The sequence below is a fragment of the Streptococcus sp. CF8_St5-17 genome, from assembly GCF_024295665.1.
Classification (GTDB): Bacteria; Bacillota; Bacilli; order Lactobacillales; family Streptococcaceae; genus Streptococcus.
This window is the reverse complement of record NZ_JANCOU010000010.1, coordinates 1-55,498: the sequence shown is the minus strand read 5'-3', so window position 1 is coordinate 55,498 and position 55,498 is coordinate 1. Positions and strand designations below refer to the sequence as shown.

53 protein-coding genes and 1 tRNA gene are annotated in these 55,498 nt (G+C 38.4%); 3 read left to right on the top strand and 51 right to left on the bottom strand.

Translation table 11 applies throughout. From position 1 onward, the window contains the following. Nucleotides 1-66: 66 nt before the first annotated feature. The 33 genes from NMM19_RS07820 to NMM19_RS07660 form a co-directional block, all read right to left on the bottom strand. Nucleotides 67-138, bottom strand: a tRNA-Glu gene (locus tag NMM19_RS07820). Nucleotides 139-245: 107 nt separating this feature from the next. Continuing rightward, the gene (gene nusG, locus NMM19_RS07815; RefSeq protein ID WP_006149705.1) at nucleotides 246-782 is read right to left on the bottom strand and encodes a transcription termination/antitermination protein NusG; all 537 of its coding nucleotides are present in this window, start codon (nucleotides 780-782) and stop codon (nucleotides 246-248) included. A gap of 49 nt (nucleotides 783-831) precedes the next feature. Further along, nucleotides 832-1,008: a preprotein translocase subunit SecE gene (gene secE / locus NMM19_RS07810; protein WP_004254104.1), complete on the bottom strand. Its 177-nt coding sequence runs from the start codon at nucleotides 1,006-1,008 to the stop codon at nucleotides 832-834. 9 nt (nucleotides 1,009-1,017) lie between these two features. Then, nucleotides 1,018-1,170 carry a 50S ribosomal protein L33 gene (rpmG, locus tag NMM19_RS07805; RefSeq protein WP_001809375.1) on the bottom strand — a complete coding sequence of 51 codons (153 nt, stop codon included), beginning with the start codon at nucleotides 1,168-1,170 and terminating at the stop codon, nucleotides 1,018-1,020. 121 nt (nucleotides 1,171-1,291) lie between these two features. Further along, nucleotides 1,292-1,984, bottom strand: coding sequence for a phosphoglycerate mutase (locus tag NMM19_RS07800; RefSeq protein WP_016466134.1), 693 nt, complete (start codon nucleotides 1,982-1,984; stop codon nucleotides 1,292-1,294). A gap of 132 nt (nucleotides 1,985-2,116) precedes the next feature. Then, a complete protein-coding gene (locus NMM19_RS07795; protein ID WP_225750046.1) occupies nucleotides 2,117-2,485 on the bottom strand; it encodes a hypothetical protein in 369 nt (122 codons plus the stop codon). A gap of 101 nt (nucleotides 2,486-2,586) precedes the next feature. Then, nucleotides 2,587-5,379, bottom strand: coding sequence for an isoleucine--tRNA ligase (gene ileS, locus NMM19_RS07790; protein ID WP_254730836.1), 2,793 nt, complete (start codon nucleotides 5,377-5,379; stop codon nucleotides 2,587-2,589). A 255-nt stretch (nucleotides 5,380-5,634) separates the two neighbouring features. Next, nucleotides 5,635-6,447, bottom strand: a complete 813-nt coding sequence (locus NMM19_RS07785; RefSeq protein ID WP_254730833.1) for a DivIVA domain-containing protein — start codon at nucleotides 6,445-6,447, stop codon at nucleotides 5,635-5,637. Between the two features lie 16 nt (nucleotides 6,448-6,463). Next, entirely contained in the window at nucleotides 6,464-6,718 is a 255-nt protein-coding gene (locus tag NMM19_RS07780; RefSeq protein WP_178894633.1) for a DivIVA domain-containing protein, read from the bottom strand. 6 nt (nucleotides 6,719-6,724) lie between these two features. Beyond that, a complete protein-coding gene (locus NMM19_RS07775; RefSeq protein ID WP_247921960.1) occupies nucleotides 6,725-7,510 on the bottom strand; it encodes an RNA-binding protein in 786 nt (261 codons plus the stop codon). Continuing rightward, the gene (locus tag NMM19_RS07770; protein WP_006153053.1) at nucleotides 7,507-7,767 is read right to left on the bottom strand and encodes a YggT family protein; all 261 of its coding nucleotides are present in this window, start codon (nucleotides 7,765-7,767) and stop codon (nucleotides 7,507-7,509) included. Before NMM19_RS07770 ends, NMM19_RS07775 begins: the two co-directional genes overlap by 4 nt. Beyond that, nucleotides 7,767-8,318, bottom strand: a complete 552-nt coding sequence (locus tag NMM19_RS07765) for a cell division protein SepF (RefSeq protein ID WP_254730830.1) — start codon at nucleotides 8,316-8,318, stop codon at nucleotides 7,767-7,769. The genes NMM19_RS07770 and NMM19_RS07765 overlap by 1 nt, the downstream gene beginning before the upstream one ends. A gap of 9 nt (nucleotides 8,319-8,327) precedes the next feature. After that, nucleotides 8,328-8,999, bottom strand: a complete 672-nt coding sequence (locus tag NMM19_RS07760; RefSeq protein ID WP_254730827.1) for a YggS family pyridoxal phosphate-dependent enzyme — start codon at nucleotides 8,997-8,999, stop codon at nucleotides 8,328-8,330. Between the two features lie 5 nt (nucleotides 9,000-9,004). Next, entirely contained in the window at nucleotides 9,005-10,258 is a 1,254-nt protein-coding gene (ftsZ, locus tag NMM19_RS07755) for a cell division protein FtsZ (protein WP_254730824.1), read from the bottom strand. 16 nt (nucleotides 10,259-10,274) lie between these two features. Further along, nucleotides 10,275-11,642: a cell division protein FtsA gene (ftsA, locus tag NMM19_RS07750; RefSeq protein ID WP_247921964.1), complete on the bottom strand. Its 1,368-nt coding sequence runs from the start codon at nucleotides 11,640-11,642 to the stop codon at nucleotides 10,275-10,277. A gap of 418 nt (nucleotides 11,643-12,060) precedes the next feature. Then, on the bottom strand, nucleotides 12,061-13,089 hold the full coding sequence (locus tag NMM19_RS07745) for an acyltransferase family protein (RefSeq protein WP_254730821.1): 1,029 nt from the start codon (nucleotides 13,087-13,089) through the stop codon (nucleotides 12,061-12,063). Next, the gene (glf, locus tag NMM19_RS07740; protein WP_254730818.1) at nucleotides 13,070-14,185 is read right to left on the bottom strand and encodes a UDP-galactopyranose mutase; all 1,116 of its coding nucleotides are present in this window, start codon (nucleotides 14,183-14,185) and stop codon (nucleotides 13,070-13,072) included. Before glf ends, NMM19_RS07745 begins: the two co-directional genes overlap by 20 nt. A 13-nt stretch (nucleotides 14,186-14,198) precedes the next feature. Then, nucleotides 14,199-15,197: an acyltransferase gene (locus NMM19_RS07735; protein ID WP_254730815.1), complete on the bottom strand. Its 999-nt coding sequence runs from the start codon at nucleotides 15,195-15,197 to the stop codon at nucleotides 14,199-14,201. A gap of 1 nt (nucleotide 15,198) precedes the next feature. Beyond that, nucleotides 15,199-16,614, bottom strand: a complete 1,416-nt coding sequence (locus NMM19_RS07730) for a flippase (protein ID WP_254730811.1) — start codon at nucleotides 16,612-16,614, stop codon at nucleotides 15,199-15,201. Nucleotides 16,615-16,769: 155 nt separating this feature from the next. Further along, the gene (locus tag NMM19_RS07725) at nucleotides 16,770-17,723 is read right to left on the bottom strand and encodes a glycosyltransferase family 2 protein (RefSeq protein WP_254730808.1); all 954 of its coding nucleotides are present in this window, start codon (nucleotides 17,721-17,723) and stop codon (nucleotides 16,770-16,772) included. 1 nt (nucleotide 17,724) lies between these two features. Then, complete coding sequence (locus tag NMM19_RS07720; RefSeq protein ID WP_254730806.1) at nucleotides 17,725-18,729, bottom strand: glycosyltransferase family 2 protein; 1,005 nt, start codon at nucleotides 18,727-18,729, stop codon at nucleotides 17,725-17,727. Between the two features lie 8 nt (nucleotides 18,730-18,737). Beyond that, nucleotides 18,738-19,826: a glycosyltransferase family 4 protein gene (locus NMM19_RS07715; RefSeq protein WP_254730803.1), complete on the bottom strand. Its 1,089-nt coding sequence runs from the start codon at nucleotides 19,824-19,826 to the stop codon at nucleotides 18,738-18,740. A 7-nt stretch (nucleotides 19,827-19,833) separates the two neighbouring features. Further along, entirely contained in the window at nucleotides 19,834-20,670 is an 837-nt protein-coding gene (locus NMM19_RS07710; RefSeq protein WP_254730800.1) for a phosphorylcholine transferase LicD, read from the bottom strand. Nucleotides 20,671-20,755: 85 nt separating this feature from the next. After that, complete coding sequence (locus tag NMM19_RS07705) at nucleotides 20,756-21,976, bottom strand: polymerase (protein ID WP_254730797.1); 1,221 nt, start codon at nucleotides 21,974-21,976, stop codon at nucleotides 20,756-20,758. 20 nt (nucleotides 21,977-21,996) lie between these two features. Then, nucleotides 21,997-22,791, bottom strand: coding sequence for a DUF4422 domain-containing protein (locus NMM19_RS07700; protein ID WP_254730794.1), 795 nt, complete (start codon nucleotides 22,789-22,791; stop codon nucleotides 21,997-21,999). Between the two features lie 243 nt (nucleotides 22,792-23,034). Beyond that, the gene (locus NMM19_RS07695; protein WP_254730791.1) at nucleotides 23,035-23,670 is read right to left on the bottom strand and encodes a sugar transferase; all 636 of its coding nucleotides are present in this window, start codon (nucleotides 23,668-23,670) and stop codon (nucleotides 23,035-23,037) included. A gap of 51 nt (nucleotides 23,671-23,721) precedes the next feature. Continuing rightward, on the bottom strand, nucleotides 23,722-24,414 hold the full coding sequence (locus NMM19_RS07690) for a tyrosine-protein kinase (RefSeq protein WP_178894616.1): 693 nt from the start codon (nucleotides 24,412-24,414) through the stop codon (nucleotides 23,722-23,724). 10 nt (nucleotides 24,415-24,424) lie between these two features. Then, nucleotides 24,425-25,117 carry a capsular polysaccharide biosynthesis protein gene (locus NMM19_RS07685; protein ID WP_178894615.1) on the bottom strand — a complete coding sequence of 231 codons (693 nt, stop codon included), beginning with the start codon at nucleotides 25,115-25,117 and terminating at the stop codon, nucleotides 24,425-24,427. Nucleotides 25,118-25,125: 8 nt separating this feature from the next. After that, complete coding sequence (gene cps4B, locus NMM19_RS07680; protein ID WP_254730788.1) at nucleotides 25,126-25,857, bottom strand: capsular polysaccharide biosynthesis protein Cps4B; 732 nt, start codon at nucleotides 25,855-25,857, stop codon at nucleotides 25,126-25,128. Between the two features lies 1 nt (nucleotide 25,858). Continuing rightward, nucleotides 25,859-27,307: an LCP family protein gene (locus NMM19_RS07675; RefSeq protein WP_254730785.1), complete on the bottom strand. Its 1,449-nt coding sequence runs from the start codon at nucleotides 27,305-27,307 to the stop codon at nucleotides 25,859-25,861. Nucleotides 27,308-27,502: 195 nt separating this feature from the next. Beyond that, nucleotides 27,503-29,461 (bottom strand): peptide ABC transporter substrate-binding protein, encoded by a 1,959-nt coding sequence (locus tag NMM19_RS07670; protein ID WP_178894612.1) that lies wholly within the window; start codon nucleotides 29,459-29,461, stop codon nucleotides 27,503-27,505. Nucleotides 29,462-29,623: 162 nt separating this feature from the next. After that, a complete protein-coding gene (locus NMM19_RS07665) occupies nucleotides 29,624-31,591 on the bottom strand; it encodes a peptide ABC transporter substrate-binding protein (protein WP_178894611.1) in 1,968 nt (655 codons plus the stop codon). 168 nt (nucleotides 31,592-31,759) lie between these two features. Next, a complete protein-coding gene (locus NMM19_RS07660; RefSeq protein ID WP_254730782.1) occupies nucleotides 31,760-33,370 on the bottom strand; it encodes an alpha-glucosidase in 1,611 nt (536 codons plus the stop codon). 149 nt (nucleotides 33,371-33,519) lie between these two features. On the opposite strand from NMM19_RS07660, the gene NMM19_RS07655 reads away from it, so the two are divergent. Continuing rightward, entirely contained in the window at nucleotides 33,520-35,004 is a 1,485-nt protein-coding gene (locus NMM19_RS07655; RefSeq protein WP_178894609.1) for a DUF1846 domain-containing protein, read from the top strand. A gap of 152 nt (nucleotides 35,005-35,156) precedes the next feature. After that, nucleotides 35,157-36,632 (top strand): M protein trans-acting positive regulator PRD domain-containing protein, encoded by a 1,476-nt coding sequence (locus tag NMM19_RS07650; protein WP_254730779.1) that lies wholly within the window; start codon nucleotides 35,157-35,159, stop codon nucleotides 36,630-36,632. 32 nt (nucleotides 36,633-36,664) lie between these two features. On the opposite strand, the gene glmS is transcribed toward NMM19_RS07650, so the two are convergent. The 17 genes from glmS to pbp2b form a co-directional block, all read right to left on the bottom strand. After that, nucleotides 36,665-38,473 (bottom strand): glutamine--fructose-6-phosphate transaminase (isomerizing), encoded by a 1,809-nt coding sequence (gene glmS / locus NMM19_RS07645; protein ID WP_254730776.1) that lies wholly within the window; start codon nucleotides 38,471-38,473, stop codon nucleotides 36,665-36,667. Between the two features lie 273 nt (nucleotides 38,474-38,746). Further along, a complete protein-coding gene (locus tag NMM19_RS07640) occupies nucleotides 38,747-39,547 on the bottom strand; it encodes an ADP-ribosylglycohydrolase family protein (protein ID WP_178894606.1) in 801 nt (266 codons plus the stop codon). A 101-nt stretch (nucleotides 39,548-39,648) separates the two neighbouring features. Beyond that, complete coding sequence (locus NMM19_RS07635; protein WP_178894605.1) at nucleotides 39,649-39,942, bottom strand: DUF5960 family protein; 294 nt, start codon at nucleotides 39,940-39,942, stop codon at nucleotides 39,649-39,651. Further along, a complete protein-coding gene (locus NMM19_RS07630; RefSeq protein ID WP_178894604.1) occupies nucleotides 39,935-40,297 on the bottom strand; it encodes a hypothetical protein in 363 nt (120 codons plus the stop codon). The genes NMM19_RS07635 and NMM19_RS07630 overlap by 8 nt, the downstream gene beginning before the upstream one ends. Then, nucleotides 40,294-41,709, bottom strand: coding sequence for a Y-family DNA polymerase (locus tag NMM19_RS07625; protein WP_178894603.1), 1,416 nt, complete (start codon nucleotides 41,707-41,709; stop codon nucleotides 40,294-40,296). The genes NMM19_RS07630 and NMM19_RS07625 overlap by 4 nt, the downstream gene beginning before the upstream one ends. Nucleotides 41,710-41,712: 3 nt before the next feature. Next, nucleotides 41,713-42,399 carry an XRE family transcriptional regulator gene (locus tag NMM19_RS07620; protein WP_178894602.1) on the bottom strand — a complete coding sequence of 229 codons (687 nt, stop codon included), beginning with the start codon at nucleotides 42,397-42,399 and terminating at the stop codon, nucleotides 41,713-41,715. Between the two features lie 146 nt (nucleotides 42,400-42,545). Beyond that, nucleotides 42,546-43,058 (bottom strand): GNAT family N-acetyltransferase, encoded by a 513-nt coding sequence (locus NMM19_RS07615; protein ID WP_178894601.1) that lies wholly within the window; start codon nucleotides 43,056-43,058, stop codon nucleotides 42,546-42,548. A 297-nt stretch (nucleotides 43,059-43,355) separates the two neighbouring features. After that, complete coding sequence (locus NMM19_RS07610) at nucleotides 43,356-43,940, bottom strand: DUF6287 domain-containing protein (protein WP_254730772.1); 585 nt, start codon at nucleotides 43,938-43,940, stop codon at nucleotides 43,356-43,358. 410 nt (nucleotides 43,941-44,350) lie between these two features. Further along, the gene (locus tag NMM19_RS07605; RefSeq protein WP_254730769.1) at nucleotides 44,351-45,145 is read right to left on the bottom strand and encodes an FxLYD domain-containing protein; all 795 of its coding nucleotides are present in this window, start codon (nucleotides 45,143-45,145) and stop codon (nucleotides 44,351-44,353) included. Nucleotides 45,146-45,389: 244 nt separating this feature from the next. Further along, nucleotides 45,390-45,782 carry a 30S ribosomal protein S9 gene (gene rpsI / locus NMM19_RS07600; RefSeq protein ID WP_002893764.1) on the bottom strand — a complete coding sequence of 131 codons (393 nt, stop codon included), beginning with the start codon at nucleotides 45,780-45,782 and terminating at the stop codon, nucleotides 45,390-45,392. Between the two features lie 18 nt (nucleotides 45,783-45,800). Beyond that, nucleotides 45,801-46,247 (bottom strand): 50S ribosomal protein L13, encoded by a 447-nt coding sequence (gene rplM / locus NMM19_RS07595; protein ID WP_002876943.1) that lies wholly within the window; start codon nucleotides 46,245-46,247, stop codon nucleotides 45,801-45,803. Nucleotides 46,248-46,406: 159 nt separating this feature from the next. Then, complete coding sequence (locus NMM19_RS07590; protein ID WP_254730766.1) at nucleotides 46,407-47,114, bottom strand: TIGR02206 family membrane protein; 708 nt, start codon at nucleotides 47,112-47,114, stop codon at nucleotides 46,407-46,409. Between the two features lie 120 nt (nucleotides 47,115-47,234). After that, nucleotides 47,235-47,846, bottom strand: coding sequence for an NUDIX hydrolase N-terminal domain-containing protein (locus tag NMM19_RS07585; RefSeq protein WP_254730763.1), 612 nt, complete (start codon nucleotides 47,844-47,846; stop codon nucleotides 47,235-47,237). Then, entirely contained in the window at nucleotides 47,833-49,206 is a 1,374-nt protein-coding gene (murF, locus tag NMM19_RS07580; RefSeq protein WP_254730760.1) for a UDP-N-acetylmuramoyl-tripeptide--D-alanyl-D-alanine ligase, read from the bottom strand. The genes NMM19_RS07585 and murF overlap by 14 nt, the downstream gene beginning before the upstream one ends. A 53-nt stretch (nucleotides 49,207-49,259) precedes the next feature. Beyond that, nucleotides 49,260-50,303, bottom strand: coding sequence for a D-alanine--D-alanine ligase (locus NMM19_RS07575; protein WP_254730757.1), 1,044 nt, complete (start codon nucleotides 50,301-50,303; stop codon nucleotides 49,260-49,262). A 166-nt stretch (nucleotides 50,304-50,469) separates the two neighbouring features. Beyond that, a complete protein-coding gene (gene recR / locus NMM19_RS07570; RefSeq protein WP_070888870.1) occupies nucleotides 50,470-51,066 on the bottom strand; it encodes a recombination mediator RecR in 597 nt (198 codons plus the stop codon). 10 nt (nucleotides 51,067-51,076) lie between these two features. Then, nucleotides 51,077-53,122, bottom strand: a complete 2,046-nt coding sequence (gene pbp2b, locus NMM19_RS07565; protein ID WP_302851400.1) for a penicillin-binding protein PBP2B — start codon at nucleotides 53,120-53,122, stop codon at nucleotides 51,077-51,079. Between the two features lie 192 nt (nucleotides 53,123-53,314). Between pbp2b and NMM19_RS07560 the strand changes: the two genes are divergently transcribed. Further along, nucleotides 53,315-54,166: a MurR/RpiR family transcriptional regulator gene (locus NMM19_RS07560; RefSeq protein ID WP_254730751.1), complete on the top strand. Its 852-nt coding sequence runs from the start codon at nucleotides 53,315-53,317 to the stop codon at nucleotides 54,164-54,166. A 112-nt stretch (nucleotides 54,167-54,278) separates the two neighbouring features. Here the strand turns inward: NMM19_RS07560 and NMM19_RS07555 are convergent. Further along, nucleotides 54,279-55,498, bottom strand: a 1,220-nt coding sequence (locus NMM19_RS07555) for a G5 domain-containing protein (protein WP_254730748.1), incomplete at its 5' end; no start/stop codon positions are given.

The following is a 55,498-nucleotide window of genomic DNA, read 5'->3' as shown; positions in this document are numbered from 1 at the left end:
TTTTCTCTGTCAACAGGTTTTTTTAACTTTTTTTATAACCTGTTCCCATCAACCGCGATACACACATAGTCCGTACGGGATTCGAACCCGTGTTACCGCCGTGAAAAGGCGGTGTCTTAACCCCTTGACCAACGGACCTTGAGCTTGTCAACTCTTTCTATTATACCTACTTTTTGACGCTTGTCAACTGGTTTTATAAAAAATTAGTTGACTAGAGTCAATAGCTACAAATAGAATGTCGGCAATCACAATTCAGCAATTTGATTCAAGTTTACTTCTGCTACTGTATCATTACCAAACATTGAAATAATCATCTTCACTTTGTTATTATCAATTTCAGTAATTTTTCCTGTGTAATCAGCAAAGGCACCATCGATAATACGGACAGTTTGACCTACTTCAACATTGATATTGAATTCTTGTACAGTTTGTCCCATTGATACCAAGATATCTCTGATTTCTTGTTCCAATAGTGGAGTTGGTTTAGATCTGTTACCGTGTGACCCAACAAATCCAGTAACGTTTGGTGTGTTACGCACTACAAACCAAGCTTCATCTGTCATAACCATCTCTACAAGAACATAACCTGGGAAACGATTTTCTTCAACTTCTTTTTTCTTCCCATTTTTTTCAACTTGTACAGTTTGAGTTGGGATTTCAACACGCAAGATGTTATCCAACATATTGTATGTCTGTGCACGTTGCAAGAGATTTTCTTTTACTTTATTTTCATAACCAGAATATGTTTGTAGGACAAACCATCCTTTGTCAAAACTATCCATCTTTTTTCCTTTCTTAACAGTAAACTTCTTTCAGTGAATTTGTTCTATTTTAAAAAATATTAATGAATCGAATTAATCCGCTAACGATTAATTGGTCAAAAATATAAATAATAACTACAAAGAAGGCAGTGTATTCCATGATAGATTTAAAATCTACCCAACTTTGTTTTCGAGTTGGCCAAGTTGTATCTTTAAGAAGAGTAAAGATATCCTTAATAAAACCCATTTTTATCTCCTATCTCGTTTCTCTATGTGTTGTGTATTTACCACAATGTTTACAAAATTTATTTACTTCTAAGCGAGTCGGTTTTGGATTCCCACTAATTTTAATTGAGTAGTTTCTCGAACCACAAACCGCACAGGCTAGACTTGCTTTTTTCAGTGCCATAGCGCCTCCATCTTAACTATTATAACAAGAATCCCTGTCTTTGACAAGTTAAATTATATTATCAGTTTTTCCTATTTTCAAAATAAAAAAGCCTAGGATTAATCCTAGACTCTATTTTACATTATTTTCCAAGATAGTATTCTTTCACAACGTTCAATTTTTCGTCAAATTCGAATACCAATGGTGGGAAGTTAGGAATTTCCACATCCATGATTTCGTCGTCTGACAATTGTTTGATGTGTTTTACAAGAGCGCGGATTGAGTTACCGTGTGCACCTACGAATACGTTTTTACCATCTTTAAGTGCTGGAGCGATTTTGTCTTCCCAGAATGGAAGAGCGCGTTCCAAAGTCACTTTCAAGTTTTCAGCATCTGGAATTACTGAGTCATCAAGTGAAGCGTAACGACGGTCAGTATGAGCTGAGTACTCATCATCACGAGGCATTGCTGGAGGCAATACATCGTATGAACGGCGCCAGATGTGAACTTGCTCATCACCAAATTGTTCAGCAGCTTCAGCTTTGTTTTTACCAGTCAAACCACCGTAGTGACGTTCGTTCAAGCGCCATGATTTTTCAACTGGAACCCAAAGTTGGTCAGATGCTTCAAGTGCAAGGTTAGTTGTTTTGATAGCACGTTTCAATACTGAAGTGTAAGCTTGGTCAAATTCAATACCAGCTTCTTTGATCAATTTACCAGCATCGATAGCTTGTTGAGTACCTTTTTCAGAAAGATCTACGTCAGCCCATCCTGTGAAAAGGTTAGCTTTGTTCCATTCAGACTCACCGTGGCGAGCAAAAACCAATTTTACCATTAGTTGGATTCTCCTTTTATTTTTCGAGGTCGCCCTCGTTTATCTATTCTATTTTACACAATTTTTCACAAAAAAGCTAGTTAAAATCAACGAAAAAGAGAAGAGCTCTTGGACTCTTCCCTAAAAAATAATTTATTCTTCAATTCTAAATTGTTTCAAGCTTGCTAGGTACAAAGCTCCACCAATGACAAGGACGATTCCACCAATCCACCCAAGGAAAGGAATCAAGGCAACTACAGATCCAACGATAAATAGAATCGATGGTGCTAGTGAAATACGATTGTCATCCTTATAGTAGATAAGTGAGAGGATTCCAAGAATGAGGGTTGCAATTTTCACTAAAGAGAAAACAATGAAAATAATGCCCAAAATTAGCCCTGCAGCATCTTCGTCTTCAGAAATGGCTGCAAGAAATACCATAAAAATCGGTAAGAAAGCTAAAATTGCCCCTGCAATAATACCAATAAAGCCATCTACTTGTGCTAGTGTTTTTGTCTTCATAAATATCTCCTTTTATTTTAATAAGGTATATTATACCATATTTTTAATAAAGTTTTTATTTTTAAAAAAAATACAGGAATTTCTCCTGTATTTTTGTTAGATTATTTAGCTTCAAATCCTTCTGCTACTGCATCCGCAAAGTTTTCTTCAACGATGCTTGCACAGTGGTCACAGATGGTTGCATGATAACTACGTTCTGCAGTTGTTGGGTCGATACGACGACAACGGTCACAAACTTCACCAGCTGCACGGTCAACTGTGAAGGCCACATCTTCAAAGGCCACTGCACCTTCTGGAGCTGGTCCTTCTGCGATGGTTAATTCAGAAACAATCAAGAGTTGTGCTACATTGCTATCAACAGCTCCAAGAAGAGTTTTCACCACTTCATTTGGATAAACAGTCAAGTGAGCTTCAAGAGATTTACCGATGATTTTTTCGTTACGCGCTTCTTCCAAGGCTTTTTGAGCTTGGCCACGGAAGTCCATGAAGGCTGACCAGGTATCCAAGATTTCCTCTTGATTCGCAAATGTTTGTGCTTCTGGCAATTCTGACAATTGAACAAATTCTTCCGCTTCAAACTCGAGGTAAGACCAGATTTCTTCCGCAGTGTGAGGAAGGATCGGTGTTAAGAGTTTGGTAATTTTTACAAGGATGTCATAGAAGACAGTTTGCATTTGACGGCGTTCAAGTGACTTAGCTCCTTCAATGTAAACAACATCTTTGGCAAAGTCAAGGTAGAAGGCAGATAGGTCAACGTTGATAAAGTTCACCAATGCCTTGTAGATTGTCAAGAATTCGAAGTTTACATAAGCATCACGAATCGTCTTGACAAGTTGGTTAAAGCGGATGGTCATGTACTTATCAACAGAACGAAGTTCTTCATAAGCGACAGCATCCTCAGCTGGATTAAAGTCAGATGTGTTAGCAATCAAGAAACGAAGAGTGTTACGGATCTTACGGTACGTTTCAGAAACTTGGCTCAAGATATCCATAGAGATACGCACATCGTTGCTTGAGTCAACACTGGTTACCCAGAGACGCAAGATTTCTGCACCAAATTGTTTTTCAACGTCGCTTGGAGCAATGGTGTTTCCAAGAGATTTAGACATCTTCTCACCTTTACCATCAAGGGCAAAACCTTGTGACAAGATTTGCTTGTAAGGTGCTACGCCATGGTTGGCAACAGATGTGATAAGAGATGAGTTGAACCAACCACGGTATTGGTCTGAACCTTCAAGATAAAGATCTGCTGGATATTTGAGTTCTGGACGGTTAACCACGACACCATTCCATGATGAACCTGAATCGAACCAAACGTCCATGATATCTGTTTCTTTCTTGAACAAACCATTTGGTGAACCCGGATGGGTAAACCCTTCAGGCAAGAGGTCTTTAGCATCACGTTCCCACCAGATGATTGAACCATGTTCTTCAAAGAGTTGAGCTACATGCTCGATGGTTTCAGCTGTCATGATTGGTGTTCCGTCTTCTGCATAGAAGATTGGAAGAGGAACACCCCAAGCACGTTGGCGAGAGATAACCCAGTCACCACGGTCACGAATCATATTGTAAAGGCGGACTTTACCCCACTCTGAGTGGAACTTCACTTTTTCAATTTCGTCCAAGATTTCTTGGCGGAATTTAGATACAGAAGCAAACCATTGAGGTACCGCACGCCAGATAATTGGTTTTTTCGTACGCCAGTCAAATGGATAGGAGTGAGAGATTTCTTCTTGAGCAAGAAGAAGATTTCCAAGTTTTTCAATAACTGTTGGCACAACCTTGTCATAAAATTGACCTTCAAACTCAGCGCCAGCATTAGCCATCATGATACCGCGTTCGTTGACAGTTACAGCAACTTCAAGACCATTGGCAACACCGACATTGTAGTCGTCCTCACCAAAACCAGGGGCTGTATGGACGATACCTGTACCAGAATCAGTTGTAACGTGATCACCAAGGATAACGAGTTCATCTACAGCTGTATCCCATGGGTGTTCTGTCACGATATGGTTTAATTCTGAACCACGGTAAGTTGCCAAGACTTGAACATCCGCCCAACCGAATTTCTCAGACAAGCTATTCAACAATTCAGCAGCAACTACAAATTTACGAGTTTCGCCAGCTGGTTGCACCAAGACGTAATCAATATCCGCACCAACAGTCAAACCACGAGAAGCTGTGATGGTGAATGGAGTTGTTGTCCAAACAACAATGTAAGTATCTGTATCAAGGACACCTTTGCCATCTTTAACCTTATTAGCATAGTAAAGAGAAGTTGAAACTAAGTCATGGTATTCAATTTCCGCTTCAGCAAGCGCTGACTCAGAAGACCAAGACCAGTAAACTGGCTTAGCTCCGCGGTAGATGTAGCCTTTGTTAGCCATCTCACCGAAGACGCGGATTTGCGCTGCTTCATAGTCTGGCGTCAAGGTTACATAAGGATTTTCCCAGTCACCTGAAACACCCAAACGTTTGAAGTCTTCGCGTTGTTTATCTACTTGAGAAAGAGCGTATTCACGGCAAAGTTTCAAGTACTCAACCAAGTCCATTTCTTTGCGTTTAACACCTTGTTTAGCCAAGACTTGCTCGATTGGCAGACCGTGTGTATCCCAACCTGGGATATATGGTGCGTAAAATCCTGACATAGACTTAGAACGAACAATGATATCTTTCGAAATCTTGTTCATGGCATGTCCTACGTGGATATTTCCGTTAGCGTATGGAGGGCCATCATGAAGCGTGAAATGTGGTTTTCCTTCATTTAGCTCTTGACGACGTTGATAGAGTTTTGCTTCTTCCCACTCTTTTTGCCAAACTGGCTCTTTAGTTGGAAGTCCGGCACGCATTGGAAATTCTGTTTTCCCAAGATTGAGGGTTTCTTTAAGTTTCATGTTTACTCCTTTAATGTAAATTGACAATATAAAAACCACGACTCGCAAAAAGGACGAAAATCGTGGTACCACCTTTGTTCGGAAAAAGACCTAGTCTCTTTCCCTCTTTTCCCGTAACGTGGGCAACGTCAAATCTTACTATTTTCAGATTTGATTCTAAGAGAGGATAAATATACCAACAGGGATTGTAGGACTTCCACCATCTCCTACTCGCTAGAAATGTGTTTGATAAATTCTTGTTCTCTAATGAGATTCTTATAAAATTAGAACTGACTCTTGTTGAGTGTTAGGATCGTCTTGAGGTCCTTCCTCATGCGATGGTTCAACAGGAGTTTCAGCAACTGGCTGAACTTCAACTGCAGTTTCAGTTGACTCTTCAGCATTTTGTTGCGTTTCCAACAATTCCTTGTTAGCTGCTTCAATACGTGCTTGAAGTTCTGCAACTTCTTCTGGAGAGAATTGACGAGTCATGTCAATCGGCTCTTCTTCATGGTATGACGATACATCTTCACCTAGAACCTCTCGGACAACTTCCTTGAAAGCTTCGTCACTCGTTTGAAGATAAGTTGCAGTCGGACGCAAAATTTCTTCCCAATCTGATGAATCAACAATAGCCAACTGACTTTCGATTGTTGATTTCAAACGTTGGTGGAAGACGCGACTCTTGTTCTTCAACTCTTCAGTTTCCACAGCAACTTTTTTAGCATTATCTGTAGCTTGTCGCAAAATTTCATTGGCTTTATACTTAGCTTCATCAAGTAAACGTTGAGCATCTTGCTCAGCCTGCTTAATGATGTTATTAGAACGGTCATTCGCAGCTTGTTTTACACGTTCAGCTGTGTCTTGGGCAATCAAAACTGACTGACTCAACGAATCTTTGATTTCGTCAAAATAAGATAGACGCTCTTCTAAATTTTTGATATGTTGATCCTTTTCATGATTGCTACGAACTAAATCTTCATAGTCCCGAACAACAATATCTAAAAATTCATCAACTTCTTCACGGTTAAAACCTCTAAACTGAACACCAAAGGTTTTATCCTTAATTTCTAACGATGTAATTGGCATATTTTCCCTCACTTATTTAATAAAAAATAGAATCATTAATTGCTTCTGGTTCTTGCTCGTTTGTTACTGTTCTTTTAGGAATATCAGTCGTATAATAGGAAAGACGTTCTTCTAGTTTTTTGATATAGAGTTCAGTTTCCTCTTTGTATCGGATTAATTCCTCTAATTCAAAATAAATCTTATCTAGAAATAGGTCAACCTCTTCCTGATCGTAGCCTCTGAATTTTCTTGAGAATTCCTTGTCAGTAATATCTTGTGGTGTAATTGACATATTTTCTCACTTGCTTAAAAGTAGTTGGACTGTTAGTTTTATCTTATCTTTCTTGGTTTGACCATTTTCTTTGAGCAAGATTATTCGGCCAAAGCGTCTCACACTGATTAAATCACCAAATTTTAACTGATAGTCAGACTTTTCAACTATATGATAATTGACCTGAACCAGCTTCTTTTCAACCAGAGCTACAGTTTGTGAGCGTGATAATTTCAATATACTAGATAAAAAGGCATCTAGTCGCAGGCTTGAAACCAAGACTTCTTTTTCTTGATACTCGTCTTTAGATTCTATCCTATCTGAAAAAGGACGTTCTACTAAACTTACAGGCAACTTGGAAATCTTTTGAATCCCATCCTGGAAAAGAGTAGTAAATCTTCGATCGACAATAATTTGGGCTTTATCTTCTGTTACCAAAATGTCTCCGAATAACTTTCGGTCAATACCTAGCCGATTGAGAACTGTTCCCAGAATTTTTGAATGGGTTAATTGTTGAAACTTGCTGGGATACTCAATCTCAAGCAAGGTCATTTCAAAATCTTCCAAGGTTGGCGTAAAATAATCCGGCGCTAGAATGACCCGAGCATACTCTGAAGGTACAAAACGAGTACTAGAAAAGGTTTTTACCCCTCTATTGTTTCCCAATGTCTCCAAGATAAATACTTGGTGAGGATTGATAAAAGGAGATAAAATCGGTGCGTAATGTTCTTCTACCTGTCCTAACCACTCCAAACCCTTGTCGATAAAGGGGATATCTTCTGTTGCGAAATGTTGGTAAAGTTCTTTACTCATAAAACTACCAACAAATTGATGAGATAGCGACTTATCATGCGCAAGAGAATTAGGGCTATCCAAACAGAGAAATCCAAACCTGCGATTTGAAGAGGTAGACGTTTTAGAGGTTCAAGAATTGGTTTACACAAAGTCTCTAAAAACTTCCCCAACTGGGTGTTATAGGCATTTGGAAACCATGATAATAGAGCAAAAGCTACAAGTATCAGCGAATAGATATCTGTAGCATTTTGGATAAAACGAATTATTAGAAACATTAACGTACTCTATTTCTCTTCATGTCAAAGTCGTATCCTTCGCTTTGAGCTTCTTCAGGTAAACGAATATCTTCAATGTTTACCACAACACCAACAGGTGTCAAAAGATACATTGTGTTCGCTACTTTTCTTAACTCACCAGCAAGAACATGACGTGCTCCATCCAAGTAATCCAAACAACGACGAGCTTGAACTTCTGTCATATATTGGAAGTCAATCAAGATACTTTCATTTCCAGCCAACAAATCAACAATATCTGTTGCATCTTCATAACGGCGTGGGTAACGAACATCGATGGTTACTTTTTCAGTAGAGTGATGGCTTTCAATTGCTAGTTGTTGCTGACGGGCATGAAGTTTTGTAATATTCTTCTCTTTTGTCTCAACTGGTGAAGGTTCTTGAGCAGCAGAAGCTTGCTGAGGTAATTCTCTCTTTGGAGGAACTGAAGCTAGTGGACGTTCAGAACGTGCAGCGACAACTTCTGAAGCAACTTCATCTCCATCTTCTGTAAAGTAATCTATAAATTTATCAAATTTATCTTTTAATGACATGATTATTTCCTATTTAAAAAATGCAGTACCAATTCGAACGAAAGTCGAGCCACACTGAATCGCTTCTTTATAGTCACGGCTCATTCCCATACTTAGTTCTGTCATTGGCATATTGGGGAGTTGTTGTTCACGAATGTATTGTTGCAACTCTTGCGTTTCTTTAAAGATTTTTTGCAACTCTTCTGTTTGGGCTTCAAAGGGAGCCATGGTCATGAGACCAACATACTCGATTTTATCCAAGCTAGACAAGTCTGGCAAGACTGTCAATAGTTCTTCTTTTGAAAAACCATGCTTGCTTTCCTCTCCAGAAATATTGACCTGCAAAAAACATTTAACCGTACGATTGGCACGTTTTTGAATTTCTTGAGCTAATTTCAAAGAATCTAAAGCGTGAAAATAATCAACATAAGGAATGATATCCTTGACTTTTCTTCTTTGTAAGCTACCAATCAAGTGCCAAGTAACATCTTTATCACTTAAAGCATGATACTTCTCAAGAAAATTGTCAACACGGTTTTCACCAATGTGTTTGACTCCTTGGTCAATCAAATTTGCTGCAGTTGCAATATCAACATATTTTGTTACGGCAATTACAGAAACCGAACCGTCTTCACGGCCGGTTTCTTGAATTGCTTTTGTAACCTGTTGAAATACCTGATTTGTATTTTCTTTTAAATCCATCTCTATTAACGGTTTTTAAAGAATGGTGGTGTTTCCAACTCATCTTCGTCAGAAGATGGTGCTTCGAAACGTTCAACTGGAGATACGACTGATTCACCTTGACGAACAATTGAATCACGTCTCAAGTCCCAATCACCAAAAGCCGATGCTTTAGGAGCTTCAGTTTGACGTTGTGAAGGAGTTGGAAGTTCAGCTGTTTCAGCCAAATCAAAATGACGGTCATAAGTGTGAGTGTGAGCAGTTCTTACTGGTTCACGGAATGACGCTTGTCTTGGTTGTGGCGCTACAACTTTATCGACTGCATCTTGACGAACTCCAGTAGCAACAACAGTTACACGGATTTCATCTTTCATTGATTCATCAATAGAAGTACCGAGCCAGATATTTACGCCATGTCCAGCAGCTTGATTGACGATTTCAGAAGCTTCTTCTGCTTCAATCAAAGTCATATCCAAACCACCAGTTACGTTCACGATAACATCTTCTGCTCCATCGATAGTTGTTTCAAGAAGTGGTGAGTAGATAGCTTTACGAGCCGCTTCAATAACGCGTTCTTCTCCGCTACCGATACCGATACCCATAAGGGCATTTCCTTTGTTTGCCATTACTGTCTTCACGTCTGCAAAGTCCAAGTTGATCAAACCAGGATTTGTAATCAAATCTGTAATTCCTTGAACACCTTGGCGAAGAACGTTATCTGCTTCAGACAAAGCTTCAAGAAGAGGAGTTTTCTTGTCAACAATTTCTAATAAGTTGTTGTTTGAAATAATCAAGAGAGTATCAACGTGTTCGCGAAGTTCATTGATCCCTTCAACTGCGAATTGACCACGTTTGCTTCCTTCGAAACCGAATGGACGTGTCACAACACCAACAGTCAAAGCACCTAAACCTTTAGCGATACGAGCGATAACTGGTGCAGCACCTGTACCAGAACCACCACCCATACCAGCAGTGATGAAGACCATATCTGCACCACTGATAGCTTCAGTAATTACTTCTTCGCTTTCTTCAGCAGCCTTACGACCAACTTCAGGCTGTCCTCCAGCACCAAGTCCACGAGTTAATTTTGGACCAAGTTGGATAACTGTTTCAGCTTTTGTACTGCTCAAGGCTTGTACATCTGTGTTGGCTGCGATGAACTCAACACCTGAAACACCTTCGTCAACCATGCGGTTGATGGCGTTTCCTCCGCCACCACCGACACCAATTACTTTAATTACTGCACCTTGTGCTGCTGCTGTATCAAATGAAAATGTCATATTTTATCCCTCTATCCTATTCATCAAACATGCTTCCGATTAAGCTACGGAATCGCTCAGTCAATTTTGGTTTTTCTTCTGATTGATTTGAAGTTGCTGAGTCAGCAGTATAAGTCGGTTCTGCTGATTCAGTTGGAGTTGTACCAAACACTGAACGTTGAGAAGCTGCAGGTTTTTCCTGACTTGAAGTCCTGAAATCAATCGGTTGTTGACGCAAAACTTGATCTCCTCTGATAGCTCTTTGAGCTAAAACATTAATTTCTGTAAGGCTTCCAGCAAATTCAGACAAACTAATCACATGAGCAAATGCAGGATTGCGGATACCCACTTGGTTTGGAACGTAAAGTTTTACACGAACTCCAAGTACTTCTTGGGCAAGCTCAACGATACCCGGCAGAATAGCATTCCCACCAATCAGAGCAATACCACCTGGCAAATCCAACAAATGTCTTCTTTCCAAATCTTGTTTGATTTGTTCAAAGATGTGTTTTAATCTAGCTGAAATAATTTGAGCCAAGTATTCTTCTGTAACTTCAACAGGTTCTACTTCACCGATAACTTCAACTTGGAAAGTTTCTTTGCTTGCAAGTTGCGGATAAGCTTCACCGTAGTTCAGTTTCAAACCTTCTGCGATCTTCTTAGAAGTTTTAAGAACTTTTGAAATGTCTTTAGTGACGTAATCGCCACCTTCTTGGTAAACATTTGTGTATTGAAGCTCTTGATTACGGATAGTAGCAACGCTTGTTTGGCCACCACCCATATCGATAACAGTCGCTCCAAACTCACGTTCGCCTTCGTTAAGAACAGAGTTTACAATTGCAAGCGGTGAAATAATCACGTTATCGACTTGAACTCCAACACGTTCTACAGTTTTACGAAGGTTGTGAAGAATGGTTCTTGGACCTGTATAGAGAAGTCCACGCATTTCCAAACGAACACCCATCATACCGCGAGGGTCACGAATCCCTTGGAAGCCGTCTACTACAAATTCTTCTGGCACAAAAGTAATCACTTCACGATCAGGTGTCATGCTCTTTGTCAAAGCAGATTTGACAACATTCTCAACATCTTGATCTGTAATTTCTTTTGTATCTGATGTTACAGGAATCATTCCCTGAGTTGGTTCCACTTGCAACAAGTTTGCTGGAAGTCCAACGTTTACTGATTTGATTGAAATTCCTGCTTTTTCTTCTGCTTGAGAAATAGCAGATTTGATAGCCGTTGCTGCGGCCTCGATGTCAACAATAATTCCATCCTTGACACCTTTACTTTTGGCGTTGCTAACACCGATTACATTTACTTCACCATCTACAAGCTCAGCAACTAATACTTTAATTGAGCTTGTTCCAATATCTAAGCCTGTAAAGAAACCATTTCTAGTCATTACATTGCGTCCTCTCTATCTTCCAAGTTTCACACTTTGATTTTTTAACAGCTACAAGAAGGCATAGCTATTCACAGAATATTATATCACAAAAATCCGATTCGTGCCTAATTTTTTGTGACTTTATCGAAGGTTTTTCATTAAATTTATTTTAATATTCCATTACAAGTGCTAGTTTTTATTTTTTTCATTGAAAAACAATGTAAAACATTCAGAAAGGTTGAAAAACGGGTGAAATTTATTGTATTTTTTCAAGTATTTTCATACCACGCAAGATTCAATTTTCCATTGGTATGAAATATTTAATTGTCTCTAAGAATCATTTTTATAATTTTCAAACAATTTTTTTATAAAAAAGAGAGCTAACTCAGCTCTCTTAATATATTCAGTTGTTCCAGCGTGTCACGCCGACCTATTTTCACTTGAGTTTAATATATTTTTGAGGCAACAAAACAATGTTCAGAATTGGAATTTTTTTCATTATATAAGTTGCAAATATAGATAAATACCATCCTAATAAAATCCCGGCAATAACGTGAATAAAAACTGAATTAATTCCCATTTTCAGCATTAGAATGCGGAGCATACTGCAAATTGGTGCATGAATGATGTATATCCCTAAACTATCTTTACCGTATTTGGAGAAATAGTTGAATACTTTCGGGCAATTTTTCTCGATCTTTGGAAATAAAATAAACGAAAATAATATACAGACTACAAAAGCAATGCCCCACAATCCAGGATTACTATAGCTAACGTAATCTTTTTTAGAATCGACTTCATAGAACAAGAACCATGCCGACATGTAAATCAAATCAAACGGGATAAAGAAAAGAAGAAACTTTTTCGCATCCATTCTATCTAAATGAATTTCACTCAAGACACTTCCTAGCAGGAAGCAAACACCCCAAACTAACGTTCTTTGAATAATGTAAATATCACTCTGAACAAATAAAGTACTACAATAGGCGAGAGCACTTATTAAAAGTAACATTCTGCGTTTTTTGACAACAATGGACAATAAGCCATATATCATCAATATAGACCAAAGCACATATATATACCACGAAACCCCTAGAGGTTGTTTGTAGATATTTATTAAATCAAATATAGTCGTGGGAATCCGAACAGTTGTTCCTGCAATTTTTTGCAGACAAAAGTGAATTATTGAATAAAAGATATAGGGTATTCCTAGAACAATCGTCTTCTTTTTAGCATAATCAAAAAATTCCTTGATAGTTGAGAGTGGTTTGAAAAAATATCCTGACAACGCGAAAAATACAGGTATATGAAATATATAGAGTTGAGCTATAATCACTAATAATACATTATTCCAAGATGGAAATTTTTCAGATTGATACAGACCTAATAGTACATGGCCCATCAAAACCAAAAATATAGCTAATCCTTTCCCAAAATCAATCCAATTAATTCTGCTTCTTGTCATCTTTAAATTCTTTCTCCACAACCTCAAGTGCACGCTCAATTACCACATGCATATCGTAGTATTTATAGTCAGCTAGGCGCCCACAGAAGATAACCTTGTCATTTTTTGTTGCTTCTTTTTGGTACTTAGCAAACATGGCGTTGTTCTTTTCATCGTTGATTGGGTAATATGGTTCATCTCCACGTTTCCAATCAGCTGGGTATTCACGAGTGATAACTGTCTTTGGTTGGGTGCCATACTCGAAGTGCTTGTGTTCGATGATACGAGTGTAAGGAATCTCACGTTCTGTGTAATTAACCACGGCATTCCCTTGATAGTTTTCTTCATTCAGAACTTCGTGCTCGAATCGAAGGCTACGATATTCCAACTCACCATGTTTATAGTCAAAGTACTGGTCAATCATCCCCGTGAAGACAACTTTTTCAGCTGAAGCTTCCAGTTCTTCCCGATTGGCAAAGAAGTCAACACCAAGTTCTACTTCTACGTCGCCTAGCATGTTTTCAATGATGATGTTGTATCCACCGATTGGAATTCCTTGGTAACGGTCATTAAAGTAGTTGTTATCAAAGGTCAAACGAACTGGAAGACGTTTGATGATAAATGGAGGAAGGTCTGTAGCAGAGCGCCCCCATTGTTTTTCTGTATAGCCCTTAATCAACTTTTCGTAGATATCTGGACCAATCAACTTGATAGCTTGTTCTTCCAGGTTTTTCGGTTCAACATCCTTCATATCAGCTGTTTGCTCGGCAATCTTGTCTTTGACTTCTTGAGGTGTCTTAGTTCCCCACATAGCGTAAAAGGTATTCATATTGAAGGGAAGATTGTAGAGACTGCCCTTGTAGTTAGCCACCGGTGAGTTGATATAGTTATTGAATTCAGCGAACTGGTTGACATAGTCCCAAACCTTTTTGTTTGAGGTATGGAAAATGTGGGCACCATACTTGTGGACATTGATGCCTTCAACATTTTCACAGAAGATATTTCCACCGATGTGATCACGCTTGTCAATCACTTTTACTTTTTTACCACGTTTTGTAGCTTCGTGTGCGAAGATTGCTCCAGACAAACCTGCACCAACGATAAGATAATCGTACATTTTATTCTCCTTTTTATAATTTGACGATTCGATTGAAATAAGGAATTTTCATTAATAAACTAATAACAAAAAAACTTATACATAAAGTGAATATCGGAAAAAGCAAATATGCACCTGTATAACTAAAACCAAGTAGTTTTTCCAACACTTTCATAACATAAGTATGTACTATAAAAACTCCCATTGTTTGATCGGAAAGTGTAACAATCCATTTGCTTTTATTGTCATCTAAAGAAAGTGTAAATACCGTCAAGAAAATTCCTAAACTTGTAATCTTAACAAATAGAATATCATAAAAATATTCAGCAAAAAGATTATGGTAAATGGTTTTTGCTAAGAAAAATAATATTACTGGGGAAATCAACAGCAACAGTATTGCAACTACTTTCATCCATCTCTTAAAGCCATTTTTTATAAATTCTTTATCAAATTGAGCTAGCAAACCTCCTAACAGGTAGTAGAAAAACCACGTCCACAGCCTAAAGGTTTGTATAACATATGACTGTAATGGCATTTGAAGTATAATATTTGCTAACTCAAACATTAAACCAATAGCGATAAGGCAAGATAGAATGTATAAATATTTTCTTTTTGAGTTCAGAATTTTTTTCAAAACAGGTAGGCATAAATAAATAAGCATTAGTGCACCAAAAAACCAGAACTGAGAGAAATACCCTTTTTGCAACAGAGAGCCTACAATTTTTTTTATTGGATTAACTGTAAAGTCTCTTTTTAAGAGCCAAATGATAGTAGTCCATGATGATACTATTATTAAAATCCATTTGACTTTCTGCAGTATGTAGGAATAGGTTATATTACTCTTTCCTAACAATAAATAACCATTGACCATAAAAAACAGAGGTATAGAGTAGGTGCCTAAGTAATATAAATATGTCAAAAGATTCCAAGACCCTGTGCCTTTAAATCCAATCATTGTTGTATGAAGTAAAACAACTCCAATACATGCTAGCACTTTTATTAAATCTAAATTAATATTCCGAGTTTTATGCATCCTATTTTTTCCCAATGATTTGTTTTAATTCTTTCATATCTACCACTTTCAGCGATAGAATTGCAAAAAGATAAATGATTCCACCAAGCACTGCAAAAACTAGAACATTAAAGGTTGGCGAAAAATGTATAACTGTTTTTGAACCTAGCAAAATACCATACATGATAGCTGATGCTAGAATGATTTTTGTCATAGATCCAATAATAGGAACTTCTTTTAGGTATCTGCGGGTAAAGTACAATTGAATTGCCCACACTAGCGCCTCTGTTAAGACAGAAACAATGGCTGCTCCGATATATCCAAGTTTAGGAAGGAATAATAAGTTTAATCCTACACTGATAATTGCAGGAGCCGTTGTTGAAATCATGAATTCTTTATTTCGGTTATGAGGGATCAATATCTGAATTCCCATAATATTGGTCCAACCGATGAAGAACATACGGAAGATCATAATGGCAATTGCATAGCGTGCATCCTGAAAATCTTGACCAAGGAAAAACTGAACAAAATCATCATTGACAATCAAGATCCCTGCCATCATTGGAAAAATGACTAAATTATAAATGAGGAAGGACATTTCATGCATCTTATTGACTGCCTTATGATCACCTGTGGCTAATAAATGCGCAACACGAGGTAGCATAACACTCCCCAAGGAAGTTACCAAGGTCAGAAGGATATTTACCAACTTTAGAGCCTGGTCATAAATCCCTACATCTTTTGTAGAAGCTAAGGCTCCAAGCATGGTACGATCTAGCGTTACATACAAGGAAATCGCCACTTGCGGAAGGAACAATAAGATGACAGGTTTCAAATGATGCCTAGCATATCCTATGTCAAAATGAGGTCTACCGATAAACTCTCGAGCAGGCAACCACATACTTAGTTGCCCCAAAAGCTCAAATATGGTTAGCAAAAAAACATAGAGGTAAAGATCATTTGCAGACTTGACAAAGAGGAAAATAGAGGTGACCCCAACGATTTTAACCGTGATGTTTCGAACAGTAATCTTTCGAAAATCCTCCAACCCTTGAAAGAGCCAGGAGATGTCTAACCCTTTAGAAACTAAACTCAGGCCTAGAATGTAGGCTACTGGATTTTGCATAAAAGGAAGATTCAGACAAAGAAGACCATACAAGGTTAGAGAAAGAAGAGTTGCACCTAATTGCAGAGAGTAAATCCCCCAAAAGTTCTTTTCAATTTCCTTGCGATGCCCTGAAATGACCTTGGTCCCATAGTTAGCAACTCCTAGAGTTGCTAGGAGAATAAAGTAGGTGACAATGGAATTAAAGTAACCATAAGTTCCTAAATCATCCGAAGAAAAGACCCGTGTCACATAGGGAGTCGTAATAATCGGGAGTAAAATTACCAACAATTGATAAGAAAGATTGTAAGCGTAGTTTTTTAATACTTTCATGTCAATCCGTCCTATTTATAATCAATCCGTGAAATTAGAAATTGTGACCGAACAAACTTACAATGAGCAATTATTCTAAAATCTTCTATCATATTTCCTCTTTCCTACAATTTTTTTGATATTTGTTGCAAATTAAATTGGTTTTATGCACGATACTATCGTAGCAACAAATACAATTTAGGGCTAAACATAAAAATAAGGTATTTTAGTTTTACTTTCCATGATAGCTTACTATTTTTTAGCAACTCACTCATTTCGACTTTCAACAACTCTTTATCTTTTGAAAAATCTTTTAAGCCTGAGTCAGCTTTTGCACCAATCACTACAAAACCACCTAATATTTTTTTCGCTTGCAATGATTGGAGCAGTTCTTCGTTTTGAATATATTCTTTCCTAACTACTTCTTCATTTTTAGCAACAGCATCGAAGAATTCGTACCTTTTTTCAGTAAATGTTGAACGGACAATACTTCCCTCTCTTCGATAATAATTATATGTTTCAAGCGGACTAATCACAATTTTATCTGCAAGAGCAAGGTGTTGCCCTACAACATAAAAATCTTCATAAATTTTACCAACTGGAAAAGGAACTGTCTCCAGGATACTTCTATGGTAGAGTTTGGCACAAGCAGAAACAGTTGCAATCTTATCATCCAACATCAGTTCAAGTGCCTTTTCTTTCGTAAGTACGTTTAGATCTTTATAATCGGATTCCTTAAATTGATAAGAGCTATAATCATTGTATTTAGATGTCGCTTTTACCTTGGTTGAAATCAAATCCGCTTGGTGCAATTCCTGTATTTTCACTATTAAATCAAGCGTGTAGTATTCAAGATAATCATCTGGATCTAAAAAGAAAATCCAATCTGAACTCGCTTTAGAAACTCCAAAGTTACGTGCGTCAGATAAACCACCATTTTCTTTGTGAAAAACATGGATATTTTCATACCGATTTGCATAATCCTCGCATAACACAGGAGAATTGTCTGTCGAACCGTCATTTACAAGAATTACTTCAAAGTTTTGATAGGTCTGTTTCATTAGGCTATCTATCGCATAATGCAAATAATCTGCAACGTTGTATACCGGAACAACAATGCTGATAAACATTCTAAATTCCTCTCTCTTTTTCTTTCTTCTTAGAGTACTTCTTCAAAATCGAACTAAAAATAAAACCTAGAATATAGTTGGTTCTATAGTTTAGATAAGATAATTTATCAAATCTTTTCGTAGGAATATAGTCATAAGAACTTTGTTGGATTTTACTATATAGTTCTCTTGAAAGCTTCTCCGAACCATCAACCATCCAGGACAAATCTACCTGCAAGCTAATCAAATATTCTAGAACAGCTGCAACGACTTTTTCTAAAACATTATTATCTTTTATTCTAGAATAGTAGTCTAGGATAGAATTGGTTACAATCAAATGATGACGGACATTGCGCTTCATACTCTCAATATTCATGCTCTGTTCAGGCCTTCCAATATAGTATTGATAAACATCGTAATTCCAGTAGACAAAACTATGAACATACTCCAAAGGAAACAGAGTGTACTGCATATCAACGTAAAAAGTTTTTTCACTCAATCGAATGTTATTCTTCGATAAGATAGATGTTTTATAAGTAACTGAATGCATTGGAATTCGCACATCAGGAATTCCCGTATATATATTACCAACTTCATATTTATCAATAAAATCATTTCGGATAGCAGTGCCATTATATACATGTTGTTCCGTAAAATCAGTAATAATCATTTCTGTATCAATAGTTTCAAGACTATTCAAAAATTTTTCAAATTCTGACGGAATAACCCAATCATCCCCGTCAATAACTTTAAAAAATTTCCCTTTTGCTTCTTGGATACCACGATTGATGGTTGAACCATGTCCACCATTTTCTTTTGTTATTACTCGTCCATTTAGTAGAGGATCTTTCCCCAAAAGTTCTTCTGCTACTTTTTCTGTATCATCTGTACTACCATCGTTTACAATTAAAACCTCAAATTTTTCTTTGTACTTTGAGTTTACTTGTTGAAAGGATTGAATCCCTTTTGAAAGGTAGTCCTGAATATTATAACTGGGCATTACAATTGTTAACAAACAATCTTTCATTTTATCTCCTAAATCGTTTCAATCAATTCAATCCACTGATTAAGTATTCTATTTTTATCAAATTTATCCATATTGTCTTTAGCATGTGCTGAAAAAGAATGTCGCAAGCTTTCATTTTCCATTAATTTGAGAAGCTTTTCACTCATCTTATCAGTATCATAACAATCTACCAAAAATCCATTGACTCCATTTTCGACAATCTCACTAGGCCCCGTCGGACAACTAAAACTAACAATAGGAAGATTATATTGTTGAGCCTCTAATAGCACCAAAGGCAAACCTTCAAAGCGGGAAGTCATGACGTAAATACTATGGTCTGGATATATATTCTTCGTCCCCTTTACATTCCCTTTAAAATCAACTTGTGCAGAAACGCGACCTTGTACTAATCTGTTTTTTAAGTCTTGTTCGATGAATTTATCTCCAGAACCATAAATATCCCAATGCCAATCCGAATGTTTAGATAAGACTTTTATAGCTACTTCTGCAAGATAATCATAGCCCTTTTGAGAATGAAATCGACCAACTGTAATGATTTTTTTCGAATTGTTTTCTAAGCTGATTTCATTTGAATCAATATCATCTATCCAATTATATATTGCTTTGACTTTTTCAATAGAGACATTATATTTATCCGAATATTTTACACGATCTTCCTCTGTTAAAGTTACAATTTTATCAAAATATTTAGCTCCAATATATCTTTGGATTTTTCTGCTTCTACCATCTTGAAATTCTAAACTGTGATGATCGCAAAAAACAATTTTCACATTAAGACCAATGGTAGCTAATCTTATCATTATATTTGTTAAAGGAGCAATTGAAAATACAATCTCTATCTTCTCTCTCTTTATATAATCTCTAAGCTTTTTAGTCAATTTTAAAATAGCAGTTCTAATACGAATATTTCCTCTGTAAAAATTCACTAATTGAACATTGGGATCAATATCATAGTTTATAAAGCCATCTTCATTTAATAAAATTGACATAAGCCTAACGTCATAATAACGAGATAATTCGTTTGCCATATTTATTGCTACTTTTTCCGCACCTCCAATATTACTAAGATTATATCTGACTATTGCAATTTTTTTCATCTCTATACTACTCTTCCCCTTTATCCTCACCAAGAGATATGATTTTATAATGATGTTGAATTCGCTTGTCTTCTGGAGGTAACTGCATATAATTCTCTCCATAAATAGCTGTCAAATATTCCTTGTACTTACGTGGACAACTCAATTCAATCCCTTGAAACTCTAATAAAACTGGCTCACCAAAATAATCAGAAGGTACGATTTCTCTTAATTTATAAGCCCCAGTATAGTTTCCTGCAAAAGCCTCACTAAATGAATATTTCTTAATCGCTTGTAAATATTTTTTCTGTGCCCAGTTAAAAGAAATAATCTTCTCAATATTTACAGCATTCGCAAATGCAATAATCACTTTTTCAGTCAGTGGACGGTTCTCTTTTTTCTGATTCACCAAACTATTAAATTGCGAGAGCTGGACCATCATCCTTGTATACAAGTATCTAAAAGAATGGATTTTTTTCTTTAAATCATTAGATGGCATACCATCTAATGGAAAAATGTCTATCCATAAACTTTCTACCAAATCTTCTTTACTATAATTCATGATAATCTTCGTTGAATCGTCACGAATGACAGAGAAAGCTTTTTTATAGCCAATAGTGTCTTCACTTAAAAACTTATAAGTTCTTGGTAATGAATGTGGAGCTAATTTTTTAAACTTTTCATAATCTTCTCTCGGCATACCAATGTCAATATCATCATCCCACGGTATGAAACCTTTATGACGTACCGCTCCTAACAAGGTTCCGCCTAGAGCATAGTAGGTTAGATTATTTTCTTCGCAAATATTAATGAACTCTTTCAAGATAGATAAAATCTTACCTTGGATGATTTTGATATCCGACATACTTTCCTCCTATATAAATCGAAATAAAACCGTCTTCCCAGTCTATGCTCTTTTAAGTTCTTGTTAAATACTTCTTACCATTTCACTATACGATTTTTTCAAACGAATGTTCCCCTAGCTCTTCATCGCTTTCATCAGAAAACTGATAATCCGGGTAGATTAAAGCGCCTACCAAGATCCAAAAAATATTATTATGAAGATAGAAATTCAAATCATCAATCATGGAATGAAAACTCATTAATATCAAAATCAGAGCAAGAACCCACTGGCGTTTCTTAATTATTTTAGACAAAGTCAAAGTTAGGACTGAGAGCATCAATCCCAGGATGAGTAAGCCAAATCTTTGTAAAACTTGGACATACAAATTGTCTACATACAGATAATAGGTCTGATAGTTTCTAACTCCTTCAACAGTCAGACCGTTACCGTACCATTCAACTGGTCGTCCTAGCAATCCAAAACCATACAGATTTAAAGATTTATTTGCTAAGTATAGACGGCCTCCTAACATATGATTCACTTTAAAAAGAAGGTCATTAATAAAAGAATAACCTGAATTGAGATAGGTAAATGAGACCCAAAAACTAATGATTGCATTTACAATAAAAGTCAATTTAAAAGCTTTAAAAACATATCCTAGTTTAGATAATAGCTCAGGGAACCATTTTATTAGCAAACTGCATGCCAACAATATACAGGAACTGAAAAATGTTAAACGAGAATCCGTTTGATCATATACCCAATACACAGAAAGGGATAACAGTAGCCATTTCCAATATTGGATTTTGTTTTGCTTTAAATAAAACACAATAGCGACTATGTCCATCAGTAACATTGATGGGAATAAGGCATAACGAAATCCTAGATAACTTCGTACTCGAGACTCAGAAACTTCTATATAATTCGTTATTATTCCAACTTTTGCACTGACAATAATAAAGAACAATAAACACGTACTAACGACTAATGACGTTTGCGCCACCTTCTTAAAGGGAACATCTCGTAAAGCGTAAATAAATAATATGCTTACAGGAACTTCTGAACCGAGAACAGTCATTTTCCCCACGATAAAATAAATTAAAATTGTTGCAAACAATCCAATGAGCGCTCTATAATCGTACTTTCTTTTAAACATCTCTTTAACGAACAAAAGAAAAATCGAGAAAGCTATCGCTAATTTATAAACTGTTCCAGGCATATATCGAGCATAAAAAGTCACATTTAATATCGAAACCGTTAAAAATATTCCTAAGGCAACAAGAGCCATTAGCTCCGGCAAAGATTTTATTTTTACTACTAATTTCATCCTTTTTCTTTTATCCCTATCTAAAAACTCTGTCCATATTTTTTACCGAAGAATTTTGCTTGTAGGAAGGATTTCCCTTTTTGAATCAAGTCAATTTTCTCCATATAGATAAACGGAATCTCTTTTACCCGCAAATCTTGCTTTGCCAACCAAACATTGAACAAGCGTTCGCTGACACGACCAAATAATCTAGCGTCAAAAGCAGAATAATCTCTAATATTTAATCTTCTATAGAGAGCATCGATAATCGGGAACAACCATTCACAATAGGCTACTACATTTTCTTTGGACATGATAAACATATTGAACATATAACCACTGCGCTGTTTCATGACCCGATCAAAAACCTCGATATAATCCGGTCTCAACTCGCTAACAATCTGGCGGGTCACGTCTAAATGAATGGCATCATGTGTATGTGCGTAGTGTGAGTATAGTGTTTCAATGTAATATTTCCGTTTTTTAGGAACGATCACATCATTTTCTGCTAACAAATCTTGCAATTCTGCCTTGGACAGGATAATATCATTCATATCAATCGTTTCACTATATGAGTGACGTTTTGCCGTGAAATAGCGACGATAGTGTACCAAACCGAGATAGTCACATTCTAAATTTTTCCAGGCCCAATAAAGTCCAGTTAATTCGCAATAATAGGGGTTCAAACTTGAAATATTGTCTCCTTCATTATCACATTGGTATCCTAACTTTTCTTTTCCTTCACTACCAACATGGATAGGTAGGTAAAGATCAGTATCAGCAGGCATGGTAAATTGCTTGTGTGTTGCCACGATAATTTTATAATTCTTTGTCATTTTAACCCCCTTCATTTAGATTGAACTGTTTGCTCTAAAAAAGAAATCAAACACTCGCACCCTAGTTTCATAGAGTTCACCTAAGAAACTAGTTGACTCTTTTGCCATGTTCCTAATAGACTACTCTGATTATATAACTTCGCAAGAATATTCTAAAACATGACTACCAGTATTTGATTTCGTATCAATTCCATTTTAAACTCATCAACAGATCATAAAATCCTAACAAAACATATCTGTTATTTAATGAGCCCCTTTTCCTGACAAAACTTGCTTAATGGTTAGCAAAAATATCTTTACATCTAATTTGAAAGATTGATTTCTAGGATAGTACAACTCCATCTCGCAACGCTCAGGATAATAGACTTCACTTCTCCCAGAAACTTGCCACATGCCTGTTATCCCTGGTTTGACTGAAAGCAGAAGCTCCTGTTCCTCTTGGGAATATTCTTCTAATTCCTTATCAAGGATTGGTCTAGGTCCTATAAAGCTCATTTCACCTCGCAAAACATTTATAAACTGAGGAAATTCATCAATACTCGTTTTTCTAATAAAATTCCCAATAATCGTTAAGCGCGGATCTTCGTTAGGAGGTAATTTGTAGCTATTGTCAATATATTTTTGATGTAGCTCTCTATTGGCCAAGAGAATTTCTTCAGCATTCTCAACCATTGAACGAAACTTAATGATTTTGAATTTTTTTCCATTCAAGCCTACTCGGTATTGAGTAAAGAAAATGCTACCCTTATATCCTTTTGCTTTATATATGATGAAAATAATCACGGAAGCTGGAAAGGCTAATACAACAGTTCCAACCAATCCAATAAAAAAGTCTGCAAGTTGCTTAAAACTTTTGTATAAGACTTCACTAATCTCCACTTAAACTTCACCTACTTTTCATATAATCTTCTTTTCAAAATCTACTTTTTCTTATTTTTTCCCATAGGAACCGTAGTTCCCGTATAATCCGTAAGAACCATATTTTTCAAGCTGGATATTAAATTTATTCAGAATAACTCCTAAGAATGGTGTTCCTGTTTGCTCTAACTGGTCTTTAGCTTTTTGAACTTCTCTCCGTTTTGTTGCAGAAGCTTCAGTTACCAGGATAGAGGCATCACATTTTTGTACGATAATAGCCGCATCAATGACAACACCGACAGGGGCTGTATCCACAATGATATAGTCAAAGTATTTGCGTAAAGTTTCAATCATTGCTTCAAATTTGTCACTTTGAAGAAGGGCAGTTGGATTTGGTGAAACAGCACCTGATTGAATGACAAACAAGTTTTCCACATTTGTTTCGCACAAACCGTGCGACAAATCTTTGGTCCCTGATAAGTAGTCTGTTAAACCTGTAATCTTTTCTCGAGACTTGAAGACACCTGACATGACTGAATTACGAATATCGGCATCAATAAGAAGCGTCTTATAACCTGCACGCGCGAAAGCCCAGGCAATATTGGTTGAAGTGGTAGACTTCCCTTCTCCAGGTCGAACCGAAGAAAGTGCAATCACTTTGAGACCATCCCCACTCAACTGGATATTGGTACGTAGAGCGTTATAATACTCTTCAGCTTTTTTTACAGAGTTTAATCGTTGTTGTGATAATTCTAACTTTGCCATATTTCCCTCTTTACTTTAATTTCTCAAGATTTGGAATAACACCTAAAAGTGAGATGTGCATAACTTCTTCGATATCTTCTGGACGTTTCACTCGATCATCCAATAATTCGACTAAAAGCACGATAACTATAACAATTCCTACACCTGCTATAGTGGCCATCATTGTGTTTCGACGAATATTTGGTGAAGATGGAGATGTTGCAGGTCTTGCTTCCTCAAGTGTTGTCACATCTGACACTCGTGTTACTGAAATAATCTTCTGAGCCGCTACTTCTCGTAGAGCGTTGGCGATACGACTTGCTTCTTCAGGCTTGCCATCTCGAACTGAAATGGATACGATACGAGTATCTGCAGGAACTGTTACTGAAACTTTTTTCCCAAGAGTTTTGGCATCAATGGTTAAATTTTGATCAGCCACCACTTTTTCAAGTACATCCTGTGAGAGGATGATTTCACGGTAGTCTTTTACCAAGTATGAACCTGCCTGCAAATCTTGGTTAGTCAAACCTGGTTTATCTGCTTGGTTACGATTGACAACATAGATGCGTGTGGTACTAGCGTACTGCGGCTTTATTACAAACGAGCTATAAGCAAAAGCTGCTAGACCTGCTACTAGCGCAACTAAGGCGATGAGGAATTTTCGTTTCCAAAGCACTTTTACTAATTGAAATACATCAATTTCAAATTTTTCTTGTTCTTTCATCATTTCTCCTAAATAAGTTGATCATTTATAATTTTTGATGGATTTGTTATAAAAAGCTCACGAGCTTTTCCTGGTCCATATTTTTTAGCAATGAGTTCATAAGCTTCTCTCATATAAGGTGGACGATTATCCAGGTTATGCATATCGCTAGCCACTACATGTACTAAGCCCTTGTCCAAAAAATACCTAGCACGCTTTTTCATAAATTTGTAGGTGTCACCAAATAGTCGTGGTTTTAATACACTCGAACTATTAATCTGCATATAGCAGCCCATATTGATGAGCTCCCTTACTTTTTTCTCATCATTTTCCAAGGTGTGATAACGCTCAATATGAGCAACCACAGGTGTAATCCCCGACATTAGAACTTTTGTCAAGGCGCTATGAATATCTCTGTAGGGTGTATTCATGCTAAACTCGATCAAGGCATAACGAGTACCATTGAGTTTTGGGATGATGTTTTGCTCAAGTTTTTCTATAACATCACTTGAAAAATAAATCTCAGCTCCGTATACTACATTCAAGTCTGGAGCAACTTCTCGAGCCAACTGTTTGACTTCGCTAAAATTAGCTGCAATTTTATCCTCAGGTGTTTCAAACATCCCTTTTCGACGATGAGAGGTTGAGACAACGGTTCGAACACCTTGTGCGTAAGCTTCCTCTAGGAGAGCCTTGCTCTCAGCTCGATTTTTAGGACCATCGTCAACATCGAAAACAATATGCGAATGAATGTCAATCATCTTATTTTCCTTCCATGGTATCTTTAATGGCCGCCTTAACAGTCTCCAAGCTCGTTGGATCAATTTCTAACATGTAAAGATTGCTATCTGGCATAGCGTAAGACGGAAGCCCCATACGTCCAATACCTTTCAAATCTTGATTGGTAACGGTATATTTCCCACCGCTTGCTAATTGAGTATTTACAAGACTAACCATTGTTTCTGGTGGCATATTGGTCTGGATCGAATCCTGCAAACTTTGAATGATGCTATCGTAATTTTTCAGAGCTTCCGCCGAGGTTAATTTCTGAATAATCGCCGCAATGACTTTTTGTTGGTTACGACCGCGATCCCCATCACCGTTCGTCAAGGAGTAGCGTTCACGAACAAAACCTAAAGCCAGTTCTGAATCAAGATGGATATTTCCAACCGGGTAGTGTTTGCCATTTGTATGTGCAGTAAACTCTTGGTCATTATAGACATCAACGCCTCCAAGAAGGTCAATCAACTTCAAGAAAGAGGTGAAATTGAGACGAGCATAGTAGTTCAAGTCGATACCATAAAGATTTTCTAAGGTATGGATAGAAGCATCTACGCCATAGATACCCGCATGCGTCAACTTATCGTTTTGGTTATTCCCGCCATCCGCGATAGGAACGTAGGCATCTCGTGGAGTTGTCGTCAAGAGAATCTTCTTGGTATCCTGATTAACTGTCATGATAATATTGACATCTGAGCGCGAAACAGAACTGATAGGACCATAGGTATCAATCCCGCTGACATAAACATTGAAAGAATTCCCTGTAGCAACCTTAGGAGCTTCCACTTTCTTTGTCAAATCCTTAGTATAGATTTTCTTAATCTTTTTAGCATGGTCAGGATATTCCTGTTCAATCAGATTTTCAAAAACGCTGTTTAAGACAATTGCTTTGGTTTCTCCATTTAACAAACTCTTATAGGATGCTAGGTAAGAAGAAGCTTCCTCAACTGTCAATTCCTTGCTTTGAGTTGTTTTAATGTCATCTATCAATTTTTGAATATTCTCAGCATCTGTTCCTGTTGGAGCAGTTACGCTAGAAAGTTGAGAAACGTTATCGATCTCACTATCTGCTAGTACCGCCACACTCATAGAGTAGCTTGAATAATTCGACGTTGCGTTGAATTGATTTGCAAGACTGACAAATTGATTTACAGCTACCAAAGCTACAGAGCTGAATAAGACTGATAGCAATAGTACTATCAAAGTGAAAATCTTGGCTTTCCGTTTTACTATTAACAACAGAGACAATAAAGCGATAAGCGCTAAAACTATTGCCAAAATAACATTAAAATAACTGACCGCTAAAATCTGATACCTAAAAATCAGAAACAATAAAAAAGAAGCAAGAACAACATAGATTAGCAACAAACCTACATTTAAACTCTGCTGAAACTTACTAGATTTACCTTTTTTAATGCGTCTACTTTTCATGGAACACCTCTACAAAACATTTTAATTTAATTATATCATAAATTGCCTCTCAAGGCCATCAACACCAATCAAGAAAGCACTTGCTTTTGGTAAGTGTTTTCGTTTTTTATATTTACTATAGTTTTTACTCCTTTTTGTGTTCCCAAAACACAACTATAATAAAAAAATAGAGCTCTTAAAAAGCTCCATTTTTTATTATTTAACGTGACTTTCGAATTCTTTTTGACTCTTTTCGACAGAATTTTTACGTTCTTGTTCCCATTTGGCTTTAGCTTCGTCAAATTGAGCAGTTGTTACTACTTCAGTTTGCAATCTCATGTACTTGTAGTTACTTCCAGTACCTTTGATTCCGACAAGTGAGTAAGCTCGTGTAAATGGTGTCACACGTGTTACTGAAGCCCCACCACCATTTGAATTTACAGGGAGCAATAGCGAACTATCAATCAGCCAAGCTTGTGCGTCTGCATAATTTTCATAACGTTTGGCTACGTCTGTATTTTCTGCATCTGCCGCTTTCAATTTTTGAGTATATTGGTCCAATCCGATACTTGTAATCTTATCAGTATCCTTGCTTGGATCAAGTCCTAAAATCTTGAGATAGAATCCATCCTCAGCATTGAAAGGATTGAGATAAGTTGATGGATCTTGGTAGTCTGCAGACCAACCATCCAAGTTTAAATCATAGTCATGATCAGCTGTGGTTGGCGCTTGGAATGTCGCGTTGGCATAGTCTTCTGTTGAAATTTGAACGACATCAATCACTACATTTTCTGCCCCAAGAGTTGATTCGACAGATTGTTTAAGCGAATGAATCTTTGGAAGCAAGGTTTTGTTAACTTGGTCTACAGGCAAGTCCAAATGAATTGGGAAGGTCACACCTTGTGCTTCTAATTCTTTTTTAGCCTCTGCAAACTGAGCTTGTGCTTTTTCTTTATTGAAGTAGCCGTCCTGGGCGTCTTCAAGATTCATATTTGACCACTGTGTACCATAGTTTACCAACTTAGATGCGACTGTCTCACCAAAAGTCTTGTCACCTACTTGCACGAAAGTTGGTGGCACAAGTGTGTTACGAAGAGTATTTTTAGCTGCTTCTTCTCCATTAGACTGAGCCGAATAAGCTGTACGGTCAATGGCAAAGTTGATTGCTTGACGGAAATTTTTATTTAAAATCGCAGCTTGGGTAGCTTGTTTTTGCTCATCGCTAGTCTTAGCTGTATGATTGTATGTTTGGCGATTAACGTTAAAATTATAGTACCAAGAAGTCGCATCCTGTAAGCTATAGACGATATTGTCCTTGTATTTTTCCTTTGTCTTAGCAAAGTTTGAACTGTTTGGATAGACTCCTGCAGATGAGTAAGCACCACTTTCAAAGTTACGAATCGTCATATCTTGATCCGAACCATCAACATAAGCCAACTTAACTCTTTCAATCGTCACTTTTTCTTGGTCATAGTAATGAGGGTTCTTCATGTACTCGAGTGATGATTTTGATGTGAATTCTTTTAACAAATAAGGACCACTGTAGAGAATGCTATCTGGTTTTAATTCCCCAAATTCTTTACCTTTAGAAGTCAAGAATTCTTCATTGACTGGAAAGAGGATACTATTGGTTGTTTTAGAGTTCCAGAATGGTTCTGGACGTGTCAAAGTATATTGGACAGTGTAATCATCTACAGCTTTCACACCAACATTTGAAAAGTCAGTATTTGCGCCTGTCACATAATCATCTAATCCCTTGATTGAGTTCTGAATCAAATCAAGCGCTTGACTCTTGTTATCCGCTGCATACTTGATACCTGTGACGAAATCTTGTGCTTTAATTGGGGCGTATTCTTCCCCGTCAGCCGTGAACCATTTAGCATCTTGACGAAGTTTATAAGTGTAAGTCAAACCATCCTTTGAAACACTCCAATCTTCTGCAAGAGCAGGAATGAGATTTCCATAATTGTCATTTTCAAGCAAACCATCTACCAAGTTGGTAATAACATTAGTATTGTCACCAGAATAATCCAAAATGTAGTTGAAGGTTGTTGGATCGGCACCAAATGTTGACGAGTAGGTTTTAGCATCTGATGCTGACTTCCCACACGCTGTCAATAAGACCGCCGCGGCAAGCGTCAACCCCGCTCCAATCAGTCGTTTTTTGAGTTTCATGATTCATTCTCTCCTTATATGTTAGGTTTTATGACATGTATCTATTCTATCAAATTTCGCCCCAAAAGTAAAGTTATTTAATTATTCGCCCTCTCGTCAGTATATGAAAAAAAAGAAAGAAAGCCCGCATAAAATCAGGATTTCTTTCATCGTTGTTTAAGATTATTTAACGTGGTTGGCTAACTCTTTTTGATATTTAGCGTTTGTTTCAAGTTTCTCTTTTTGCCATTTCTTAAGAGCTTCTTCGTATTCTTTAGTGGTTACAATATCATTTTGCAACTCTAAACCTTTAAATACAAACGGATCTCCCTTGATCCCAACTTGAGAGTAGGCTTTCGAAAATGGTACTGTACGACTAACTGTAGGAGAACCTCCTGAAGATGCTACAGGAATGAGAAGTGAACTATCAGATACCCAAGCCTGTGCTTTAGCATATTTTTCATAGCGTTTGTTAAGGTCGGTTGTTTCTGATGCTGCATCATCCAAGAGTTTCTTGTACTCATCAAGTCCAACTTGAGCCATGACTTCTGGATCTTTACCTTTTGTGATACCCAAGTGTTTAAGGGCAGAACCTTTCTTAGCATCCAAGATATTTAGATAGGTAGCTGGATCTTGATAGTCTGGTCCCCAACCAGTTCCATTCAAGTCATAGTCTTTTTGAGAAGGAACCTTAGCTTGAGATGTAATACTCATTTTCTCATTATCTGTCATTTGAAGGACATCGATGACAACATTTTCAGTTCCAAGCGCTGCTTCGACAGATTGTTTGAGGGAATTGGTTTGTTGAACAGCAATGACATCTGTCTGTTCAACTGGAATATCCAAATGGATTGGGAAGGTTACACCTTTAGCTTGCAATTCTAATTTTGCTTTTTCAAAGGCAGCTTTTGCTTTTGTTGGATTGTAAAGAGTGTCTTTACCATCTGTCAAAGCTACATCTTTCCACTGGTCTCCGTATGTTACCAATTGTTCTTGAGCCAATTCACCGAAAGTCTTTTCACCGACCTGAACATAGTCATAAGGTACAAGACTGGTACGGATAATCTTGTCCGCTCCTTCTTCACCATTCATCTGAGCAGAATAAGAATGACGGTCAAGAGCAAAGTTGATTGCCTGGCGGAAGTTTTTATTGAGAAGTGCTTCTTTAGTTGAAGTTTTTTGTGCTTCATCTGTCTTCGCTGTTTTATTATAAGACTGACGATTTACGTTGAAAGTAAAGTAATAGCTTGTCGCTTCTTGAGGACTATAAACAATCTTATCGCCGTATTCTTTCTTAGTTGAGTCAAAACTTGAACTAGTTGGGAAGAGGCGAGCTGTTGTATAGGAACCTGATGCAAAGCTACGGATCAATGATTCTTGGTCAGAACCGTCGTAGAAAGTCAATTTGACGTGGTCAATCTTAACATTGTCCTTGTCCCAGTAGTTTGGATTCTTTTCGTACTCAATCACTGATTTTGAAGTGAAGTTCTTCAAAATATATGGACCGTTGTAGAGAATACCTGAAGGTGTAGCTGCACCATAATCTTTACCTTGAGAGTTTAGGAATTCTTCATTAACTGGGAGCATAGTCGCTGTTGTTACCTTAGAATTCCAAAAGCTTTCTGGTTTGTTCAAGGTATACTCAACCGTATAGTCATCAACTGCTTTGACACCGACTGTTGAGAAGTCATTCGTTTCACCGCTAACGTATTCTGCCAAACCTTTGATAGAATCTTGGATAAGAGTTAGACCATCTGACTTACCATCAGCAGCATGCTTCAAACCAGTCACAAAGTCTTGAGCCTTGACCTCAGCGTACTCCTCACCTTCAGAAGTATACCATTTGACACCTTTACGTAGTTTGTAAGTGTAGGTCAAACCGTCTTGTGAAACCGACCAGTCTTCAGCAAGAGATGGAATCAAGTTTCCGTATTTGTCATTTTCCAAGAGTCCGTCGACCAAGTTAGCGATGACGTCCGATGTTGAACTTTTACTAGTAACGCTATAGTCCAATGTTGATGGATCGATGGCATATACGTATGAAAATGTTGTAGGAGCATCTGCTTTTTTCTCTGTCTTTCCACAAGCCGCTAAAAGAAGAGCTGCACTCATCGTTATCCCTGCTACTGCGAGCAACTTTTTCGATTTCATCGGTATTCTCCTTTAAAATACTATTTTTCACCATTATACCCTATTTTTTTATAAAAGCAAGGGTTTTCATGCAATTTTTTAGAAAATTCAAAATAATATTTTTTAAAGAAATTCCTACACTTATTTTAGAAAAAACTCAAGCATCTTGGATACTTGAGTTTTTTAGGTTTAATTGGCTAATTCGACGCAGAAGGCATCCCAAGGAGCTAGTGTTAATTGCTCGAGTTTGTCTGGAACATCGGTGTTGGCAACCAAGACTGATTTGAGAACCCCATTAAAGTGAAATTCTTGTTCTTGATTTGAGAGGTTAGCTACCACTAGGAAACGGCGTTCCCCGTCCTTACGGATATAGGCAAAGACTTTCTCAGCCGTTTCTAATAATTCAAAGTCAGCTTGAACCAGCCAGCTGTTTTCTTTGCGAATCTGAACTAGTTTTTGATAAGTATAGAAGATGGAATCTGGATTTGCTAAAGCCTCTTCTACATTAATCTTCGCATAGTTTGGATTGACTGATAGCCAAGGTTTTGCACTTGAAAAACCAGCATAATCTGTAGAATCCCACTGCATTGGCGTACGAGCATTGTCACGTCCAATCACACGAATGCTATCCATAATTTGCTCTAGCGGTACACCTTGTTCTAGCGCTTCTTTGGCATAGTTGATAGACTCAATATCTTCTACTTGCTCCAAGTTTTCAAATGGGAAATTGGTCATACCGATCTCTTCACCTTGATAGATGTAAGGCGTCCCCCTCATCAAATGAAGTAAGATCGCAAAAGCCTTAGCTGATTTCTCACGATATTGCTCCTCATCCCCCCAAATGGAAACAATGCGTGGAAGGTCATGGTTGTTCCAGAAGAGGGAATTCCAACCATCTTCAACCCCCAATTCTGTCTGCCACTTGTTGAAAATCTCTTTTAATTTCCCTACATTTAACTCTTTTTGGTAGTGCCACTTAGGTTGCCCTTCCTGATACTGAAGACAGATATGTTCAAACTGGAAGACCATAGACAGTTCTTGTCCTTTTGGATCTGAATAGAGTTTTGCGATTTCTGGTGTCGCTCCCCATGTCTCCCCTACTGTCAAGAGCTCTTTGTCACCGAAAGTAGCCTGATTCATTTCCTTGAGATAGGGATGGAGCATGGGACCATTGTTGACAACCTTCTGGTCAGGTATCTTGCCAATCATGTCAATAACGTCCATACGGAATCCACCAATCCCTTTATCAATCCAGAAATTCATCATCTCATAGATTTTATGACGGAGCTCTTCGTTTTCCCAGTTGAGGTCTGGTTGTTTCTTACTGAAAAAGTGCAGATAATATTGACCAGACTTTTCATCGTATTCCCAAGCAGAACCACTAAAAGTAGAGGTTAAATCATTGGGTTTATCTCGCCAAATATAGTAGTCACGTTCGGGACTTTGGGGATTTTCACGCGCTTCGATAAACCAGGCATGCTCGTCTGAGGTATGATTGACAACCAAGTCCATGATGATTCGAATATCTCGTTTTTTGGCTTCAGCGATCAGCTGGTCCATGTCTTCCATGGTTCCAAAGATAGAAGCGATGTCTTGATAATTTGAAATATCGTAACCATTATCATCCATAGGACTATCATAGACAGGCGAAAGCCAAATTGCTGTGATCCCAAGCTTAGCTAAATAGTCTAACTTGCTAGTTATTCCGGGTAAATCACCAAACCCATCTCCATTACTATCCTTGAAACTTTTTGGATAAACTTGATAGACAACTGCATTATGCCACCATTTTTCTTGCATCTTTTCACCTCTTTTAACTTAACTTTACTCCATCATAGACTTTTTTTATCATTTGTGCAAGCGTTTGCTCTATCTTTTTTCTTACTTTTATTACTCTGTAGTTTCTTATCTTTTATTTTTTTTATATAATAGAAAACAGAGGTAAAAAAATGAAAAAACAAGCTTTTAGTTCTGAAAAATATCTAAACTTACAACGCGACCATATTTTGGAGCGTATTCATCAATTTGACGGCAAACTATACTTGGAGTTTGGGGGCAAGATGTTGGAAGATTTCCACGCAGCCCGTGTCCTTCCTGGATATGAGCCGGATAACAAAATCAAACTCTTGCAAGAGTTGAAAGAACAAGTCGAGGTTGTCATTGCCATTAACGCTAGCAATATCGAGCACTCAAAAGCTCGTGGTGACTTGGGTATCTCTTACGACCAAGAAGTGCTTCGTTTGATTGATAAATTTAACGAACTTGGTATCTTTGTTGGCTCTGTGGTTATTACCCAATATGCTGGTCAACCTGCAGCTGATGCCTTCCGTAATCAATTAGAAAAAAATGGAATTGACTCGTATCTCCACTACCCAATCAAGGGATATCCGACAGATATGGATCATATCATCTCTCCTGAAGGTATGGGGAAAAATGACTATATCAAAACTAGTCGCAATTTAATTGTCGTGACTGCTCCTGGACCTGGTTCAGGTAAGTTGGCAACTTGTATGTCTAACATGTACCACGACCAACTGAATGGCATCAAATCTGGTTATGCTAAGTTTGAAACCTTCCCAGTATGGAACCTTCCACTGCATCACCCAGTCAATTTAGCCTATGAAGCTGCTACTGCAGACCTTGACGATGTCAATATGATTGACCCATTCCATCTCCAAACTTATGGAGAAACTACAGTCAACTACAATCGTGATATCGAAATTTTCCCTGTTCTTAAGCGTATGCTCGAACGTATCTTGGGTGAATCTCCTTATGCATCTCCAACTGACATGGGTGTAAATATGGTTGGTTTTGCAATCACTGATAACGATGCTGCAATTGAAGCATCGAAACAAGAGATTATCCGCCGCTACTACCAAACAGTTCTCGACTTTAAAGCCGAAAAAGTTGCTGAGTCTGCTGTCAAGAAAATCGAACTTCTCATGAATGATCTCGGCATCACACCAGCTGACCGTAAGGTAGCTGTTGCTGCTCGACAAAAAGCTGAAGAAACAGATGGACCTGCTCTAGCACTTGAGTTACCTTCTGGTGAAATTGTCACTGGTAAGAACTCGGAACTCTTTGGTCCAACAGCTGCTGCTGTGATCAATGCAATCAAAAAGTCAGCTAACATCGATGCCGAAACAAAATTAATTGAACCAGAAGTGGTGAAACCAATCCAAGGTTTGAAAATTAATCACTTAGGTAGTCGCAATCCACGTCTTCATTCTAATGAGATTCTCATCGCTCTTGCAATTACAGCTATGCAGAATCCTGATGCAGACCGTGCTATGAAAGAACTCGGAAATCTCAAAGGTAGCGAAGCTCATTCTACGATCATCTTAACGGACGAAGATAAGAATGTTCTCCGTAAATTGGGAATTAACGTAACCTTTGATCCCTACTACCAATACGACCGTTTATATCGTAAGTAGATTGAAAACTAGTAAGAACTTCTTATCAAGTATCACCCCTCTTCGATAGATTTCGAATCTCTCTTAAGGGGTGACTTTATTTTATGATTCTGACGATTTCCGACTATCTTCTTTTCTAATTATTCTAACATTACTTCGGGAGTTTATTAAAAATGAGAGAATTACTCAGTCAAAAAGAGCAAAGGCAATTAAAGATTTTAGAATATTTGTTTGAAAATCCTGACTGGATTTACCTAGATGATTTATCTAAAACCATTGGACACAATGCTCGCATCATTAAAAGTGATATCAAAGAATTACGTGAAATCTTTCCTGATTTTGATATTCGACACTCAACTGCGGGGATAATGATGGTGAATACGAAAAATAATGGCATTGAGCGAATTTACCAATATTTTTTACAGACGTCTGAATATTTTCAAATTTTAAAAGAATTTTTCCTTTTGGACAGCCCCTTTACCTATGAGCATCTTGCCCAGTCTCTGGATATTTCCCTCCCTTCTTTGCGAAAGAAAATTGCAGATATCAATAAGACACTTGATGGAACTTACCGCTTTAAGCTCAAGGTAACCCCAATATCTATCATTGGAAATGAAAAAGATATTCGATTTTTCTTCTCCCAATTTTTCCACGAAGCTTATAATTTTCTGGACTGGCCCTTTGAGGAGGTTAAGGAAGAAAATATAAATAATTTTGTCTCTTTCTTCATCAATTTGGCGAAATTCCCTGCAAAATATCAAAATCTTTACCAAATCAGAACACAGGCTACAGTCGATTTGCACCGAATGAAGAGAGGATATTTCGTTCAGTTATCAGAACAAAACATTTCCTGGTTAAATCCTATTTTCGACCAACTACCCGATTTTCAGCATCAGTTACAAGAATTGGCCCAAGGACTTAACATTGATATCAATCCGGAAAATCTCTATCAAATCTTCAGTCCATTTGCTGAACCTAGCCTCTTCTTCACAGTCGAAGACTTTCTAGCTGCTCGTCAATCTGACGAAAAAGTTAATTTGTCCTATCATGCTGCACGAGACATTCTGGACAACTTGACTCGAAGATTTGGTGTTCAATTTTCAAATACGGATACCTTGATTTGGAATCTTCATAACACTGCCTTGCTTGAGCGAAGAGAAATCAACTCCGAATCGATCATTTCACAAAATAAAGACTATACACTTGGAAAGATTAAAAAATTCTTCCCTAATTTTTATGAAGCAACCGTCTTTGAAATGATGCGCTATAAGAATATTATGGGACAAAAGGAGAAGATACCTGCTCTTTCTCACCTGATCTACACCCTATTTACCCACGCAGAGGGGCTTACAGATCAATTATTTGAACATAAAAAGAAAGTCAAAGTCTTAGTTCTCAGTGAGTATGACTTTGCTCATCCAGAATTCTTGATATCTCTCTACGAATTCCATACTGCAAATAACATCCAGTATGAAACTTGGGATAAAGAAACCCTAAATATCGAAGAAATTAGGCAAAGTGACTATGACGCTATTATCACTAATTTTGATATTAAAGAAATTGATAATAAGCGAATCATGAACATTAGCCGACTATCTATTCTGCAAGTTGTTAACGAACTCAATAAGATTTCCATGCAAGATTTATAATAAAAAAAGTCTAGTTAAACTAGACTTTTTTGTTATTCTACCGTTACAGACTTAGCAAGGTTACGTGGTTTGTCCACATCGAGTCCACGGTGTAGGGTTGCAAAGTAAGCGACTAATTGCGTTGGTACGACCATTGAGATTGGTGAGAGGTAAGGGTGTACGGTCGTAAGAACGATATCGTCTGTATTTTTGGCAACATTTTCTTCTGCGATGGTGAGGACCTTAGCACCACGCGCTACCACTTCTTGGATATTTCCACGAGTGTGGTTGGCAAGGACTGGGTCTGACAAGAGGGCCAAAACAGGTGTCCCATCTTCAATCAAAGCAATCGTTCCATGCTTGAGCTCCCCAGCCGCAAAACCTTCACATTGGATGTAAGAAATCTCTTTGAGCTTGAGACTGGCTTCCATGGCTACATAATAATCTTGACCACGTCCGATGTAAAAGGCATTGCGTGTTGTTTCAAGAAGGTCACGAACCTTAGCATCAATCAATTCTTTCTTTGAAAGTGTTGATTCGATAGACTGTGCTACGATAGACAACTCGTGAACCAAGTCAAATGCTTGAGCTTTTTCGTTACCATTTGCTTCACCAACTGCTTTTGCAAGGAAGGCAAGGGCTGCGATTTGGGCTGTATAAGCCTTGGTTGAAGCTACAGCAATTTCAGGGCCTGCGTGAAGCAACATAGTATGGTTGGCTTCACGTGAAAGGGTTGATCCTGGCGCGTTTGTCACTGTCAAGCTTGGAATTCCCATTTCATTGGCCTTAACCAAAACCTGACGGCTATCAGCTGTTTCACCAGATTGGCTGATAAAGATGAAGAGTGGTTTCTTGCTGAGAAGTGGCATCCCATACCCCCACTCAGAGGAGATGCCAAGTTCAACTGGTGTATCTGTCAATTCTTCTAGCATCTTTTTAGAAGCAAATCCTGCATGGTAAGAAGTTCCAGCTGCAAGAATGTAGATGCGGTCCGCGTCTTGAACAGCCTTTATAATAGCTGGATCTACGACAACTTGACCAGCCTCATCTGTGTAGGCTTGGATCAGCTTACGCATCACCGTTGGTTGCTCATCGATTTCCTTGAGCATGTAGTAAGGATAAGTTCCCTTACCGATATCAGACAAATCAAGTTCAGCAGTGTAGCTAGCACGCTCACAACTATTGCCATCATAGTCTTGCACTTCGACGCTATCAGCCTTGACAATTACCAACTCTTGGTCATGGATTTCCATGTATTGGTTAGTTTCACGAATCATGGCCATGGCGTCTGAGCAAACCATGTTGTAGCCATCGCCAAGACCAATCAAAAGTGGTGATTTGTTTTTGGCCACATAGATGACATCTGGATTTTCAGAGTCGATCAAAGCAAAGGCATAAGAACCACGGATGATGTGAAGGGCTTTTTTGAAGGCTTCAAGTACTGACAATCCGTCTTCTTCAACAAATTTTCCAATCAAGTGAACGGCGATTTCTGTATCTGTTTGTCCCTTGAAGTGGTGACCTGCAAGGTATTCTTCCTTGATTTCAAGATAGTTTTCAATCACCCCATTGTGCACCAAGACAAAACGTCCTGTCTCAGAGCGGTGTGGGTGAGCATTGTCCTCTGTTGGTTTTCCGTGAGTGGCCCAACGAGTATGTCCAATACCAGTTGTCCCCTCAACGCCTGCTGTCTTGGCAGACAATTCTGCAATACGACCAACAGCCTTGACCAGATGGCTTTCAGCACCACCTAGAACAAAAATTCCAGCCGAATCATAACCACGGTATTCGAGTTTTTCAAGTCCTTGAATCAAAATATCAGTTGCATTTGAGTTTCCAACAACACCAACAATTCCACACATAGTATATACGACACAGACAAGCTGTGCTTTCTCCTTATCGAAATTGGTATAGTCTGATTTTCTGTTTATAGAATCAGTGAAAACAGTATATACTTGTTTCTTTCGCTTGTCAAGAATAAAAATTGGTATAGCTCAATTACTTTTGAACCGCAAACAAAAAACCATTCAAAAAATAGCTCTTGAATGGTTTAGAAATATAGCTGATCAACTTATGTCTATACCCTATCGAACACCAGACATCACAGTTTATCTGTTCTCACTCCTCGCAGCCTATTATTTATTAGATTGGAAGGGATAAGTACTTTCAAAAGTTTCCACTATCTCTACTAAACGATCATCCAAATAGGTCATAGCTTGATCTCTGATTGGATTAGGAATTCCATAATAGGCCTCTGCAAGACCTCCACAGATAGCAGCGATCGTATCACTATCTCCTCCGATGGAAATAGCATTTCTGATAGCATCTTCAAAATCTTGTGACTCAAAAAAGGCTTGGAAGGCCTGAGGAACTGAACCTTGACAAGTTACATCAAAGCTATAATCTTCACGGATTTGGTCTAGGGTAAAGTCCATCGGGTAGTAATTTTTATCGATGTAGTCTCTGATCTCATGACGGCTAGAACCAGTTCTAGCCAAGAAGATCGCTACTGCAACTGCTTCTGCACCTTTTAGTCCCTCAGGATGGTCATGACTCACTTCTGTCACTGCTTGGGACAAAGCCTTTGCCTGCTCTATACTATCTGCCGCAAAACCGACAGCGCTAATTCTCATGGCAGATCCATTCCCATAACTCCCATAGGGTTGAGGATCATCTGAAAAAATCCAGTAGAAAAAATGACCGCCATATCCACAATCTGGATATTGTCTCCCTATCTCTTGCATGTATTTCACTGCATTTTTAGAGAGTTGACTCCAGTCTTCCCTACTAGCCAATAAGGCTTTAGCAACCGCCAAAGTCATAACACTATCGTCCGTCGGGCAAGAATCACGAGTGAACAAATCAAACTCTTTACTCTTATGATTATCCGCCTCAAATCGGGAACCAATAATATCTCCAATAACTGCTCCTAGCATAAGCTACCCCCCTAGAAGTTTTTCTCCTGTTCACAGGTAATATTTCATGAATTTTCTTCATTATACCATGTTTACTATTGTTTCGGTATTTCCTATGCAATCTACAGGCAGTTTTGTTTCAGCCCAAGATAAGCATAGGTTCGAGTACGTGGACAATCTTTTTCCATCTTCACCCTAAAATAAAACCGATGCTCCCTGCCGTCCTTGGTATTTTCCTTATTCAAGACAAAGTAGTCCTTTTGGTTAATAGCCATGGTTCGTAGGATGTCGTCAATCAAAAAAGTCAGGGGCACATTCATGGCAGAGTATTTTTGAAAATCTTCCTCAAAACGAATGTAGTCATCTGAGAAATAGTCCATCTGCAATTTATTTTCATAAAGCTCTTTTCTAGTCATAAACTTCCTCCTGACAAAGTTGGATTGCGAGAATGTCTTGGCCCCTTAGCAGTCTATAACCCTCATCCGTTTTAACAGAGACTTCTTGAGGAGATAATTCTCTTACTTCACCGATTATCGTGCTTTTATGATTATTCTCCTTGACCACAAAAGAGCCTTTTAGTCGATTTATATAGAGTTGAGAGAGCAAGAGCAACTTCTCAACAGGAGTCAAATCTGTCGAGAAATCGACACGATTTTTTTCTTCACTGAGCGAGCTCGTATGCTCTGATAAAAAGAAGCCCATCCACTTCTGCATCCCTGGATCCTGATAGTCCCTTGCGGATTGGAAGGGTAAATAAGAACGATCAATCATTTGAGTCCATCTAATCCTCCAGCAGAATGTCCTCCGATGAGCTTACTTCTGGCAATACTTCTCGACGCATCCTCTAAGGCAGTCGCCTTCAAAAGGGAAGTAAAGCCGAATTGTTCTCGAATGGAATCAATGGCTGTCTGGAGCCTTTCTTCTTTTTCTACTTTATCAACATCATCAAAAAGGGAAATCAACGCAAAGGATTCATCCACAAATCCTGAATAACTAACGGCAACACTCCTAACGGCCCCAGAAGTATATTTGCTGTGAAATAATTCCAGGACATGACCAACCAAAATACTGGTGTTATTGGTTGGTTCAACCTTCATCTGAGTATGGATGGAGCGTTTTTGTTCCTGCTTAGAAAAACCAAGATGAATAGATACCACTGTCGCCTTTTTACTAGCTCTTCGAAGCCTGATAGCCACCTGCTCAGCCATCTCTCGAAGGATAATTTCAATATCTCGCCGTTTGACATAGTCTCTCGGTAAAATTTGCGAATTGCCCAAGCCATGAGATTTTGGCTTATAGGGGTTATGAACATTACTCTCATCTATCCCATTAGCATGAAACCACAAGCGAAGTCCAGCTTGACCAAGTTCCTTCTTCAGGACATCAGGATTGCTATTGGCTAACTCCTTAATCGAATGAATCCCTAAACCATTCAAGCGCTTCTCCATCCGATGCCCAATCCCCCAAAAGTCAGTCATTTTAGGAATAGACCAGACCTTATCTTCCACATCTTGATAGGACCAATTGGCTCGCATGGTCGGTGTGTGCTTGGCTTCATTATCCAAGGCCAACTTAGCAAGCAGAGGATTGGCATTCGACATGCCGACCGTCGAGTAAATCCCTGTCTGCCGCCAGATATCCCTCTGAATACGAGCCGAAAGCATATCCAACTTATCTTTGCGAGAAATCTGCTGGTCTGGGACAAAATAATTGAGCGAACTAGTCAAATCGATAAAACCTTCGTCAATAGAGTAGGGATAGATATCATCTGGACTGGCATAATTCTGGAAAATGCGCTGAATTTCCATATTGACCGCGATATACTTATCCATCCGAGGAGGGACAATGACTGTCACTCGAGCCCAATCCTCGATAAATTTCACATAGGCTGGATCTGCCCGCAAGCCTTGTTTTTTGGCATTGTAGTAGGAAAATTTACGCGTCTGGATATCAAAGGGCAGGTCATAGGCACGACCGACATTTGCTTTCCCAAAGACCTTTTTGAACATAGGTGAGGAGGCAAGAATAAGCCCAACAGAATTATCCGCTCGACTCATGACACAAAGGGAGGTTTTGAGGGGATGGAGTCCTCTTTCCACACACTCAACACTGGCATAAAAGGACTTCATATCAACAAAGGCAATATCACTTTTGGGCTCTCTGGAATAATCAAAGTAGCCCATAGACTATCCCTCCATCGGTACAAAATTACCCACGATAATGCCCACAATTCGCGGATCTTCTTCGTAAGAAATGTGAATATCCTTGTATTTAGGATTGATAGAGACCAGACGCAGACCATCTTCTTCACGGTAGACCCGTTTGATATAGGTCTGGTTATTGCAAACCACTGCATAGACAGCACCATCATAATCAAATCCTGTCTCTCGAATCAGAGCCACGGAACCATTTTGATATTTAGGTTCCATAGAATCCCCAGACACCCATGAAGCAAAATCGTGAGCCAATTCTTCATTGAAGTAAACCGTATCAAAGTTTCGATCATCATAAACCGAAGCTCCGATACCAGCCGACATGCGTTCATAGACGTGATACTCGTAGAGTTTTTCTGAAATAGCAGTCACCTTCTTGGCTTGTTCTTCTTGAGCCAAATTACGGGCATAGACTACCACCTTTTCTTTCCCTTGGTTCGAGAGGCTATTATAGAGACGGACAATTTCGATTTGGGTGAAATAGCCTTTTGGTACTTTTAAAAGATCTTCTAGTTGAGCAACCTTCTCTTTAGAAGGCTCCTTGACTCCGCGTTCCCAAGCTGAATAAGCCTGAAAACTAATGCCAAGCTGCTCTGCAATTTCTTTCTGTGTTAGCTTTAACTCTTTTCTCCGAGCTTTGAGTTTTTCTGGTTGGTACATGTTTTACCTCCTAGCGTGATGTTTTCATCGTAGGTTGACTTTGTTTCCAAAATTCAACCATTTTGGTTTAGTTTTATTATATAAAAAAAGTAGACGAATGTCTACTAGAAATGTTGAGGTTTGGCAAACGGCTGGTAATGATGATGCTATAGATTCCTTATCTCAAATACTGCCGTATTAATCCACTCGTTATTCATTTGAAAGTCATTTTCTATGATTTTACTAAAGGTAAAACCATTTTTTAAAAGCACTCTCTGAGAAGCCAGATTGTACGTTGCCGTCCCCGCAATAATCTTATGTAAACCATAAGTAGTAAAGGCCTTTTCTAAAACGAGTTTAACCGCTTCGCTGGCATATCCTAAATTAGTAACATTTTCTCCAATCCTATATCCAAGTTCTGCTGTTTTTCTATCCTTCCCTAAAACACTTAAATTGATTCTTCCAACCATAACACCTTGTGTATCTCTAATAAGATGCATGTAGACATCATGATTCTCTTGTTCCCTTAACAATTCCCTTGTAATTTCTTTAAAACTTTCTGAATCAAAATAGTGAGCTGGTCTAGGAGGTAAACTTCGCTCAAAATACTCTCTATTTTCTTTTTCAAAAGAATAAACATCTATGCTATTTTCTTCAGACATCAACTCTAAACTTATCATTGTAAACCACCTCCTATCATTCTATAAATTCAAATGTAGTCATGTTCACACAAAGTGATATTTACAGAATTTACAGAGCTATCTTAATTTATTCATATCGCATCTACATTATAACACAACATACTATGAAGAAAAATAATATCCATCAAGGTCCTCATAAATTCCAACATCTTGCTAAACAAGCTGGAAACACCTATGGAAGCTATTTTTAAACCCACTTGCTTCATCTTCATAAAATGATAATGACTTACAAATAAAGAAGAAAACCATCTCATTAATTCTGAGATGGTTGATTATTTAGTCTACTTTATAAAAAACTTGTTCTGAGCTAGTTGGAGCAGCTTGACCAGCAGTAAGCCTGTTTTTACTTAAGTCAGAATCTAACCCATCTATAATAAGTCCAGCAGGGTAAACACTCATTCCATACCCTGTAAAACCAGATCTAACACTGAATTCAATAGTTCCATGGTTACCCATGCTCACTTTCTCAATGTTTCCACTGTTTACTAATCCATTTTTATCGAATGCAAACTCTTGTCCAAGTCCATTTCTCCATGTTCCAACTAGAGTAGAGAAATCTCCATTTAGAATGGCTTGCTCATCTATTTTTTGTGATTTAGCATTCGTTTTCTCTTCTTGTGTCGAAGGTCTTTCCTCCTCCGTGGTAGTAGTAATACTATCTTGGGAAGTCGTTGAACTAGTACTTGGTGAACTAGTCGTTGTCGTACTAGTAGTAGAACGCTGTTCCGTTGTAGGAGTATTCACTACTTCTGCATCTTGCTTCTTATGATTAAAAAAGAAGAAGAGAGAACTTATCAGCACTATAGGGATTAAGGAACATAACAGAATCAAAAGCCAATTTATGCCTTTTCCTATTTTCATTTATAACTCCTTTATATTATTCTCATTTAATTATATCATACTACACTCATACAAGTAACAAAATATTGGACTTAAATATATTATTTGGGTGAATTTTGTATTTTTGAAACAAAAAGACATCCAAAAGAAAATTCTTGAACGTCTGTAAATGTTGATAGTATCGTATTGATTAACGTTTTGAGGCAACTTGACTTCGTCAAATTGCAGCCACATTTGTAAGCGACTAAAGTCGCAACAACTGTGTCAATTGCACCAATTTAGTAAGGAAGTATAAAAAAGAACACCCCGAAAGGTGCTCTTTGTAAGTATCGTAATTCTTTCGAATTAACGTTTACTAAATTGTGATGCTTTACGAGCTTTCTTAAGACCTATTGAAAATATATTATTTTTATGCTAATAAAACAAGAAGCCTACTCATACCTAAAACTGTTTTCACCCAAATTAACCTTAAAATATTTGAACCTCTTGTCTGAATCTGGAATCGAGAATTCGAAGCTTTGTTTAGTTCCATTTTCCCATAAATATCTTGTTTCAAACTTAAAACCAGAATAAATTTTATCATTTTCATCATAAAAAGAAATATTTATATCTATGTAATTGATGCGATGACCTGTAGTATTTTCAAAATTCCCCACGTAGCGCTTCTCTTTTTCTGATCCATCTTCAACCTCTTCAACTACAAAGTTTTTTGCATCAAACGTATCTACTAATATTCCGTAAACTCTATTAAATTCTTTAACAGCTTCACCGGACCTCAATATATTATTTAAACTATTTTTATCTTGAACAGGGATTTCACTTATTGAATTAATATCTAAAAGTAATTCATAACGTTTATATTGGAGTTTGTTCCACTCGTTTCTAAAGATTCTATCCAAGTATTTTCGATTTATTGCCGTTTCCTTTTCATTCTTAAGGACATCAATATAGGTGTCAGCTAGTTTCTTTAACTCAGGATTTTCGAACTCTCGATTTTTATATTTCTTAAGTTCATTTAGTTCATAATCCACACAGATTCTATAGTTTTTTAGTGATTCTTTATCATAATCCCTTTTGGCAACAAACTCCCAACGTTTATCTAACCCTTTTGCTAACGAAGTTAAAAATTCATTATCATAGGTATTATTGTTGTTTTTACTTGCATTAAATATAAGCAAAAGCATTAGTAGAAGTATTGAAACTACACCTAATAGTTTTTTCCCCACACTCAATCTCTCATTTCTATCTTTTTTTCTATTATAACACTCCTTTGATTACTGTCAAACTAATAGATGCTTTTGAAAAGTATTGTAAATATAGGCCCTTTTCTATTTCAAATGAATTTCATATATTTGAGAAAAGTTGTCGATAAAAAATAACTCAAGAAAAATTTTGTGATAAGTCTTACTTTTTAACAAAAAAAAGAGCACCCCGAAAGGTGCTCTTTGTAAGTATCGTAATTCTTTCGAATTAACGTTTACTAAATTGTGATGCTTTACGAGCTTTCTTAAGACCTGGTTTCTTACGCTCAACTTTACGTGAGTCACGTGTAAGAAGTCCTGCGCGTTTCAATGAATCGCGGAAGTCTGGGTCTACTTGAAGAAGGGCACGAGCGATACCGTGACGGATAGCTCCTGCTTGACCAGCGTAACCACCACCTACAACGTTAACGAAAACGTCGTATGAACCTGCAGTTGAAGTAACTGCGAATGGTTGGTTGATTACAAGACGAAGGTCAGCGTGTGGGATGTACTCTTCAACATCTTTTTTGTTAACAGTGATTTTACCAGTTCCTGGAACAAGGCGAACGCGTGCAACAGCGTTTTTACGACGTCCAGTACCTGCATATTGTGCTTGTGACATACTTTATTGTTCCTTTCCTTAGATAAGTCCTGAAATATCAAGAACTTCTGGTTGTTGTGCAGCGTGAGTGTGCTCAGCTCCAACGAATACTTTCAATTTCATACCTTGAGCGCGGCCAAGAGTATTGTGTGGAAGCATACCTTTAACTGATTTCTCGATCAAACGTACTGCATTTTTAGAACGAAGTTCACCAGCAGAGATTGATTTCAATCCACCTGGGTGGTTTGAGTGAGTGTAGTAGATCTTATCAGTTGCTTTTTTACCAGTCAATTTAACTTTTTCAGCATTGATAACGATTACGAAGTCACCTGTATCAGTGTGTGGTGTGAATGTTGGTTTGTTTTTTCCGCGAAGTACGCTAGCAACAACTGCTGAAAGGCGTCCAAGAGGTACATCAGTTGCGTCAACAACGTACCATTTGCGTTCTACTTGGCCTGGTTTAGCCATGAATGTAGTTTTGTTCATGATTTCTCCTATATGAATGTCGTTTTTGTTTACAGGGCGGATGTTCCGGTCCGCAAGTTATTTGAAAGGTTCCGGGGCCTTACAAATGGGGTAAACAATACCGCCTACTATTGTATCAAAATTCTCAGATAAAAGTCAAGCGGTTGGGAAAATATTTTTTCATTTTTGCCAGATTCGTAGTCTTCTTTCACCCTTCTCCTCAAGCATGGTCTGAAACGCCTTAGAAACTAAGTAAATAGCGCAAGTCAAGAACAGCGTAACCACTATATAATTGATCAAAGGACCGTGGTCTCCAACCAATGGTGGTTTTGTCAAAAAGCCATAATCTCCACCCGTCATTAGATTAACCACAAAGATCAGCGCATTAAGCGAAGATGTGATGACTAGGATTCGTTTGAAATCCAATAAATTAGCATCGTAGTCCTTCAAGAGATAAATCAAGGAATTTCCAAAGAGGGCTAAGTGTCCGAAAATAAAGGACAAAATGGCAATATGTGGGAAGGGATAGGGATCTGGCACTGGATAAACAAAGGCCGCCAAAGTCCCAAAGGTTCCGAGAACAGCAAAGTACTGTTTGACTCTAGAGACACCAGGAATCAAAAGCACTACAAACATTGCTAAACGGCAATGATAAAAGGGTAGGCTTTCTGTTAAAGGCATCTGATTGACCAAATACCAACCGTAGAGAAGGATTAACTGGGTCGCCTGTAAAATCTGGAAAAATCGCTGGCAAACTTTTTTATCACCATAACGATAGGCAAGAAATACAGTCAATGCCAATAAACTAAATAGACTTCCATACCAAAGAAGATCAAATTGGGGTGGCTCCGTCGGCTGCGTGCTAAATAAAGCATCCCAAACATTCATGTAACTTTCCTCATTTTCATATAAGCAGGCCTCTTACTCATCTCTATAGAGCCTAGCTTACATTTATTTCTTATAATTTTGTGTAAAAGAAACTGTCGATCTTAATATAAAGCAAAGCTTCTAATCGACATATTGTTCCCGCTCACCCTGATAGACCTGCCATAGAATTTCCATTTGTTCTTTGGTTATTCGTTTTTCAGATAGGGGTGGGAGATTCTTGATATCAAAAAATTCAAGTTCTGCAATTTCTTGATTTTCTTGAAATTGTCCATCCAATAACTGACAGTCAAAAACGAACTTGGCATACTGTTTGTTCTGAAGTTGAAAGCGGTTGGTATCAAAAACCGCCAATAAAGAACCTACTTCTGCCGAAAATCCTGTTTCTTCCTGAACTTCTTTTCGGATATTTTCCTTGGGAGAATATCCTACCTCGCCAAAGCCACCAGGTAAGGCCCAAGTATCCTCTCCTTGTCCTCTAACCAGGCAAATCTTCTGATTTTGAACAATCCATGCCCGCACATCCATCAAGGGAGTTGCATAGCTACCTGTTGGTTTTAAAATTGCAGTCAATTCCTCTTGATTGAGCTCTGTTTGATCCTGCAAGATACTTGATAAAATCTGCCGTAAATCCTCATAACGTTCACGGTCAAAAGGATCCTTGGTATAGGTCAGTCCAGTATCAGTAATGGCCAACATTCTCTGAATAGCTTTAGCGAAATCAGTTGCACTCATTTTCTAAACTTTCTACTAGCTTGGCTAGATTCATAGAGTTCGAACCTTTAAGCAAAATCTGGTCATGTGCGCCAAGACTTTCCTTGACCTGCTTAACCATGGCTTCAAACTGGTCTTCCTCAGCTGTTTTCTTGAAGTAGTAAACATGACCGATGGGGAACATTTGACTAGCTAACTGAGCCAAGTCAGCAATGTCTTCACCGTAGAAAATAACGGTATCAAGTACATCAGGTGACAGGCTCAAAATCATTTGATTATGGAGTTGAACGGATTGATCCCCTAGCTCTTTCATATCTGCCAGAACTGCGAGTTTCTTGCCACCTTCATTGGCTGGAATGGCAGAGAAAGTTTCTAAAATCAACTTCATAGCTGTTGGGTTAGCATTGTAGACATCTGACAAGATATCTGCTCCATTGGCAGCTTTTTTCCACTCGGTACGATTGCGGGTCAATTCTAGATTTTGGAAGGCTTGACCAATCTGCTCCTCAGTTACTCCTTCTTGCAAAGCAACATAAGAGGCAATCATGGCATTGGTCGCATTGTACTTACCTGTTACTGGCAAGTCGAGAGCCTGCTCCAAGAAATTAGCCTTGAAGGTTAAACTATCCTTACGCTCAATCAATTCTGTAATTTCGAGTTCTGCACCTGGACCAAAACGAACCACTTTTTGCTCAGCAGGTAGATAATCCTCTACAATAGGATCAGCTGGCGCTAAAAGCAAGGCACCCTGCTCCATCCCATCAGCGATTTGCAATTTCCCTTTGGCAATTTCAGAACGGTCTTTAAAGAAGGCCAAATGAGCTTCTCCGACCAGAGTCACAATAGCTGTCTTTGGATGAGCTAGTTCAGATAAGAGATGGATGTCTCCTAGGTGATCCTGTCCCATTTCCAAGACTAACTTTTCAGTGTCATCTGACATATGGAGAACCGTGTAGGGAAGCCCAATCTCGTTATTATAGTTCCCTTGCGTTTTGTAGGTTTTGTAGTTTGTAGAAAGCAAATGGGCCAACATATCCTTGGTCGTTGTCTTCCCATTTGAACCTGTAACAGCAAAGACATCGACACCAGTCTTTTGAAGGTAATAGGCCGCAAGAGCTTGAAAGGCTGTCAAAACATCCTCTACTAAAATGTAAGGATGACCTGCTACTGCCTTCTCTGACAGGGTTACAGCAGCACCGTTTTCAAAAGCCGTCTCAATAAAGTCATGACCATCACGCGCCCCCTTGAGTGGCACAAATAGATCCCCAGCTCCAATCAAGCGACTATCAAACTCTGCCTTGACTAACGGATTATCCGCATAGCTTGTCACATCATTTTTTGCATCAACAACACGCGCAACTTCGTGAATCGTAAGTTTCATGTTTACTCCTTTAAAAAGGGGCAAGGAGTCCTTCCCCGCCCTTATGTCTGTCTTTACAATAGGTGCGCTTCACGCTTGTCAAAACTTTCCTTAGCAAGATCCACCAAACGCTCAATTAGTTCTGGGTAAGGAAGACCCATATTGTCCCAAAGCAAGGGATACATAGACCATTGGGTGAATCCTGGCATAGTGTTGAGCTCGTTTAGGAAAACTTCTCCCTTATCTGTATAGAAAAAGTCACAACGTGAGAGACCAAGTCCACCAATAGCACGGAAGGCGGCTTCTGCATTTTTACGCATGACTGCTACTACTTCATCACTAATCTTGGCTGGGATATCCATAGTAATCTTGTTATCGATGTATTTTGCTTCGTAGTCATAGAAGGCTACATCTTTGACAACTTCACCAGGAAGCGTGCTCTTGACATCATAGTTTCCTAAGAGACCGACCTCGATTTCACGTGCATTAACTCCTTGTTCTACCAATACACGGCTATCGTACTTGAAGGCGAGTTCGAGAGCTTGATGGAGTTCCTCTTTATTTTCAGACTTAGAAATACCAACACTAGAACCCATATTGGATGGTTTGGTAAAGACTGGATAGGTTAATTTTTCTTCAACTTCAGCAATCTTAGAAGCCAAGTCATCCCCTTCAACAATGGCTACGTAAGGAACTTGGGCAATACCAGCAGATTCCAAGACACGCTTGGTAGTAATCTTATCCATGGCAAGGCTTGAAGATAGGATGTTACAACCGACATAAGGCATTTTCAAGACTTCTAAGAAACCTTGAACAGAACCATCTTCTCCCATAGGTCCATGAAGAACTGGAAAAACAACCGCTCCTTCTTCGTAGATAGCACTTGGAGCAATTTTCTTGTCCCAATCAATCGTTTCATTGGTCATGAGACGTTCATCTTGTCCAGGAGTTTGGGTAAATTCTTGGGTTTTGATGAAATCACCGGACTGGCTGATAAAGAAGGTTTTGACTGCGAAACGATCATAGTTGACCGCACGCATGACACTCTCAGCTGACAATACAGACACTTCACGTTCTGCACTGCGTCCACCATATAATAAAATAATTGTTTGTTTCATATGATTGTCCTATTTCTACTAGAATACTTGCTCTTTAGTATATCACATTTGTCTCTTTTTTTAAACTTGAATAGCAAAAAAGAGACTAGATTAAAAACAAATCCAGTCTCTATGTTTCTTAAAATCTTATCTACTAGCTAATTGCTTCTATCATTAATCTTACAGACTAGAGTTCTGTACGATTTTCGATAGCTCTTAAGAGCGTTACTTCGTCCGCATATTCGATATCTGCTCCTACTGCTAGACCTCGTGCTAGACGAGTAACCTTGATACCTGCAGGTTTGAGCAAGCGAGAGAGATACATGGAGGTCGCTTCGCCATCAGCTGTTGCATTGGTAGCTACGATGACCTCTGAAACCTCACTGGCCATAAGACGAGTCATAAGACTCTTAAGGTTGATATCATCCGGACTAATTCCATTCATGGGTGAAATCAACCCATGCAATACATGGTATAACCCATGGTATTCCTGAATATTTTCCATAGCAGCTACATCTCGACTATCCTCTAGGACGAGGATAGTTGTTTGGTCCCGACTTGGATCTGTGCAGATAGAACAGGGATCTTCATCGGTTAAACGTCCACAGATAGAACAATAGGTCAACTCTCTTTTAGCTGAAAGGAGATTTTTAGCAAATTCGTTGACGTCATCATCCGGCATTCCAATAGTATAAAAGGCTAGACGGGTTGCTGTCTTGATCCCAATACCCGGAAGTTTAGAATAACTGTCAATCAACTTAGCAATAGGTGTTGGATAAAGCATGGCTTCCTTTCTAATTCATTGGATGGTGTTGGTTGTATAGATTGATAATGTCGCGAGCAATTGCTGGCCCAACATTTTTGGTTAAATTGGTATTATGAGGAAAGACTACTGCAACTGCAATTTGAGGATTTTCTGTTGGAGCATAGGCCACGGCATTGGTATTATTAGCTTCTTTTTGACCACCAGCTACATAGCTTTCAGCTGTACCGGTTTTACCACTGATAGAAACAGTGGCACCATCTGAAAACGCCCGTCCTGTCGTTAGGGGACTAGTTCCATGCGATACTTGGTAAAATCCTTGGTGCAAGATTGCCATATCTGATTCAGAAATATTGACCTTGTTGATTTCCTTGGTATTTATTGCTTGGATTAATTCCCCAAGGCCACCCTTATCATTGTTGTCGTATATTCCCTCGACAATATGTGGAGCTAGACGAACACCATTGTTAGCAATAGTTGCAACGTACTGGGCTAATTGCATCGGTGTGTAGTTATCAAACTGGCCAAAAGCATTAGTTAAATAATTAGCCAAGTCAAATTTTTGGGGGATAAATCCTGTCGATTCATCTGGCAAGTCAATCTCAGTAGAAACTCCTAGTCCATACTCTCCAAAGGTAGCACGAAGTTTACCCATAGCAGATTCAAGATTGTTGGTTCCCACTGTCATATTCGGCTGATAAGTTTGCCCCATGATTCCAAGAGCAGTTTGGACCATGTAAGCATTGGATGAATACTCCAAGGCTTCAACGGCTGTAATCGGGAAAGAACCGTAATAAGGAGTATACCAGGAATTGATAGGGGCAGAACCTTGGAAGACGATTGGTTGGTCTGTCAAGGTTTGGTTGCCTGACAAGACCCCATTTTCCCAACCAGAACTGATGGTTGCCGCCTTAACGACAGACCCTGGTACAAAAACATTGGTCACTGTTCCTAGTGAGTCTGGTGTCAAGTCTCCTGTTTCTAGATTGTGTTTAATTCCTGACATTGCCAATACAGCACCTGTCTTAGGATTAAGGGCTACTGCATAAACACCTTCTGAGTATTTAGCACCACCATTTGCAAGTTCAGAATTAAAATAACTCTTCAAGAGGCTGTCTACGCTATCTTGGAAGGCCAAATCAATGGTTAATTTGATGTTTTTTCCCTTGCTACCTTCTTCGATATTCTCTACGCTCTCCATGTCTCCATGCTTGTCCAAATGGATTTCCTTGACGGTCCGTTTTCCTTGCAAAACTTCTTCGTATTGTTTTTCAAGATAGGAAGTCCCGACGCGATCATTGAGCGAATAACCTTTTTTCAAATAAGCGTCTACTTCTTCTGCTGGAAGACCTGATTTTTCACTAGAAACAGTTCCGACAATAGATGAAAGAGAAGTTTCTAAGACCTTTCGATCCCATGAGGTAGAGATAGAAATACCTGGCAATTCCTTTGAAGCAGAAGCAATTACAGCTACCTGTGTATCACTCAAAGGATCTGTTTGAATATTTCCTGTAGCAAAATTTCCAACTGAATTGAGTTGGCTAAAGAGGTAGATTGCCTTCTTTTCATCCTCGGAATAGTCCATCTGATTAGCTGCAATACTATTAGCAGCGTTGTTATAGAGTTCAGATTCAGAAAGTTGATTGCCATCTGAATCATACCGTTTATCTTTTGGAAGAGCTTCAACTGTTTTCTTATAAGCTTCGGCATCCGCCAAGTAGTAGTCTACCATTTGTCGGTCCGTCAACTCTGGAGAAGTGACTGTGACATAAGTCAACAATTTTTTAGAAATATCCTTCAAATCAGCCGCAGTCATCTTGTTACTTCGTGTGAATGAAACAACTTGTTTAACGGTGTTTTGGACTAAAGGTTTTCCTGTTGCATCATAAATTTCTCCACGAGCGGAACCCATGGTTACTCGAGTTTGGCTAGCAGAAGCGAGTTTATTTTCATAAAAATCCTTATGAAGAACTTGCATATAAAGCAAACGGCCAATAATTGTTAAAAAAAGCAAAATGACGATTGCAAATAACAAATTAAGCCGTATCGGTATCGAGTGGCTATTGAATTTTCTCATACACATCAATCTCATTTCTAATCAAAATCACACTCTTCATTGTACCATAATTTAGGTAGAAAATTATGGAAAAAGAAAAGACTTTTCCTTTTTGGTCCAAAAATTATTTTCTATGATATAATGGAGGTGAGCGCTATTTTATTTGTTAGATTTATCAAATAAATTCTGGCAAATAGCTATCAAAGGAGTCCCATGAATAAGCAAGATATTTCTACAATCATTGAGCTTCACTTTGAAGAAATGACCGATTTAGAGCAAGAAATTGCTCGCTATTTTCTGCAGGCAGATACCATAAACGATGACTTATCCTCTCAGCAAGTTACTCAAAAACTTCATATTTCCCAGGCAGCGCTCACTCGTTTTGCCAAGAAATGTGGTTTTAAGGGCTATCGAGAGTTCATCTTCAAATACCAACAACAAAAAGACACTCTTTCTGCTCCTCAACAGGATATGAATCCTTTGACTCAGAGAGTCCTTAGAAGTTATGCAAACCTGCGAGAAATTTCTCAAGGATTGATTGACGATGAGCAACTGGAACGCGTGGCTCAGATGATTGACCAATCCGAACGCGTGTATTTTTTCGGAACTGGGAGTTCTGGTCTAGTCGCACGTGAGATGAAGCTACGTTTTATGAGATTGGGTGTCGTCTGTGAAGCCTTAACAGATCCAGACGGTTTTGCCTGGACGACTAGCATTATTGATGAAAAATGTTTGGTGTTTGGTTTTTCTCTCTCAGGAACAACACCATCTATCATCGATAGCCTATTAGATGCCCAGGATATGGGAGCTAAGACAGTTCTATTTACAAGTGCACCGAATAAGGATACCCAAGCATTTACAGAAACAGTATTAGTCGCAAGTCAAAACCAAGCCTCATATATCCAACGAATCTCTGCTCAGCTTCCAATGCTGATTATCATTGATTTACTCTATGCTTATTTCCTAGAGATTGATCGCGAAAGTAAAGAAAAAATCTTTAATAGCTACTGGGAAAATAATCGATTAAATGGTTATCGCAGAAACACAAGAAATAGAAAGCCCTGAAATTGGAAACCATTCAGGGTTTTCTGTTTAAAATATTTTTCCCCACAAAAAGGAGCCCACAATGGGACTCCTTTTTTAGTGGTTCAAGATACTTCCTTTGACGTTCTCTATTCTAGTCCTTCATCTCTTTTTTGAAGAAGAATAGCATCATTCCTGAAACAAGAGTGAGGGCAGGCAAGAGAGTTGAACTTACTTCTTCTCCTGTTGCTGGTAACTGTTTGCTTGTAGAATCTGCTACAGTGCCCTTAGCCTCTGCTAAAGGCTTATCTTCTCCCATAGGTTGTGGAGTAGGAGTTTCTACATTTGCTGGTGCACTTGGTTGAGCTGCATCCTTGTAGACTACCGCATAGACACCTAGGTGTGGAGCTACAAATTCAAGTGCTGAACCCTTCTGTTCAAACTTCACTTCCTGCAATTCTTGATTTGCATTCATAGCATAGACATTGGCTACATCAGACGCCACAGCAACTTGAACAAGGGCTGCACCTTTCAATTGAACAAGTTCTCCTTTCTCATTCTTCAATTGAATTTGATAAGCATCGAAACGGCGACCTTCCAAGACCTGGTTAGCAACCTTATCGACCTCTAGAACAGAACCACCATTGAGGTCCCCTTCTCGAGCAATCAGTTTCAAGTTTGTTGATGAATCTTTCAAGACCTTCAATGTGCTATCAGTTGATGGACTTTCTTCCTTGGTTCCAACTTCGACGATGCGGTCTTGGGCTTCCTCACGTTCAACCTTAAGAACCTTACGGTTGTCACCATCGACTTCTACATAAGTCGTTACTTGTCCGTCTTTTCCTTCAGAAACAACTTGTTCCTTACCTTTAGCTAAATCAGCATTCTCACGGCGAACAGTCTTGAAGGCGATTGGTTCTTTCTCTACTTTTAGATTTGGTAGATTAAAGTCCAAATTCATAACGCCTTCTGTCGGCATAGCAGTTCCTTCTTGAGTACCAACTTCAACGATGCGGTCTTGAGCTTCCTCACGTTCAACCTTAACAACTTTACGATCGCTGCCGTCAACTTCTACATAGGTTGTTACTTGTCCGTCTTTTCCTTCAGAAACGACTTGTTCCTTACCTTTAGGTAGAAGAGAATTTTCACGACGAATAGTGTTGAAGGCAATCGGCTCTGTCGTTACTTCAAGGCTTGGTTGAGTTACACTCAATTCTTTAACACCTTCAGCTGGAAGATTTGAATGTTTCACTTCCTCTTCTGGCTTACTTGGGTCCTCTGGTCTTGCAGGCTCTTCTGGTTTACTTGGCTCTTCTGGAGCTGGTTCCTCTTTTGGTGTCGCCTGAAGATTGTTGATAGATGTCAGAGCGTCTT

Coding starts and splice junctions, on each gene's coding strand:
- NMM19_RS07615 (WP_178894601.1), bottom strand. CDS start 43,058: ATGATAAGTTTAGAGTTGATGTCTGAAGAAAATAGCATAGATGTTTAT.
- NMM19_RS07630 (WP_178894604.1), bottom strand. CDS start 40,297: ATGATTGATCGTTCTTATTTACCCTTCCAATCCGCAAGGGACTATCAG.
- ileS (WP_254730836.1), bottom strand. CDS start 5,379: ATGAAACTTAAAGAAACCCTCAATCTTGGGAAAACAGAATTTCCAATG.
- pbp2b (WP_302851400.1), bottom strand. CDS start 53,122: ATGAGAAAATTCAATAGCCACTCGATACCGATACGGCTTAATTTGTTA.
- NMM19_RS07640 (WP_178894606.1), bottom strand. CDS start 39,547: ATGCTAGGAGCAGTTATTGGAGATATTATTGGTTCCCGATTTGAGGCG.
- NMM19_RS07575 (WP_254730757.1), bottom strand. CDS start 50,303: ATGAAACAAACAATTATTTTATTATATGGTGGACGCAGTGCAGAACGT.
- glmS (WP_254730776.1), bottom strand. CDS start 38,473: ATGTGTGGAATTGTTGGTGTTGTTGGAAACTCAAATGCAACTGATATT.
- NMM19_RS07745 (WP_254730821.1), bottom strand. CDS start 13,089: ATGACAAGAAGCAGAATTAATTGGATTGATTTTGGGAAAGGATTAGCT.
- NMM19_RS07775 (WP_247921960.1), bottom strand. CDS start 7,510: ATGAGTAAAGAACTTTACCAACATTTCGCAACAGAAGATATCCCCTTT.
- NMM19_RS07665 (WP_178894611.1), bottom strand. CDS start 31,591: ATGAAATCGAAAAAGTTGCTCGCAGTAGCAGGGATAACGATGAGTGCA.
- NMM19_RS07670 (WP_178894612.1), bottom strand. CDS start 29,461: ATGAAACTCAAAAAACGACTGATTGGAGCGGGGTTGACGCTTGCCGCG.
- NMM19_RS07700 (WP_254730794.1), bottom strand. CDS start 22,791: ATGACAAAGAATTATAAAATTATCGTGGCAACACACAAGCAATTTACC.
- NMM19_RS07735 (WP_254730815.1), bottom strand. CDS start 15,197: ATGCATAAAACTCGGAATATTAATTTAGATTTAATAAAAGTGCTAGCA.
- NMM19_RS07675 (WP_254730785.1), bottom strand. CDS start 27,307: ATGAAAAGTAGACGCATTAAAAAAGGTAAATCTAGTAAGTTTCAGCAG.
- ftsA (WP_247921964.1), bottom strand. CDS start 11,642: ATGACTAGAAATGGTTTCTTTACAGGCTTAGATATTGGAACAAGCTCA.
- NMM19_RS07710 (WP_254730800.1), bottom strand. CDS start 20,670: ATGTCGGATATCAAAATCATCCAAGGTAAGATTTTATCTATCTTGAAA.
- cps4B (WP_254730788.1), bottom strand. CDS start 25,857: ATGATTGACATTCATTCGCATATTGTTTTCGATGTTGACGATGGTCCT.
- NMM19_RS07685 (WP_178894615.1), bottom strand. CDS start 25,117: ATGAAAGAACAAGAAAAATTTGAAATTGATGTATTTCAATTAGTAAAA.
- NMM19_RS07585 (WP_254730763.1), bottom strand. CDS start 47,846: ATGAGTGCAACTGATTTCGCTAAAGCTATTCAGAGAATGTTGGCCATT.
- ftsZ (WP_254730824.1), bottom strand. CDS start 10,258: ATGACATTTTCATTTGATACAGCAGCAGCACAAGGTGCAGTAATTAAA.
- NMM19_RS07625 (WP_178894603.1), bottom strand. CDS start 41,709: ATGGGCTACTTTGATTATTCCAGAGAGCCCAAAAGTGATATTGCCTTT.
- NMM19_RS07730 (WP_254730811.1), bottom strand. CDS start 16,614: ATGAAAGTATTAAAAAACTACGCTTACAATCTTTCTTATCAATTGTTG.
- NMM19_RS07560 (WP_254730751.1), top strand. CDS start 53,315: ATGAATAAGCAAGATATTTCTACAATCATTGAGCTTCACTTTGAAGAA.
- NMM19_RS07720 (WP_254730806.1), bottom strand. CDS start 18,729: ATGAAAGATTGTTTGTTAACAATTGTAATGCCCAGTTATAATATTCAG.
- NMM19_RS07635 (WP_178894605.1), bottom strand. CDS start 39,942: ATGACTAGAAAAGAGCTTTATGAAAATAAATTGCAGATGGACTATTTC.
- rplM (WP_002876943.1), bottom strand. CDS start 46,247: ATGAACAAAACTACATTCATGGCTAAACCAGGCCAAGTAGAACGCAAA.
- NMM19_RS07765 (WP_254730830.1), bottom strand. CDS start 8,318: ATGTCATTAAAAGATAAATTTGATAAATTTATAGATTACTTTACAGAA.
- secE (WP_004254104.1), bottom strand. CDS start 1,008: ATGGGTTTTATTAAGGATATCTTTACTCTTCTTAAAGATACAACTTGG.
- NMM19_RS07795 (WP_225750046.1), bottom strand. CDS start 2,485: ATGAAGACAAAAACACTAGCACAAGTAGATGGCTTTATTGGTATTATT.
- NMM19_RS07715 (WP_254730803.1), bottom strand. CDS start 19,826: ATGAAAAAAATTGCAATAGTCAGATATAATCTTAGTAATATTGGAGGT.
- rpsI (WP_002893764.1), bottom strand. CDS start 45,782: ATGTCACAAGCACAATATGCAGGTACTGGACGTCGTAAAAACGCTGTT.
- NMM19_RS07725 (WP_254730808.1), bottom strand. CDS start 17,723: ATGTTTATCAGCATTGTTGTTCCGGTATACAACGTTGCAGATTATTTG.
- NMM19_RS07760 (WP_254730827.1), bottom strand. CDS start 8,999: ATGGATTTAAAAGAAAATACAAATCAGGTATTTCAACAGGTTACAAAA.
- NMM19_RS07780 (WP_178894633.1), bottom strand. CDS start 6,718: ATGTCAATTACACCACAAGATATTACTGACAAGGAATTCTCAAGAAAA.
- NMM19_RS07785 (WP_254730833.1), bottom strand. CDS start 6,447: ATGCCAATTACATCGTTAGAAATTAAGGATAAAACCTTTGGTGTTCAG.
- glf (WP_254730818.1), bottom strand. CDS start 14,185: ATGTACGATTATCTTATCGTTGGTGCAGGTTTGTCTGGAGCAATCTTC.
- nusG (WP_006149705.1), bottom strand. CDS start 782: ATGGATAGTTTTGACAAAGGATGGTTTGTCCTACAAACATATTCTGGT.
- NMM19_RS07610 (WP_254730772.1), bottom strand. CDS start 43,940: ATGAAAATAGGAAAAGGCATAAATTGGCTTTTGATTCTGTTATGTTCC.
- NMM19_RS07690 (WP_178894616.1), bottom strand. CDS start 24,414: ATGGCAAAGTTAGAATTATCACAACAACGATTAAACTCTGTAAAAAAA.
- NMM19_RS07770 (WP_006153053.1), bottom strand. CDS start 7,767: ATGTTTCTAATAATTCGTTTTATCCAAAATGCTACAGATATCTATTCG.
- murF (WP_254730760.1), bottom strand. CDS start 49,206: ATGAAACTTACGATTCACGAAGTTGCGCGTGTTGTTGATGCAAAAAAT.
- NMM19_RS07590 (WP_254730766.1), bottom strand. CDS start 47,114: ATGAATGTTTGGGATGCTTTATTTAGCACGCAGCCGACGGAGCCACCC.
- NMM19_RS07620 (WP_178894602.1), bottom strand. CDS start 42,399: ATGTACCAACCAGAAAAACTCAAAGCTCGGAGAAAAGAGTTAAAGCTA.
- NMM19_RS07650 (WP_254730779.1), top strand. CDS start 35,157: ATGAGAGAATTACTCAGTCAAAAAGAGCAAAGGCAATTAAAGATTTTA.
- NMM19_RS07660 (WP_254730782.1), bottom strand. CDS start 33,370: ATGCAAGAAAAATGGTGGCATAATGCAGTTGTCTATCAAGTTTATCCA.
- NMM19_RS07800 (WP_016466134.1), bottom strand. CDS start 1,984: ATGGTAAAATTGGTTTTTGCTCGCCACGGTGAGTCTGAATGGAACAAA.
- rpmG (WP_001809375.1), bottom strand. CDS start 1,170: ATGGCACTGAAAAAAGCAAGTCTAGCCTGTGCGGTTTGTGGTTCGAGA.
- recR (WP_070888870.1), bottom strand. CDS start 51,066: ATGCTTTATCCAACACCTATTGCTAAGTTGATTGACAGTTATTCTAAA.
- NMM19_RS07705 (WP_254730797.1), bottom strand. CDS start 21,976: ATGAAATTAGTAGTAAAAATAAAATCTTTGCCGGAGCTAATGGCTCTT.
- NMM19_RS07655 (WP_178894609.1), top strand. CDS start 33,520: ATGAAAAAACAAGCTTTTAGTTCTGAAAAATATCTAAACTTACAACGC.